This is a genomic window from Phytomonospora sp. NPDC050363, from assembly GCF_040655735.1.
Lineage (GTDB): Bacteria > Actinomycetota > Actinomycetes > Mycobacteriales > Micromonosporaceae > Phytomonospora.
The window spans coordinates 625675-682991 of sequence record NZ_JBFAKK010000001.1; the positions used below are offsets into that span (position 1 = coordinate 625675).

The window sequence follows — 57317 nt, forward strand, 5'->3', positions numbered from 1 at the left end:
TGACTGGGCGAGCGGCAAGGGTCTGTCCCGCCTGGCGTTCTGGGCGGTCAACCGCGACCGGCCGTGCCCGGGCGGCGGGGTCACCGCCAACTGCTCGGGCATCGCCCAACAGAACTGGGAGTTCACCCGCATCACCGCCGGCTTCTAGGGCGTGTCCGGTGGATCACTGCGGGGCTGCGACGGGCTCAGCGTTCTTTGGAGCACAGGTCCCCTGGCGGCGCCGTTTTGCGGCCCGAGTAAAACTCCGGTACCAGGGCCGCAAAACGTCTGGCCAGAAGAAGAATGACCTCCGTCTCGCACCCACAAAACCCACCGGACAAGCCCTAGCCGCCCCGCCGGCCGGTCCCTGGAGGCCGGCCGGTGGAGTCACGCGGTGTCGATGATGACGCCCAGCAGCGCGGCCTGAAGGCCGGCCTGGAAGCGCGTCTTGGCGCCGAGCCGGTCCATGATCCGCCGCATCCGGCGCTCGACCGTCCGGCGCGAGACGCCGAGCCGCCGCGCGATCGCCTGGTCGGTGAGCCCGGCCGCCGACAGCGACAGCAGTTCGCGGTCCCCGGCCGACAGCCCACTCCCGTCGGGGTTCGTCCGCTCGTCGCGCTGCCACAGGGGGGCGGCCCGCCGCCACAGCGACTCGAACAGCGCGACCAGGCCCGCCAGCAGTGGCGAGGGCTCCACCACGACGATCTCGTGGACGTCGGGCCGTGCGGAGGGCACCAGCCCGAGCCGCCGGTCGGCGATCACCAGACGGAGGGGGACCTCGTCGAGGACCCGGCAGCGCTCACCGAGCGCGGCCAGCGAGCGTGCCTCGTCGAGTGCGGCGTGGCCGTCGAGGGAGCTTCGGTCGTAGACGGCCCGGTACGACACCCCTTTCGCCAGTTGCTCCCGCCTCAGTTCGGCGTCCCGCCGATGCGGTGTCGATGCGCTCGCGGGTCGGCCGAGGACGAGCACCTCACCCGTCGCCGCCCGCTGCGCCTGGAGGAAGCGCTGCGCGACGGCCTCCCGTCCGCTGACGACCGTCACGGGCGAGCCTGCGGCCCGCGGACCGTTCGTCCGGAACTCCTCGGCGAGCCGGGCGGCCTCAAGTCGCGCGTGCTCGATCTCCTCCCGCCTGCGCAGGGCCAGGATCTCGACGGCCGCGTCCGGCGCCGCGGGCGTGAACCGCGTCGGCCGGTCGGCGGTGTGCGTGAGCATCCCCAGTGCCTCCAAGGACGACAGGTGCCCGCGCACCCGTGCAGAGCGCCAGCCGAGCCTCGCCGCCAGCCCCGAGGCGGTGTCGCCCGGCCCCGCCAGCAGCGCCCGGAGGACGAGTTCGTCGCCGTCGGACATGCCGAGGGTCGCGAAGGAACCCGGCCCGCCCTCCGGTGGGGTCAACGGCCGCATCGGCATGCCTCCTCAGGTCGGGCGCCCATCCTAGGACCGCCGCCCCTTTGGAGTCCATATGCCGAATGTGCCGGGCTTGGCCGGGAATGACGCACAAGTGGGTGCGACTGAACCTCGAAGGCGCCCCGGAGCGTTCCATAGGTGCCCACCACGCCCGAACGGAGCCCGACGTTGACCGCCAGCCGAACACACCGTGCCTTCCCTCGCCACCTGAAGCGCGCCGCCCTCGCGCTCACCTACACCGCGGCAGTCCTCGCCGCGGCATTCACCGCCATGCGGATCCTCGGTATCGAGACCACCTGGCCACTGCGGTTGCTCGTGTCCTACACCCCCTACGCGGTCCTCGCAGCCCTCGTCCCACCCGTCGCCGCGTTCGCGCTGAGACGCCCCCGAGCCGCCCTGGCGGCCCTGATCGCCCCACTGGCCCTCGCCCTGCTCATCGCGCCCCGGGCCTTCGCCGACGGCGGGACCGACGCGAACGGGCCCCGCCTCACCGTCGCCACCGTCAACCTCTACTACGGACACGTCGACGCCGCCGCCGTCGTCGCCCTCGCCGACGAACACGACGTCGACGTGCTGTCCGTCCAGGAGCTCACCGAGGAAGCCGCGGCCGCGCTCGACCTCGCGGGACTGGCGATCCGCTACCCCCACCGCGAGCTCTCACCGGGCGTCGACGCTTCCGGGACCGGCGTCTACTCCCGGTTCCCCCTGGCCCGCAACGCCTCCCTGGAGTTCCCCACCCACTTCAAGATGACCGGAGTGACCCTCACCGTGCCCGGAGCGGACCCCGTCGAACTGCTCGCCACCCATCCCCTCGCGCCCTACGAGGCCGAACGTGTGGGCGACTGGCTGTCCGACCTCGCCCGCCTGCCTCGCGCCACGCCCGACGGTGCCGTCCGGATCCTCGCCGGCGACTTCAACGCCACCCTCGACCACGCGGCCCTCCGGGAGATCGTCGACTCCGGCTACACCGACGCGGCGTCGGCGACCGGCGCCGGACTCGTCGGCACCTGGCAACCGCACCCCGGCGACCGCGCCAGCGTCCGCGGGCTCGTCCCGCCGAGAGTGGCGCTCGATCACGTCCTGGTCGACGAGCGCGTCGCCGTCGAAGCGGTCGCCTTCGACGACGTTCCCGGCGGTGACCACCGGCCTGTCATCGCCGAGCTGACGCTCCCCGCCGCCGCGGTCTGACCACCACATTGGATCGATGCCGACAGCCCTGAAGCAGCTCTGGCGAAACCGCCCCAGCCCGGCCCCCGTCACTCGTGTCCTGTCCGCCGCCACGATGTCGACGGTCTTCCTGATCGCCATGTCCTACACCTATTGAAGCGGCCACGGAGGGGTTCGAAGCGACTCAGAACGGGTAAGACCCGGACATGAGCACTCACGCTGCGGCACGCCGCCGAGACGACGGTTCGGCCCGGGCCGCGGTGGCCGAGCACCCCTTCACCGACATGGCGCCGGCCATCCTCACCTACGGCTACCGCGCCCTGTCCCGGGCCTTCGACCGCTACGGCACCGACGCCTTCGCCGCGCGCCTGCTCGGCCGGCCCGTCGTCTTCCTGCGCGGCCACCAGGCCGCCCGGATCTTCTACGACGAGACCCGCTTCGAGCGGTCCGGAGCCGTACCCGCGCCCATCAAGCGCACCCTGTTCGGCAAGGGCACCGTCCACGGCCTCGACGGGCCGGTGCACCGCCACCGCAAGGCGATGTTCAACGGACTGGCCGACCACGAGGCCGCCGTACGCGTGGCCGACCTCGCCGACGCCCACTGGGACGCCGCCGCCCGCCGCTGGCGCCGAGAGGGAAAGGCCGTCATCTTCGACGAGGCCGTCAACGTCCTCGGCGAAGCCGTCTGCGCGTGGGCCGACCTGCCCGCCGAGACCGACCGCGCCCAGCGCGTCGCCGACCTCGCGACGATCGTCGACGGTTTCGGCAGCGCCGGCCCGAAGCACCTCCAGGCACGCTTCGCGCGAGGACGCGCCACCCGCTGGGCCCGCGGGTTCATCGAGGGCGCCCGCGACGGACGGCTCCAGACCACCTTCGGAACGCCGCTGGCCACCGTCGCCAACCACCGCGGGCTCGACGGAGACCTGCTCGACGAGACCACCGCGGCCGACGAACTGATCAACCTCCTGCGGCCCACCGTCGCCGTCTCCTGGTTCGTCTCCTTCGCCGCGCTCGCCCTCTACCACCACCCCGAATGGCGCGAGCGTGTCGCCTCGGGTGAGAGGGGCGCCGAACGCGCCTTCGCCCACGAGGTCCGGCGACGTTTCCCCTTCGCTCCCATGCTCGCCGCTCGCGTCAAGAGCGATTTCGGCTGGCGGGGGCACAATTTCGAGAAGGGGCGCCTGGTCGTCCTCGACATCTACGCCACCGACCACGACGGTGCCACCTGGCCCCGCCCCGAACGCTTCGACCCCGAGCGCTTCCTGCACCGCGAGCCCGGCCGCTACCAGCTCATCCCGCAGGGCGGCGGCGAACCGGAGAGCGGCCACCGCTGTCCCGGCGAGCCCTTCACCATGGAACTGCTCGGCCGGGCCGCGCGCTTCCTGGCGCGCCTGGATTACAAGGTGCCGCCGCAGGACCTGAGGTATTCGACGGCGTCGATACCCACCAGGCCCCGCAGCGGCTTCGTCATCACCGAGATCGCGCCTTAGGTCGTGTCCTGGTGATCACTGTGGGGCTGCGGCGGACTCGTTTTCCCCCTGGCGGCACCGTTCCTTCGCCCAGGTACAACACCGGTACCAGGGCGAAAGAACGGCTTGCCAGAAGAAAAACGAGCCTCGCCTCGCACCCACAAGACCACCAGGACACGCCCTAGAGCACGTCCCGCCGGCGGAGCAGGAGCGCGCCGGCGGCCACGAAGACCGCCAGGTATCCCGCGATCACCAGCGTCGCCTGCCCCGAGCCGACGATCTCCGAGACGCCCGGAGTTCCGCCCGGCGCGCCGAGTGAGGACACCAGCGACCCCGCGTTCGGTCCGGGAAGCCCCTTCTGAAGTTCGGCCACCCCGTCGATCAGCGGCGCCGCCAGGGACGCCAGCAGGTTCTGCACCACCAGCATCCACACCATGCCCAGCCCGAGCGGCAGTGCCAGCCCTCGCATCGCGATCGCCAGCAGCGAGCCCAGTGCCGCCCACATCACCGCGATGAGCCAGCCCGCCCCGACGCCGACCAGCAGCTCGCCCGCCGACGGCCAGTCCAGTGCCTGGTCCTCGGCCGAGGCGATCAACGCGCTGGCGGCGGCGCCGGACACGAACAGGGACAAGACGAGCACGAGGCACGCCGCGGCGATGGCGGCGAGCTTCCCCGCGTACACCGACGAGCGCGACGGCCCCTGCGTCAGCATCGTCTTCCACGTTCCCCAGCCGTACTCGCCACCGACGGCCAGCACGCCAAGGACCAGGGCGATGCCGCCGACGAAGACCGGCAGGCCCGCCACGGAGTTGCCGACGAGCTGCTCCGGCAGCATGGCCGAGAGCCCTCGATCGCTGTTGGGCATGCCGCTCTCGGCACCGGCGACTCCGGCGTAGGGCACCAGGTACGTGAAGGTCAGGCCCAGCATGAGGGCGACGCCCACCATCGCCCAGTTCGCCGGGCGGCGGACCATCTTGGTCAGTTCGGCCGCGGCACTACCCCACATGGCCTTCTCCTTGTCCGGTCAGTTCGAAGAACACCTGCTCCAGGTCCCGCTCCAGCGGGCCCAGCTCCCGTACCTCGACGCCGGCGGCGACGAGCTCGGCGTTGACCCAGCCGGCGCGGGCCGGTTCCAGGTCGAGGGACAGCGCGCCGTCGGCGACGGTGACGCGGTCGGCGCCCAGCAGCGACCTGGCCGCGTCGGCCGCCAGCTCGATCGGGTCGGCGACGACGCGCACCCGCACGTCCCCCCGGAGTTCGGCGACCGTGCTCTCGGCGACGATGCGGCCCTTGGCGATCACCGCGACCCGGTCGCAGATCTGCTGCACCTCACCGAGCAGGTGGCTCGACAGCAGCACCGTGCAGCCGTCGGCGCCCAGCTTGCGGATCAGCGCGCGCATGTCGGCCATGCCGGCCGGGTCGAGGCCGTTGGTGGGCTCGTCGAGGATCAGCAGCCGCGGGTCCTTCAGCAGCGCTGCGGCGACCCCGAGCCGCTGCTTCATGCCGAGCGAGTAGGTCCGGTAGCGGTCGCCGGCCCGGTCGGCGAGGCCCACCATGCCGAGCACGCGCTCGACGCTGCCGGTGCCGGTGCCGGTGTACCTGGCCAGGACCTTGAGGTTGTCGCGGCCCGACAGGTAGGGCCAGAAGCCGGGGCCCTCGATGAGGGCGCCGACGCGCTCCAGGTGCCCCGGCGAGCCGGGAGCGCTGCCCAGGAGCCGCACGCTTCCCGAAGTGGCGCGGACCAGTCCGAGGAGCATGCGAAGGGTCGTGGTCTTGCCCGCGCCGTTGGGGCCGAGGAAGCCGTAGATCTCGCCCGGCCGGACGGTGAGGGTCACCTGGTCCACGGCGGTCAGTTCGCCGTAGCGCTTGGTGAGGCGGTCGGTTTCGACGGGAGAACTCATACCCGCAACGATCGTCGGCGCGCGCCCCGATGTCGTCCGGCCGGCGGCGGCCGGGTGGCTACGACACCGGGAGTGGCGGAGTGCCGGCGGCTACGCCCGACGGCGTAGCCGAGGCCGCGCGGGACGGCCCTCGGGTCTCATCCGACGGTGGGGTCGCCCGCACACCCTCAGCCGGTGTGGCCGTCCCATGGCACGAAGGTCGCCATGTCGACGCTCGTCTTCGCCCCTGACCGCCAGGCCGCCGTGACCCGCGTCCCGTCGACGCTCACCTCGACCACGTCTTCGACCTCGGGCTCCCCGCGCGTCAGCAGGTGCAGCGCGACATGGACGGTGGTCTCGGCGTGCCGGTCGGCGCGAAGAACGGGCACGGCCGCGACCGGCCCGATGGCAGTCCCGTCGTCGTACCGGAGCGTCTCCGCACGATCCCATCCGTGCACCCCGGCCACGGCCGCGACCAGGTCGCCGTTTCGGGCCCAGGCGACGAGACCGTCGGCGCCCGAGCCCGGATCGTCGCCGCTGACGGCGTGCCCGCCTTCTCGCAGCGAATATTCGGCCGGCCCGGTCACCAGATGACAGCGCAGTTCGTGCGGACCGTCCACGATGGACGCCGTCACCACCGAGGTGCCCGCCCACGCCTTCCCGTCGCGCTGCGGGACGTGCGCCGAGGCGGCGACCGCTCCCTCGGTGAACCAGCCCCGGAGCGGACCACGGCGGCTCGACCGCCCGTCCGCGCCGATCAGTGCCAGATGCCCGTCGGCGCCCTCCTCCCATGAGGAGCCGGTGCCGGGCGCTGTGTGGCTGCTGTAGGCGAACTTCGCGTAGTGCGGATCGTCGGGATCGGCGCCGCCGCCGACCGGGAGCCCACAGTGGTCACTGCCGTGGTTGACGAGCCGGACCAGTCCGTCGGCGGACGTCGCGCTCGCGATCAGGCCCGCCTGCGGCAGAACCGTCAGCACGTCGCGGCCGTCGGTCGGCTGGGGCTCCTCGATGACCGTCCACACCGGATGGTCGGCGGCCATGGCCAGCCCGAGGAAGCCGATCCCCGCCAGGTAGGGCGACCCGAAGCCGCTGTAGGCCTGCGAGGACGCCAGGTGCTCGCCGTGCCAGCCGATCGTCAGGGGTCCGTCGGCCCCGACGCCGTGCCCGGTGAAGTTCGCCAGTACGCCGCTGGCCAGCCGCCGGGTCGCGCCGGGCCGCAGCGCGCTCACGCCCGACAGCTCCGCGGCCCACAGCGGGGCGAGGACCGCCGTGCGATAGGTCAAGGACCGTCCGAAGTGGAGCACCGAGCCGTCGGGCGCGAAGAGTCGCGCATAGGAGGCGGTGAACTCCGAGAGGCGGTCGAGGTGCCGCCGGGCGGCCGCGGGATCGAGGTCGCCGCGCATGCGGTGCCACGCCCACAGATAAGGGTGGATGACGAAGGCGTTGTAGTGGTCGACGGCGTGCTCGGGGCCGTCGGTGAACCAGCCGCCGCCGAGGTGCCAGGACTCGACGCGGGCGACGTTGCGCGACCCGGTGCAACCGCGCGTGTCCTCGCCGACGGAGGCCAGGAACGCCTCGGCCATGGAGGGGAAGAGCTGCCAGTTGTTGTTGAAGACCTCGGTCCGCGCGTGATGGAGGAGCCAGGCGGCGACACGCTTTCGGACCGGCCGGTCGAGGCGGTCCCAGATCCACTCGCGCGTGAGGTGGAGGCCGAAGGCGATGTTGGCCGCCTCGACGATCGGGTTGGTGATGCCGAGCAGCGGCCGGCGGCCGGTCGCGCCCAGCGGCCACGCCTCCGGCGAGTCGGGATCCGTGCCGGCGTCGAGGCCCTCGGCGTACCAGTCGGCCAGGCCGAGCGGGTCTCGTCCCCGCTCGCCGGCGATGCGGGGCGCGGCCATGAGGAAGCTGCGGCCGAAGACCTCCAGCGCCTCGCGGCGGACGCCGGAGTCGGTGACCCGTCCGGGCAGGACCGGCAGCGCGTGCCGGGGACTGGAGTACCGGCGCAGTGTGGCGAGCCAGTGGTCGGCGACCGCGGCCCAGTGCGCGCGGGTCCAGCCGGTGCGCGGGGAGAGGTCGCGGTCTTCGGCGGGGAGTTCGAGCACGGCTTCCTCCGGCGGGTGGAAAGCGCTTTCTGCGAATGGTAAGCGCTTACTGTAGCTCGCCGCCCGATCAGGCGAGGAAGCCCCGGGCTCGATGCCCGGGGCTCGGCCGGTCAACGCCTCCGCAGGAAGAGCGCGACGGCCGCGACCCCGGCCACGGCTGGTAGTGCGGCGAGTGCTCCCCACAGGGGCGGGAAGATCGTCTCCCCGTACTCCGCCGTCACCAGCAGTGTCAGCGCGAGGCCCGCGGTGATCAGGAAGGCGGTGATCGCGAGTACCGGCGCCCAGGTCCGCGATCGGGCGGCGGGGAGGACCGCCAGCCAGAGGGCCAGGTCCACGGCGGCGACGGTGAAGAGCAGTCCGTAGAGCATGCCCGGGTTCGGGTCCTTTCCGTACGGCTCATAGACGGCGCGGGCGTGTTCTGCCAGGGCTTCGGTGCCCGCTTGATCGATGGCGGCCGCGATCGCCAGAGCGGTGGACAGGGCGACGGCGGCCCAGGTCGCGTACACGGCCGGCCGGCGGGGTCGGGCGGTGGAGACGGGGCGGGCTAGTTCAGATAGTGACTCTCTCATGAGAGTGACTCTAACTTTCGCCGCCGAAAGCGTCAACTCTTAGAGAGAGTGACTTGCTCAAGCGTGGTGCTGTCCCATACGCTCGGCCCATGGGCACAGGGTTGCGGGAGCGTTGGCGGATCAAGGCCATGCGCACGATTCAGGAGCGGGCGCTCGACCTCTTCGACGAGCGCGGGTTCGGCGCGGTCACGATCGAGGAGATCGCCGCGGCGGCGGAGGTCTCGCCGGCCACCGTGTACCGGTACTTCGGGACCAAGGAGGGCCTGCTGGTCGCCGACCAGTTCGACAACCTCAGTCAGGAGGCCGTCGAGGACATCGTGGACGTGCGCGACCCCGTCGGCAGCCTCCTCGCCGCCGTCGTCGAGTACGAGAAGCCGCTGGCCGGCACCGCGGGGGAGGACCCGCGCGGTGAGCCGGTCTCATGGCGCCGCGTGCGGTACTTCTTCCTGGAGCCCTCGGTGCGCAGGGCGGCGTGCGCCGCCTTCGACCAGGCCAGCCGGCGCATCGTGCCGCTGCTCACCGGCGCCGGGGGGATGACGGAGACACAGGCGCGCGTGGCCGCCAACGCACTGGTGTTCGGGTACTTCGGGGCCCTGGAGCAGTGGTACCTCGACGGCGGCGTGCGGCCGATCGCGTCCTACGTGGAGGAAGGACTGCGACCACTGCGCGGCTTGTGGGGGGAGGGGGAGGGGGCGTAGGGCCCTCGGGGCAGCACCTTCGGGAGGCCCGCTCGGACTCCGTGACCGCCTCGGGGGACGAGACGGCGGACGCGAACCGTGGCATGAATGAACTCCGAGTTCGCACTCGACCGGCACTCGGGTCCAGCCGGAGGTGCGTCATGTCGGACAGTCCCGAGGATCACAGCGACGGCCCGCCGGATGACGCGGAGCGCGACGCGTCCGGTGAATCGGCGGTGGAGAAGACACCCGAGCAGCTGATAGCCGACGCTCAGGCGGAGAAGGCCAAGCTCGTCGCCATGGGGATCGCGGTGCTCAGCGTCGTGATCATTTGCGTGTGGTGCGTCGTCGGCTCCCTCAGCGGAGGCGACGAGGACTCCGACTCCAGTGCGATGGCCGAGATCATGTGCGAAGAGTTCGTCGCCGACCGGCTCAAGGCCCCCTCCACGGCGGATTTCTCCGGCGCCTCCACCGTCGCCGTCGGCGCGTCGACCTACAAGGTCACCGGCGCCGTGGACGCCGAGAACGGCTTCGGTGCCATGATCCGCGTCCAGTACGTCTGCCAGGTCCGCTATGACGGCGATGATCTCTGGACGGCCGAGTACGTTCGGCTCCTCGAATGACCTCACCCACCCCCCAACCCCACCGCCCCCCTCAGCATCGGCGCGAGCAGCCGCGCCCACTCCGTGGTCATGTGGTGCCCGTCCCGGTACATCAGCAGGCTCCCCGCCACCACCGGGCAGGTCCCGTCGGCCGCGCAGAACCACGGCGTCGGATCGACGACCGTCGCGCCCGCGGCGGTGAGCGCCGTGTTCGTCGAGGTCCGTCTCGCGGCGTTCTTCACCGCGCTCGTCCGCTCGCCGGCGCAGGCGAGGGTGTCGTCGAGGTTGACGGCGAGGCAGTCGGGGACGTTGCCGTCCATCCAAGGCGTGTCGGCGATGTGGACGACGCCGGCGCCCGTCACCGCCACGCGCCGGTGGGCCTCGACCCACCCGTCGGTCCAGGCGCGGTCGGGGTCGCCGACCCCGATGGGGCTCGTTTCGTCGGCGTCGGCGGAGGCCATGACGACGAGGGCCGGCTTCAGCGCGGCGATCGCGTCGAGGGTCGCGTCGCGCCACGCGTCGCACTCGCGGTACGGCCGCTTGAGCAGCGGGTTGTACAACTCCACGACGGCCGCGGCGCACGAACTCTTCGTCCACGCGACGAGGCGGTCGCCGCGTTCGGCGGCGATGGCGTCGAGCGCGGGGAACCACTGGGCGGCGTGGGAGTCGCCGAACAGCACGATCGTGTCCTCCCCGGCCGGATCGCCGTACACGCAAGGTCCCGGCGCGGCGATCGCCTCCGATTCGAGGTGGCATCCGTCGTCGTAGGTGCGCGGCCGGTCTTCGGCCGCGTCGGCCAGCGAGGGCGTGAGATCGGCGGGGACGGGACCACCGGCGCCGGCCAGGATCGCGGCGAGGCCGCCGACGTTCGTGACGGTGCCGCGAGGGTCGGCGGCGGCGCCACCGCCGGATGTCGGCGGCGGGACCAGGATGGCCATGGCGGCGACGGCGGCCCCGGTCGCGGTGAGGCCGGCGCCCAGCGCGATCCCGCGCCAGGGCTCGGCGGTGAGCACGCGCCGGGTCCGCACGGGCTGCTCGACCAGGTGGTACGACGCGAGGGCGACGCCGAAGGCGGCGGTCATGAGCGCGAGGTCGAGCGGGAGGGAGCGTGGCAGGCCCAAGGCGGTCGGCGCGATGACCAGGATCGGCCAGTGCCACAGGTAGTAGCCGTAGGAGACCCGGCCGACGCGCTGGAACACGCCCACCGCGAGCAGCGACCCCGCGCCGCGGCCCGGGTCGGCGCACCCGGCGGCGATCACCAGGACGGCCCCGGTCACCGGCAGCAGCGCCGCGACTCCCGGAAACGGCGTCAGTTCGTCGAAGCGGACCGCCGAGAACGCGATGAGCGTCAGGCCGAGCCAGCCGGCGATCGCGGGGTACGGCCGCTCCAGTCGGGCGAAGGCCGGTGCCGCCAGCGCCAGCAGCGCACCGGCGGCCAGTTCCCAGGCGCGCGTGTGGATTCCGTAGTACGCCCAGGTCGCCGACGCGGCTGTCTGTGTCGCGCTCCAGACGAGTGACCCGACGGCGATGGCGACGAGTGCGCCGAGGACGGCTGTGCGCCGGAAGCGGCGGCCCGAGCCCCACGCGATGGCGAGGAGCAGCGGCGGCCAGACGAGGTAGAACTGCTCCTCGACGGCCAGCGACCAGAAGTGCCGCAGCGGCGAGGGAGGAGCGTCGGCGTTGAGGTACTGCGTACCCGCGGCCGCGAGCCGGTAGTTGATCGCGTAGACACCACTGGCCAGCGCGTCCCAGGCGGTCGACGCCATGCGCGTGCCCGGAAGCCACCACCAGGACGCGGTGAGCGTCGCGATGACCACGACGGTCGCGGCAGGCAGCAGCCGGACGGCGCGGCGGGCGTAGAAGCCTTTCAGCGACACTGTTCCCGTCGAGCGCAGCTCGCGCGCGAGCAGGCCGGTGATGAGGAATCCGGAGATGACGAAGAAGACGTCGACACCGACGTAACCGCCCGCGAGCCACGGGACCCCGGCGTGCCCGGCGACGACGAGAAGGACCGCGATCGCGCGCAGCCCTTCGATGTCGGGCCGGAAGACGCGTTCGCGGGCGGCGCCGGGGGAGCGAAGCGCGGTCGGCGCCGAGGACAACTGTGCCCCTCCTCCGTCGGTGGCCGTGCCGCCGACGTCAGGAGGGCGCGGTCACTCCCAGACCGCGGCGGGCGGGAGCTCCCACGACGGCGCGGCGGGCCACGCCAGCGGATCCGGGCCCAGCGCGGCGAGTTGCGGCACCTGCTGGCGGCACCACGGGGAGACGTCCCGCGTGCCGTCCTGGACATCTGCGGCGAACTTCGGCCACGGTACCCATGCCCACTCGCCGACTTCGTCGGGGTCCGGGACGGGCGTGCCGTCGACGACGGTGGCCAGGACCGGGCAGAGCTCGTTCTCGACGGTGCCGTCGGGCATCACCGCCCGGTAGCGGAAGCGGGGGAGCACCAAGGTGATCTCGGCGGCGGGGGAGAGGCCGAGCTCGTCACGCAGCCTGCGCCGTACCGACTCGGTGATCGGCTCGCTCGGGGCGGGATGCCCGCAGCACGAGTTGGTCCACACTCCCGGCCAGGTGGTCTTGTGCCCGGCCCGCCTGGTGACCAGCAGGTTGCGCTCGGCGTCGAAGACGTAGCAGGAGAAGGCCAGGTGCAGCGGGGTGTCCCGATGGTGGACGAGGCGCTTGCTCATCGTGCCGATGTCACGGCCCTGATCGTCGAGCAGCACAACGGACTCTTCCATGCCGGGCCTTTCGGTGGTCGCTGTCGGGGTGCCGCGGCTCCGGCGGGCCCAGCATAACCACCGCGCGTCGCCGTTTCCCGACATTGCGTGCCCGGTGTCGTGTTTCAGGGCGCGGCGGAGGCTTCTTCCTCAGCGGTGACGGTGACCGTCCCACCCGTGCCGTCGACCGTGACGCGCTGCCCGGTCCTGATGGCCTCGACGGCGTCGCGAACACCGACCACGGCGGGGATCCCGTACTCGCGGGCCACCACCGACCCGTGCGAGTTCGCGCCGCCCATCTCCATGACCAGCGCGCCGGCGGTGAGGAACAGCGGAGTCCAGCCGGGGTCGGTCGACGGCGCGACGAGGATCTCACCGGGCTCCAGGTGCGCCCCGACGGGGTCGAGGACCACCCGCGCGACACCGGTGACACGACCGGGGGATGCCGGAGTGCCGGTGAGCGCCCCGTCGGAGGCCTCGACGGCGGCGGCCTCGGGTTCGGTGCCGTCCGACAGCAGGACGCGCGGAAGGTGGCGCCTGCGCATCTCGCGGGCGTAGGTCTCCCGGCGGTCGGCGGCCAGTGCGCGCAAGCCGGCCGTGCCGCGAAGGTCGGTGAGAGTCAGGAAGTACACGTCGTCGACGGCGTCGAGCCGTCCACTCGCGACGAGCTCGGCCCCGACGGCGGCCAGCTCGGCCCGCATCGCCGCCAGGGCCGTGACGAACCAGAACTTCGGCGTCTCGCGCAGACCGGCCAGTTCGCGCGCCCGGCCGAGCGCGAAACGCACGAGCCGGCCTCGCAGCGGGCCGCACCTGCCGGCCAGTTCGGCGATCTTGGCCTCCGCCTCGCGAGCGCCGCGCCGGAAGATCGCGTCGGGCGCGTGTTCTCCCGGGTCGGACCGCAGGTAGTTTGCCAGGACGCCGAGGAGGTGCGCGGGATCCTCCGACCAGCGGGGCAGACCGAGGTCGATCTCCCCGACCGCACGGTGCCCGTAGGCGGTGAGGAACGCGGCGAGTCCGTCGGAGAGTTCCGGAGGCCAGGAGGAACGCCGTACGGCGAGTTCGGCGGCCGGGGTGCTCAGCAGGAGGGAGGCGGCGGGCTCGCTGTCGCGCAGCCCGGCGGCGAGCAACCACAGGGCGAGGTCCATCTCCGTGGTCACGTTGTGCGGCAGGGCGCGCAGGACGACCGGGAGGTCGCCGTCGCGGGCGCGGTCGCGAAGGAGCAGCGCGGCGAGGCCGAACATGGCGAATCCCGCCGCGGCGGCGGGGGCGACGGTCGGCAGGACGAGCGCGGGCTGCCCGGCGAGGGTCTTCTCGACATGGCCGAGACGTTCGGTGAGGGTGGCATCCGCGGGTGCGGCCAGGCGGGTGGTGAGGTGGCGCAGGCCGTCGGCGGCCCGTGCCCGGGCGGCGGCCGGGCGTGCCACGGCGGCGGCGACGCGCAGCGGGATGCGGTGGCGCCACAGGACTCCGGCGGCCTTGCGGAGGAAGCGGCGGGCCGATCCCTTGCGGACGGCGAACTCCGGCCGGTCGAACAGGCTGCGCATCGCGACGGCCGAGCGGGCCTCCATGACGTCGAAGACGCGCGGGAGGACGCGCCGCCCCACGGCGTTGCGCAGCGGGCCGGTGATGTCGCCGAGGACGCGGCCGGCCGATTCTGCGAACGCGGGCGGTCCGGCGCGCAGGTCGGCGACCGGGATGCCGAAGATATCGCGGGCCGCGCCGGCGGCGATGACGCGGAGGGCGGAGATCCCCATCGGGGTGATCGGCCGGAACACGCCCTGGGCGACGCTGAGGGACATGTACGCGCGCAGCTCGCCGTGCGGGTTGTCGGGCAGCGGGTAGAGGGTCGTGACCGGCCGTGCCTGGGTGAGCCAGAGCCCGCCGTCGGCGTCGATCGCCCACTCGGTGTCCTGCGGGCCGCCGTAGTGGGCCTCGACGCGCCGGCCGAGCTCCGCCAGCGCGAGGATCTGCTCGTCGGTGAGGCAGGGCCCGTCGTCGGCCTCGACGGCGCGTGACTCGGTGCCGCCGCCCGGCAGGGCGCGCACGACGACCGTCTTGTCACCGAGGCGGCGTTCGGTGATGCGACCGCCGGGGTCGACGACGAAGTGGTCGGGGTTGACCGCGCCCGAGACGACCGACTCGCCGAGGCCGGGGGCGGCGTCGATGACGATCTGGTGGCGGCGGCCGGTGACCGGGTCGGCGGTGAACATGACTCCGGCGGTCGCGGCGTCGACCATGCGCTGGACGACCACGGCGAGGCGGACCGAGCGGTGGCCGACGCCGTTGGCGGCGCGGTAGGCGACCGCCCGGTCGGTCCACAGGGAGGCCCAGCACCGGCGGACGGCGTCGAGGAGGGCGGGCACGCCGACGACATTGAGGTAGGTGTCCTGCTGCCCGGCGAAGCTGGCGTGCGGGAGGTCCTCGGCGGTGGCCGAGGAGCGCACGGCGTAGGGGGTGTCGGCGTCGGCGAGGGCCGTGACTGCTTCGGCGATGTCGGCGGGCACGGGCGCCGTGGCCACGATGCGGCGGGCCCGAGCGGCGAGTTCGGCCAGGGGCGCGGTGTCGCCGTCCAGCGCGTCGAGGACGTTGTCGAGGGCGGTTCCGGTCACGCGGGCGTACGCCTCGGTCGTGAGGCAGAGACCGGACGGCACGGGCAGCCCGGCGCGGGTCATGACGCCCAGGTTGGCGGCCTTGCCCCCGACGAGATGGTGCAGAGCGGCGTCGATCTCTTCGAAGGGGAGGACGAGTACGGACGACATGGCCGCCTCCATTAATTCATCGTTCGATGAGTTCAACTTAGTTGAATTATCCGCCGGGTGCCAGTCCAGCACAGAACCGCGGTGAGCGACACTGATCCGATGTCCTCACCAGTCCCGCTCCCGGACACCGGCCTCCCGGTCGCCGACGCGCTGCCCGGACTGGGCGAGGCCCTGCGAGCCGACGGCGCCGCCGTCCTCGTCGCGCCACCGGGATCGGGCAAGACCACCCTCGTCCCGATCTGGTTCACCGGCCTGACCGGCGGCCGGATCGTCATCGCCGAACCCCGCCGCGTCGCCGTACGCGCCGCCGCGCGGCGCATGGCCGCCCTCACCGGCACCCGGCTCGGCGAGGAGATCGGCTACACCATCCGGGGCGAGTCCAAGACCGGCCCGCGCACCCGCGTCGAAGTCGTCACCACCGGCGTCCTCGTCCAGCGGCTGCAACGCGACCCCGAACTCCCCGGCGTCGGCGCGGTGATCCTCGACGAATGCCACGAACGCCACCTCGACACCGACCTCGCGCTCGCCTTCGCCGTCGACGTCCGCGCCAATCTCCGGCCCGACCTGCTGCTTTTGGCCACCTCGGCCACCGCGCAGGCCGAACGCCTCGCCGACGCGATCGGCGATCCCGCGCCCGTCGTGACCGCCTACGTCAGCCCGCACCCCGTCACCGTCCACTGGCGTCCGCCCGGCCGCGTCCTCGACGCGCCGCACGGCCTGCGCGTCGACCCCCGCTTCCTCGACCATGTCGCCGCCGTAACCCGTGACGCTCTCGCCGAGCGCGACGGCGACGCGCTGGTCTTCCTGCCCGGAGTCGGCGAGATCGAGGCGGTGCGCGGACGCCTCGGCGGCGCCGCCGAAGTCGTGACACTCCACGGGGGACAGTCCGATCAGGACGCCGCGCTGCGGCCGGGCCCGCACCGCCGGGTCGTGCTGGCCACCTCCGTCGCCGAGAGCAGCCTCACCGTCCCCGGCGTGCGCATCGTCGTCGACTCCGGCCTCGCCCGCGTCCCGCGCACCGACCACGCGCGCGGGCTCGGCTCCCTGGTCACCGTCCGCGCGTCGCGCGCGGCCGCCGAGCAGCGCGCCGGCCGCGCCGCCCGCGAGGCGCCCGGCGACGTCTACCGCTGCTGGCCGGAGGGCGACCGGCTCGCCGCCCACCCCGAGCCCGAGGTCGTCACCGCCGACCTCACCGCATTCGTGCTGCAACTGGCCTGCTGGGGGCACATCACCGGCGAGGACCTCGCTCTCCTCGACGCGCCGCCGCCCGCCGCGGCCGAGGTCGCCCGATCGACGCTCACCGCCATCGGCGCCGTCGACGCCGCCGGCCGGGTCACGGCGCGCGGCCGCGCCATCGCCCGCGCCGGAGCCCATCCCCGCCTCGCCCGTGCCCTCATCGACGGCGCGCCGCTCGTGGGGGCCGAACGGGCCGCCGAGATCGTCGCGCTTCTGTCGGCCGACCGGCGCGGCGGCGACGACCTCGCCGCCGTCTGGCGCGCCCTGCGCTCGGGCCGCGACCACGAATGGCGCACGGAGGCCCGCCGCCTGCGAAAAGCCGTCACCGACGCTCCCCGCACCCGCGTCGCCGATGACCTCGCCGCCGGGCTCGTCGCCGGGCTCGCCTTCCCCGAACGCGTCGCGCGAGCTCGCGGCGGCGCCTACCTGATGACCGGCGGCACCGCCGCCGAACTGCGCGAGGGCAGTTCTCTCAGCGGCGTCGAGTGGCTCGCCGTGGCCGACGCCGCGCGCCAGCCCGGTCACCGCAACGCCCGCGTCCGCCTCGCCGCCGCCGTCGACGAGGCGACCGCCCGCGAAGCCGCCGCCGGACTGCTCACCGAGGCCGACGAGATCGTCTGGGAGGACGGGGACGTCGCCGCCCGGCATGTCAGCCGGCTCGGCGCGATCACCCTCTCTGCCAAACCCATCCGCGACCCCGACCGGGCACGGGTCGCCGAAGCACTATCCGAAGGTCTGCGCAGCGAAGGGCTGCGTCTGCTCACGTGGGACGACGCCGCCGTCGAGGTCCGCGACCGGATGGCCTTCTGTCATCGGGCGCTGGGGGAGTCCTGGCCGGCGGTGGACGACGAGACCCTGCTCGCGCGCCTGCCCGAATGGCTCGGGCCGCAGCTGGCCCGCGCGCGCCGCCGTGCCGATCTCGCCCGGGTCAAGCTCGCCCCCGCCCTCCGCTCGCTGTTGGGGTACGCAGAGGTCGCGCGTTTCGACGAGGCGGCTCCCGAGCGCCTGGCCGTCCCCAGCGGATCCCGGGTCCGGGTGGACTACACCGACCCGGCCGCGCCGTTCCTGGCCGTCAAGGTCCAGGAGGCATTCGGCTGGACCCGTACCCCGACGATCGCCTTCGGACGGGTTCCGGTCGTGCTGCACCTGCTGTCCCCGGCGGGCCGCCCGGTGGCGGTGACCTCCGACCTGGTGTCGTTCTGGGGTGAGGGCTACCGGCAGGTGCGCGCCCAGCTGCGCGGACGCTACCCGCGACACCCGTGGCCCGAAGACCCCATGACGGCCGAGCCGACGCGCCGCCTCAAGCCGCGTTCGTGACCACCGCACCACGGTGGCACAGGGAAGTCCCGCGGCATTGGACGGGGACGCGCTCTCAGCTCTTCTCCGCCAGCAGCCAGCGCCAGCGGCGCATCTCCGTCACGACGGTCACCGCGGCCAGCAGCGTGACGACCGCGGCGACCGGCGGCCACCACGCGAGCCATGCCGCCGCGATCCCGGCGGCCAGCTGGAGCACGAGCAGTCCCACCGTGACGTAGCCCGGCGCCGGGACCATGACGCGCGGCTTGTCGCCGGGTGTCTGGAACACCGTCGGAAGTCCGATGAGGACGATCACGGCCAGCACGGCCAAGGGGATCGAGACGGGCACCAGTGCCCAGGGGACCGCGACCCAGGCGACGATCTCCATGAGGAAGCGGACGGGCGCAACGCCACGCGGGGGCTCGGGAGCTTGGTCACGCACGCCGATACGATGCCACGCTCCCTCGCATGTTCGCGCCGGGGCGGCCTGTAGCACATCGGGCAACCCTCACCGGAACCTCGGGAAACGGGCCCCGCTTCAGCCTGGCTCACCTTGGTGGCCGGTGAAACGCCTGCGCAGCGATGGTTCTCGATGTCCGACGCCGAGTGTCGATGTCGGTCGGCGGGCCGGTGATCCAGCTCGTGCGCGGGATCGCGTTCGCGCACGTCCATTGTGGAGCGATGCGCTGTCCGCTTTGGACATAGACGTCTCACTATCCGCACAGTGCAAGGGACATCGCCCGGCGGGGTGAACCCGCGAATAACACTTGTCGTGACAATGACACATACGGCGCGTCACATCGTTCCGCTTCGTATTGTCGCGTTACCTTCTCATCGCGGAAATCGCTCATCCGGCGCATTCCGCGACGGTATACACCAGACGTGCACAAACCAAAGGGGAACGCATCGTGACAGAGTTGGCCGATCCGGACGTGACCATCGAGGTCGAACGCACTCAGCTGAGCCTTAGCACCGCAGCGGCCCGCAACCTGGCGACCACCACCAAGTCCGTTCCGCAGATGCAGGGGATCTCCTCCCGGTGGCTGCTGAAGCTGCTGCCGTGGGTCCAGACCGAGGGCGGTGTGTACCGCGTCAACCGCCGGCTGAGCTACGCCGTCGGCGACGGGCGCGTGACCTTCACCAACATCGGCGCCGACGTGCGCGTCATCCCCGAGGAGCTCTGCGAGCTGCCGCTCCTGCGCGGCTACACCGACAACGCGGTCCTCGCCGACCTGGCCTCACGCTTCGAGCAGCGCGAGTTCCAGCCCGGCGACGTCATCGTCGAGGCAGGCCAGGAGGCCGACCACGTCTACCTGGTCGCCCACGGCAAGGTCAACAAGCTCGGCGCCGGCGAGTACGGCGACCAGACCATCCTCGGCACCCTCGCCGACGGGTCCTACTTCGGCGAGCACGTCCTCGCGGGTGCCCAGGGCGCCTGGGAGTACACCGTCAAGGCCGTCACTCCCGTAACGGTGCTGGCGCTGGCCGGCCAGGACATCCAGCGGATGAACGGCCACGCCGAGTCCCTGCGGGCCCACATCGCGCAGATCCTGGAGGGCACCGGAAAGCCCCAGGACGAGCACGGCGAGGCCGCCATCGAGGTCGCCTCCGGCCACGACGGCGAGCCCGACCTGCCGGGCACCTTCGTCGACTACGAGCAGTCCCCCCGCGAGTACGAGCTCAGCGTCGCCCAGACGGTCCTGCGGGTCCACTCGCGCGTCGCCGACCTCTACAACAAGCCGATGGACCAGATCGAGCAGCAGCTCCGCCTGACCATCGAGGCCCTCCGTGAGCGGCAGGAGGACGAGCTGATCAACAACCGCCAGTTCGGCCTGCTGCACAACGCCGACCTCAAGCAGCGCATCAACACCCGCACCGGTCCGCCCACGCCGGACGACATGGACGAGCTGCTGGCGACCGTGTGGAAGGACCCCGGGTTCTTCCTGGCGAACCCGCGCACCATCGCCGCCTTCGGCCAGGAGTGCAGCCGCCGCGGGATCTACCCGGCGACCATCGACATGAACGGCCACCAGGTCCCGTCCTGGCGCGGCATCCCGATCCTGCCCTGCAACAAGATCGGCGTCTCCCCGACCCGCACCAGCTCCATCCTGCTGATGCGCACCGGCCAGGAGGCCCAGGGCGTCATCGGCCTGCACCAGACCGGCCTGCCCGACGAGTACGAGCCCGGCCTCAACGTCCGCTTCATGGGCATCAACGAGAAGGCCGTCATCTCCTACCTGGTCAGCGCCTACTACGCGGCCGCGGTGCTCGTCCCCGACGCCCTCGGCGTGCTCGAGAACGTCGAGATCGGCCGGGAAGGCTGACGCACGCCATGCAGCCCTTCGAACTGCCCGACTTCTACATGCCGTATCCCGCGCGGCTCAATCCGAACCTGGAGGCCGCGCGGGCCCACACCAAGACGTGGGCCTACGACATGGGCATGCTCGGCCCGGTCCTCGACGACGAGGTCGTCTGGACCGAGGAGGACTTCGACGGGATGGACTACGCGGGCCTGTGCGCCTACACCCATCCCGACGCCTCCGGGCCGCGGCTCGATGTCGTCACCGACTGGTACACCTGGGTCTTCTACTTCGACGACCACTTCCTGGAGGCCTTCAAGAAGACCGGCGACCTCCAAGGGGCGTCGGACTACCTCGACCGCCTCGCCACCTTCATGCCGGCCTCCATCGCCGACATGCCCGAGCCGAGCAACCCCGACGAGCGGGGCCTGGCCGACCTGTGGATCCGCACCATCCCCCACATGTCGGACGGCTGGCGCGAGCGCTTCACCGAGAGCACCCGCAACCTTCTCCTCGACTGCGTCTGGGAGATGAGCAACATCAACGGCGACCGGGTGCCTAACCCGATCGACTACGTGGAGATGCGCCGCAAGGTGGGCGGCGCGCCCTGGTCGGCCGACATCGTCGAGTACTCGCTCGGCATCGAGGTCCCCGGTGCGATCGCCGCCAGCCGCCCGATGCGCGTCCTCAAGGACGCCTTCTCCGACGGCGTGCACCTGCGCAACGACATCTTCTCCTACCAGCGCGAGACCGAGCGCGAGGGCGAGGTGAACAACGGTGTCCTGGTCGTCGAGAAGTTCTTCGGCGTACCGGCACAGCAGGCCGCCGAGGTCGTCAACGACCTGATCACCTCTCGCCTGCACCAGTTCGAGAACACCACGCTGACCGAGCTCCCTCCGCTGTTCGAGGACAACGGACTCGACCCCGGCGAGCGCCACCAGGCGCTGTCCTACGTCAAGGGGCTGCAGGACTGGCAGTCGGGCGGCCAGGAGTGGCACATGCGCTCCAACCGCTACATGAACGGCTCCACCGGCACCGTCTCGGCCGCCGACGGCGTCCTCGGCGGGCCCACGGGGATCGGCACCGCCTCGGCCTACATCGGGCTGCTCAAGGGGATCGCCGGCCCCGGCGGGCCCCGCAACCACGCTCACGCGCCGCTGCGCAAGGTCGGGCACCTGCCCATCCCGGAGCTGTACATGCCCTTCCAGGTGCAGGTGAACCCGCATGTGGACACCGCCCGGCGCGAGAGCGTCGACTGGGGCGGCGCCGTGGGCTTCTACGACCCGCAGCCGGGCACCGGCGGTGCTCCACTGTGGACCCGTGAGCTCAACGCCGGCTTCGACTTCTCGCTGTGCTCGGCCGGGCTCGACCCGGACGCCACACCCGAGGCGCTGACACTGTCGTCCGAATGGCTCGCCTGGGGCACCTTCGCCGACGACTACTTCCCGCTGATCTTCAACAGTTCGGGCAACATGGCCGCGGCGAAGGCGTTCAACGCGCGCCTTTCGCAGTTCATGCCGCTAGACCTCGGCCCCGTCCCCGAACCGGTCAACGCCCTCGAAGTAGGTCTCTCCGACCTGTGGGCCCGCACCGCCGGCCCGATGGACCGAGGCGGCCGCGCGAAGTTCCGCAACGCCGTCGAGATCATGATCGAGAGCTGGCTGTGGGAACTGGCCAACCACATCCAGCGCCGCGTCCCGGACCCGGTCGACTACCTCGAGATGCGGCGCCTCACCTTCGGTTCCGACCTGACCATCGCCCTGTCGAAACTCGCCCACGGCGGCCGGATCCCCGAGGAGCTCTACCAGACCAGCACCGTCCAGGCCATCGAGAACGCCGCCTGCGACTACGCCTGCCTCACCAACGACCTGTACTCCTACCAGAAGGAGATCGAGTTCGAAGGCGAGGTGCACAACTTCGTCCTGGTCGTGGAGAGCTTCTTCGGCATCGACCGGGACCAGGCCCTGCCGGTCGTCGCCGACCTGATGACCGCCCGCATGCGGCAGTTCGAACGCCTCGTCGCCGAGGAACTGCCCGTCATGCTCGACCACCAGCAGGCCACCCCGGACGCCCGGGCGGCCATGGGCCAGTACATCGGCGAACTCGCCGACTGGCTCGCCGGAATCCTGCTGTGGCACCAGGAGACCGCGCGCTACCCCGAGGCGAACCTGAGGTTCCCCTTGACGCACCACACGGGCGGAGCCGCACAACCCAAGGCCCTCGGCATGGACGCCGCCCGCATGTTCGCCAGGCCCGACACACCGACTCTCGTCGGCGGCGGACCGCTCCTCACGGCACCCTCCCGGGTGCCTGCGGGAGTCGGCGGCGGACCCGGTGCACCGGCTCCGCCGGCCGAGGCGCGCAGGCCCTCTCCGGCACTCCCGGCCGGGATCGGCGGGGGACCGGGCACCCCGGCCGCCACACCGGCGGCGGGCGGCCACGGCGGTGCCGCACCGTCGCATCCCGCCGACGGCGCTGCCGAACCCGAGGCCATCACGCCGACCCGTCCTCCGCACGGCCCCACCGGGCTGGGCACCCTCGCGGCGAGACCGCACCACCGGCACATCAGCACGTGAACCCAGTCCGAAACACCAGGCAGGAGCAACCTGTGACAGTCACGTCCGACGCCGCGGCCGCCGCGCAACTGAGCCTCAGTACCGCGGCGGCGCGGAAACTGTCCACGACCACCAAGTCCTCGCCGCAGATGCAGGGCATCTCGCCCCGCTGGCTGCTGCGCATGCTGCCGTGGGAGCAGACGGGCGGAGGCGTGTTCCGGGTCAACCGGCGGCTCACCTACGCCGTGGGCGATGGGCGGGTCACCTTCACCACCACGGGCTCCCAGATCCGCGTCATCCCGCAGGAGCTGCGCGAGCTCGCCGCCCTGCGCGACTTCGAGGACGAGGACGTCCTCGCCGAGCTCGCCGAGCGCTTCGACCAGCGCCGCTTCAACCCCGGCGACGTGATCGTCGAGTTCGGGCACGAGACCGACCAGGTCCACCTGATCGCGCACGGCAAGGTCGACCAGCTCGGCACCGGCGAGTACGGTGCCCCGACCACGCTGGGCACCCTCGCCAACGGCCAGCACTTCGGCAACGCGATGCTGACCGAGTCGCAGGCGATCTGGGAGTTCACGGCCAAGGCGATCACGCCGGTGACGACGCTGTCGCTGTCCCGCCGGTCCTACGAGGAACTCGTCGAGCGCAGCCCGCAGCTGCGCGCGCACGTCGAGATGCTCCGCGCGGGAACACCGCAGTCGCAGAACCGGCACGGCGAGGCCGCCATCGAACTCGCCGCCGGCCACGCCGGTGAACATGTCCTTCCCAGCACCTTCGTCGACTACGAACTCGAACCGCGCGAGTACGAGCTCAGCGTCGCGCAGACCGTCCTGCGGGTGCACAGCCGCGTTGCCGACCTCTACAACAAGCCGATGGACCAGACGCAGCAGCAGTTGCGCCTGACCGTCGAGGCGCTGCGCGAGCGCCAGGAGCACGAGCTGATCAACAACCGCGAGTTCGGTCTGCTCCACAACGCCGACCTCAAGCACCGCATCCACACCCGCACGGGCCCGCCGACGCCCGATGACATGGACAACCTGCTCTCGCGCCGACGCAAGACCGCGTTCTTCCTCGCCCATCCCCGTACGATCGCGGCCTTCGGCCGGGAGTGCAGCAACCGCGGCGTGTACCCCGAGACGGTGACGGTCGAGGGACGCCCGATGCAGGCGTGGCGGGGCACTCCGGTGCTTCCCTGCGACAAGATCCCGGTGAGCGCCTCGGGCACCACCTCGATCCTGGCGATGCGCACCGGCCTCAAGGACGAGGGCGTCATCGGCCTGCACCAGGTCGGGCTCCCCGACGAGATCGAGCCGGGCCTGTCGGTGCGGTTCAACGGCATCAACGAGAAGGCGGTCATCTCCTACCTGGTCACCGCCTACTACTCGGCCGCGGTATTGGTCCCCGACGCGCTCGGGATCCTTGAGCACGTCGAGATCGGCCGCTGACGGCCCAGCCAGAGACAGCGTCGCCAACACCAGAAGGAGGACCGTCGATGTCGACCAGTGCCATGTCCCAAGGCGCGAGTACCACCGAAGAGAGGTCGGCGCGCGACGTGCTCGCGTGGAGCCGCGAGCTCGTCGAACCGGCGCTGCGGGAGGCGATCGACGCGCTGCCCGCGTCGATGCGCCGTATCGCCGGTTACCACCTCGGCTGGTGGGACGCCGACGGCGCTCCCGACCACGGCGACGGCGGTAAGGCCCTGCGCCCCGCGCTGGTGCTGCTCGCGGCCGAGGCCGTCGGTGGCTCCAGCGCGGACGCCGTGCCTGCCGCCGTGGCCGTGGAACTGGTGCACAACTTCTCGCTTCTCCACGACGACGTCATGGACGGCGACGCCACCAGGCGGCACCGGGCGACGGCGTGGACCGTCTACGGCGTCGGCCCGGCCATCCTGGCTGGCGACGCGCTGGTCACCCTCGCCTTCGACGTCCTGGCCGCCACCGGGCACCCGGTCGCGCAGGGAGCGATGCGGATGCTCAGCACCGCCGTCCTCGACCTCGTCGACGGGCAGAGCGCCGACATGGGTTTCGAGGACCGCTCCGACGTCGGCATCGGTGAATGCGTGAGCATGGCCGACGGCAAGACCGGCGCGCTGCTGGGCTGCGCCTGCGCTCTCGGCGCGTCCTTCGCCGGGGCCGACGCCGAGAAGGTCGCCCGGATGCGCAACTTCGGCTCCCGGCTCGGCCTGGCCTTCCAGCACGTCGACGACCTGCTCGGCATCTGGGGCGAGCCGGCGGTGACCGGCAAACCCGTGTACTCCGACCTGAGCAACCGCAAGAAATCCCTCCCGGTGGTCGCCGCGCTGACTTCGCGCACCGCCGCCGCGGAGGAACTCGGCGTCCTTTACCGCCGGGCGGACGCGCTGACCGAGACCGAACTCGCCCGCGCCGCGGAGCTGATCGACCTGGCCGGCGGTCGCGCGTGGAGCCAGGCGCAGGCCGACGAACTGCTCAAAGGCGCTCTCGGTGAGATGGCGATGGTCGAGCCGAGTCCGCGTGCCGCGCTGGAGCTCGGACTGATCGCGAGACTGGTGACCCGCCGTGACCACTGAGCGGACCGCCGGAGTCTCGTGGCGCCGCATCGCCGCCGTTCACCCCGGTGCCATGGCACCGGGGTCGGCGGTCGTCGCCGGTGAGCTGCGACTGCTGGACGGACGGGTCGTGGCGTGCCCTTCGGGGGTCCTGTTCGCCGGTGAACTGCGGGCGCGGGGTCTGAGCGTCGAGGTGGCGCCGATGACGGCGGCCCTCGGGCAGGGCAGCGGCAACGCCGTCGCGATCCTGCTGTCCGAAGTGGACGGCGACCCGGCGGGTCTGGGTTTCGCCGTCCCCGACGGCGACGTCGGCGCCCGGCAGGCCGCGCATGAGGCGCTCGCCGACTGGTCGGCCGCGGTGGGGGCGCGAACGGTCCTGCTGGCCTCGCCGCGCGCCTTCTGCGCTGGGGTCGAGCGGGCCATCGACGCCGTGGACCTGACCCTCGAACGCGTCGGAGGTCCGGTGCACGTCCGCAAGCAGATCGTGCACAACGTGCACGTCGTGAAGGATCTAGAGGCCAAGGGCGCGGTCTTCGTCGACGAACTCGCCGCCGTGCCCGAGGGCGCCACGGTGGTGTTCTCCGCGCACGGGGTCTCCCCGGCGGTGCGGGGCGAGGCCGAGCGGCGAGGCCTGGAGGTCATCGACGCGACCTGCCCGCTGGTCGCGAAGGTGCACATCGAGGCGCGGCGCTTCGCCGGTCGCGGCGATACGGTGATCCTGGTCGGGCACGCCGGGCACGAGGAGACCGAGGGCACGCTGGGGGAAGCGCCCGGACGGATCCTGCTGGTGGAGAGCCCGGCCGACGTGGCCGCGCTCGACGTGCCCGACCCGAGCCGCGTGTCGTACCTGACGCAGACGACGCTCGCCGTCGACGAGGCCGCCGAGATCGTGGCCGCGCTGCGTGAACGCTTCCCCGAGCTGCGAGGGCCCTCCACCGACGACATCTGCTACGCCACCACCAACCGCCAGGAGGCGTTGCGCGCGGTCGCCGCGGAGTCGGACCTGGTGCTCGTCGTCGGCTCGGCGAACTCCTCGAACTCCCTGCGTCTCGTCGAGGTCGCCGAGCGGCAGGGCACGTCCGCCCGTCTGGTCGACGACGCCGGCGGGCTCCGTTCGGCCTGGCTCGCCGGTGTCGCGCGGATCGGCCTGACGGCGGGCGCCTCGGCGCCGCCCCGGCTCGTCGAGGAGGTCATCGAGGCGCTGTCCGGCTTCGGGCCCGTCGACGTCGAGGTCCGCGAGACGACCCGCGAGACCGTCCAGTTCGGGCCGCCGCCGGGAGTGTCGAAGCCCTAGATCGTGTCTAGCGGTCATGACCGCGCGGAGTGCCTTCCGGCGAAACGCTCGGCCTTCGCGCGGTTGCCGCAGCCCTCCATGGAGCACCAGCGCCGGCGGCCGTTCTTGCTGACGTCGAGGAACCACAGGACGCAGGCGTCGTTGGCGCACTTGCGGATCCGCTCGGGGCGCCCGTCGAGCAGGTCGAGGTAGGCCCGGGCGCACAGCCAGGCCGCCCGCCAGGCCGCGTCGTCGGTCGCGACGGTCTCGACCGGCCGCCCGTCGCGCAGTTCGGAGCGGACGTGGCCGTGGGACAGGACGGCGTTGAGCCTTGCCTGCCCGTCCCCCTGGCCGCGCAGGCAGGCGCGGATCGCCTCGCGGGTTTCGAGCAGGTTCTCGCGGACGGCGCCGAGCGGTGCGCGGCCCAGGGGCAGTTCGCGTTCCTCCAGCCAGGAACGCGCGCCCGCGGCCTGGGACAGCAGGTCGTGGGTCTCGTCGCGCTCGATCCAGAGGGTGTCGACCAGGTCGAGCGCGAGCGGTTCGCCTTCGAGGGGCCGGGTGCTCATGTGGCAAGCATAACCCTCTATCAAGTTTTCACCGGTTGAACATCGGTGTTAGTGTTTGCGATCTCAACCGTCTAAATCAGTTTGAACGGTTAAGTCGAAGGGATCGCGCCACCATGACCGCCCACCACCGCACGGCCACCGTCGAAGGACTCGAGATCTTCTACCGGGAGGCCGGCGACCCGGCGAACCCCACCCTCCTGCTGTTGCACGGCTTCCCGACCTCCTCCTCGGCCTACAAAGGACTCATCGACCGCCTCGCCGGCGAGTTCCACCTCATCGCTCCCGACTACCCCGGTTTCGGCCACAGCGAGGCACCGCCGGCGGGGGAGTGGGACTACACCTTCGACCACCTCGCCGACGTCGTCGAAGGACTGCTCGACCACCTCGGCGTCACCCGTCACGCGATCTACGTCCACGACTACGGCGCGCCGGTCGGATTCCGGCTCGCCCTGCGCCACCCCGAGCGCGTCACCGGCATCGTCAGCCAGAACGGCAACGCCTACGACGAAGGCCTCACCGCCTTCTGGGACGCCTTCCGCCCCTACTGGGCGGCACCCGACGCGGAGAACACCGCCGCCCTGCGCGGACTGCTCACCGCCGACGCCACACGCTGGCAGTACTCGCACGGCGTCCCCGACACATCCCTCGTCGATCCCGATCTCGCCGCCGGAGACCAGGCCCTCCTCGACCGCCCCGGCAACGCCGAGATCCAGCTCGCCCTCTTCACCGACTACGGCGTCAACCCCGGCCGCTACCCCGACTGGCAGCGCTACCTGCGCGATCACCGCCCCCCGGTGCTCGCCGTGTGGGGCCGAGGTGACGAGATCTTCGGCCCCGACGGGGCCACCGCCTTCACCCGCGACCAGCCCGACGCCACCGTGCGACTGCTCGACACCGGCCACTTCCCCCTGACCACCCACCTCGACGAGAGCGCCGAACTCATCGCCGGCTTCCTTCGCGGCCTGCCGCACTGACCCCCACACCAGCACCGGCGCGGGCCCAGCGGGGCCCGCGCCGACCATCGGAGCCCAGACCATGACCGCACCCGTCACCGCCCCGCCCCGACCACCGCTGTCCCACGTCGCCGCGCGCACCGCCGCCGCACTCGCCGGACTGCTGCTGCTCGCCGCCACCGCCGGTCTCACCGGCCTGGCGCTGTTCGCCCTTCCCTTCGCCGCCACCGTCGGCATCATCGCCGTCGCCCCGAGCGCGCCCTTCGCCCAGCCCCGCAGCATCCTTCTCGGCCACCTCAGCGGTGCCGCGACCGGTCTGACCGCCGCCACGATCCTCGGCCGTTCGCCGTGGACCGCCGCGATCGCCGCCGCGGTGTCCACCGCGCCGATGCTCCTCCTGAGGGCCCCGCACCCGCCCGCCGGCGCCACCGCGGCCCTCGTCGGCCTCACCGCGCCGGGCTGGATCTTCCTGCTCGACCCGGTGCTGCCGGCCTCGATCGTCGCCGTCCTCGGCGGTGTCGCGGTCGGGAGGGTCCTGCGCGGGCACCGCTACCCGGCCTACTGGTGGTGAGAACAGTCGAGCCCCACCCGGTGGCACCGGGTGGGGCTCGACCGCACGTCTCGCGTCAGGAAGCGATCAGCGCCGCCGTCAGCGCGCACCGCTCGATCAGCCCGCTCACCGTGGCGTACTCGTCGCGCGCGTGCGCGCCCGCCCCCACCGCGCCGAGCCCGTCGAGCACGGGAAGGCCGGTCGCCGCCGCGAAGTTGCCGTCCGAGGCACCGCCGACGGCCGCCTCGCCCAGATCCAGTCCCAGCGGCGCCGCAAGCTCCCGCGCACGCTCGTACAGCGCGGCGACGGCCGGTGTCCGGTCCATGACCGGCCGGCGCCAATCGCCCGTCGCCGAGACCGATACCCGCGGATCACCCGGGTCCAGGTCGGCCACGAAGGCGTCGATCCGCTCGGCCTCCGCCTTCGTCCGCACCCGGATCTCGGCACCGGCGTGGGCGTGCCCCGCGGTCACGTTCAGTCGCGAGCCGCCGTCGATCAGCCCCACGTTCACCGAGGTACCGGCGTCCAGGTCCGCCGCGCCGGTCAGCTGCAGCACGATCCGGGCCAGCGCGACGATCGCGCTGGCGCCGGCCGTCGGGTCGAGGCCGGCGTGCGCCTCCACGCCGGTCACCTCCACGTGGAAGCCGCCGATGCCCTTGCGGGCGGTCTTGACCTTCCCGTCGACGCTCGGTTCGAGGACGAGTACCTCGCGAGCGTCGGAACAGGCGGCCTCGATGGCCGCCCGCGAGGCCGGCGATCCGAGTTCCTCGTCGCCGTTGAGCAGCAGCCGGACAGGGGGACGGGCGAGGCCGAGGGCGTCGAAGGCGCGCATCGCCCACACGCCCTGGACGAGCCCGGCCTTCATGTCGAACACGCCCGGGCCGCGGATCACGTCGTCGGTGACGGTGAAGGGGATCTCCTTGAGGGTTCCGACCGGCCACACCGTGTCGTAGTGGCCCAGGATCAGCTTGGGGGCCGAGCCGGTGCCGTACTCGATCCGCACGGCGTCCCCGTGGGTCGGGCCGCCGGGCGTGGCCTCGGTGCGGTCCGGGGCGCCGAGTCGCTCGATGATCCACTCGGTGACCAGGGCCAGCCCTTCGCGCAGGGCTCCCAGGTCGTCGCTGGGCGTCTCGCACTCGACGAGGGTGCGCAGGTCGGCGAGCATCTCGCCCTCGTGCTCGGCGGCCCAGTCGCGTACGGCTCGGATGTCGATGTCCATGGTCTCCTCGTCACTGTCCCTTGTGGAGTACTCGGCCCGGGCGCGCACCGGTCGCCGCGCCGTCGCGCCGGACGGCCCGTCCCGCCACGAACACGTCCCGCACCCCCGTGGCCAGCTGCCACGGGTCGGTGAAGGTGGCGCGTTCGGCGACGGTCTCCGGATCGAAGACGGCCAGGTCGGCGACCATGCCCTCGGCGATCCGGCCCCGGTCGGCGAGCCCGAGCCGTTCGGCGGGCAGGCCGGTCATCTTGCGCACGGCCTCGGGGAGACCGAGCAGCTTCCGTTCTCGCACATAGTGCCCCAGTACCCGCACGAAGGTCCCGAAGCTGCGCGGATGCGGCCTGCCGGGCCCGGTGGCCCGCAGTACCTGGCCGTCGCTGGCGACGCTGACCAAAGGATGCGACAGGACCTCGTCGACGTCGGCGTCGGACATCGCGTTGTTGATGATCGACACCGCCCCGCTGTGCGCGGCGAGGATCTCGCAGACCGCGTCGGCCGGGTCGATGCCGAGGTCGGCGGCGATCTCGTCGAGGCTGCGGCCGATGTCCTCGGTGAAGCGCCCGATGGGGAGGTCGGCGATGACCACGCCCGCCGAGTCGATGTCGGCGGCCATGCGCTCCCGCAGCGCGTCGGCGATCCGCTCGCGGGCCGCCGGGTCGGCGAGCCGCTCCAGCAGGGCACCGACCCCGCCGTCGAGCGCCCAGCCCGGAAGCCGTGAGGTGAGGGTCGTCGAGGAGGCCGTGTACGGGTACACGTCGGCGGTGACGTCCACCCCGTCGGCACGGGCGGCCTCGATCATCCTGAGCGCCTCGGTGGTCTTGCCGTGATGGCGCCGGCCCATCGCCTTGAGGTGCGAGATCTCCAGGCGCACACCGCTGGCGCGGGCCGCGGCTATCGCCTCGCCGACCGCCTCGATGAGGTGCTCGGACTCGCTGCGCATGTGAGTGGAGTACAGCAGCCCGTGCGCGGCGGCCTCGGCGGCCAGTGAGGTCACCTCGGCGCTGTCGGAATAGCTTCCCGGCGCGTAGATGAGCCCCGTCGACAGCCCGAAGGCGCCCTGCTCGGCGGCCGTTGCCAGCAGCGCCCGCATCGCGTCGATGTCCTCGGCGGTCGCCCTGCGCTCCGCCGGGCCGATCACGGCGGTGCGCAGAGCGCCGTGCCCGACCTGGAGGGCGAGGTTGACCGCCGGTCGGCTCGCCGCGACCGACGCGGAGTACCCGGCCAGGTCGTGCCAGTCCCAGGCGAGGCCGTCGTCGAAGAACGCCGCCGTCTTCTTCGCGGCGGACACGTTCGCCACCGGGAACGGCGAGAAGCCGCAGTTGCCGGTCACCAGGGTGGTCACACCCTGGGCGAGGCTGGCGTCGGCGCCCGGCGTGCCCTGGACGGTGAAATCGGTGTGGGAGTGCAGGTCGATGAAGCCCGGGGAGAGCGCGTGGCCGCTCGCGTCGACCCGTTCGCGGGTCTCCGCACCGGCCAGGCCGCCCGGGTGGGTCACCGCGGTGATGACCTCACCGGTGACGCCGACGTCGGCGAGCCTGCCCGGCGCGCCGGTGCCGTCGAGGACCGTGGCCCCCTCGATGACGAGATCGAATGCCATGTCCGGCTCCCTTCTAGGTGAGGATGACCAACAGGATCACGTACATCACGCACGCGCCGCCGATGATCACCCAGGACGGAAGCAGGAGATTGCGCAGGTTCGTCGAGCGGGCCAGGCCCATCGCGCCGACCATGTTCGCGTTGGGCATCGGTCCGTAGGTGTCGCCCTTCGAGGCCCACAGGAGCACGATGGCCCAGGCGGGCGCGGCGATGCCGAGCGTCGCGGCGACACCGCCGAACACCTTGTCGAGAAGCACCACCTGCGCGGCCGTGGCACCGGGAACACCGACCCAGCCCAGCAGCGCGATCACGATCGCGAACGGCAGGGCCGACATGTGCCCGAGGCTCTCGCCGTAGGTGGACATGATCACGTCGTAGGGCTTGAGCGCGTCAACGGCCAGGAACACCGCCGCCAGCAGCCAGAACAGCACGAGCATGCTCAGCAGCTTCGAGGCGCCCTTGAAGAAGGTCGACACGAGCTCGGCGACCTTCATCCGCCCGGCGAAGCCGGTCGCGACGGCCAGCAGCGGCAGTGCCAGCAACGGGAAGTTCGTGCCCGCCTTGGTCCAGGTCGCGTACACCACGAGTGCGATGAGCAGCACAAGGAAGACGGCCGTGGCCTGCTTCGCCGTGCGGGGCGATGCCTCGTCACCGCTCGCGGTCTCCTCGGCGGTGTAGAAGTCGTTCTCGCGCTTCGAGCGGCGCTGGATCCAGGGGATCAGCGCCATGCCGAGCACCACCGACAGGATCGCCAGCGGGCCCGCGACGGTCCTGAGGTAGGTCAGGTAGTCGATGTCGGCGGCTTCCAGGATCGCCACGTTGCTGCCGGCGAAGGGCGCGACGGCCAGTCCGGCCGCGCCGCCGATGAACATCATCAGCGCCGTCGCCGATCGGGTGAACCCGATCCGCGCGGCGACCGGGATGAGGATCGGCGCCGCGATCGCCAGTGCGCCGGCGAGCGTGCCCAGGCTGGCCACCAGGATCAGGCAGGCGAGCATGATGCCGAGCTGCATCCGCCAGGGGCTGTTCTCGCCGACAACGCGGATCGTCGAGCGCACGATCGTGTCGGCGACGCCGGTGCGGCGCAGGATCTCGCCGACGCCGGCGCCCAGCACGATGATGAAACCGATGATCGTGACGAGGTCGGCGGTCGCCGTGCCGAGCAGGTTGCCGACCTCGACGGGTGTGCTCTGCGCCAGTAGTACGGCCGAGAGCAGCACCGCGATCGTGGCCACCAGCAGGTCCATGCCCAGCAGGGTCAGCACGAAGTACATGGCGATCGGGATGATCAGGCCCCACACGGTGGGCGCCTCGACGAAGAACCCGGCGACCAGGCTGGCCAGGATCCCGGCCAGGGCCAGCAGGTTCACCAGTCGGCGGCGGCCGGGGGAGACCTCGACGTGATAGGCGTTGTGCTCGTCGCCCTCCGCCACTTTCTTCTCGGTGTTCGGCTTCGGTATAGCGGACATCAGGTGGTTCCTCACAGGGGGATCGGAGTGAGGTGTCCGGGGAGGGCTCAGGTCGCGCGCTGGTCCAGCGTCGCCGACGCGGTGCGCCGGATGAACTCCCCGTTCACCTCGTGTCCGAGGCCCGCCACGGTGGTGGGCACCGTGACCTGACCCCGGTCGGCGCGAATCGGTGGGGTCACCACGTCCTCGCGGTAGTACTTGTCGGAGCCGGAGACGTCCGACGGGAGGGTGAAACCGGGCAGGCTCGACAGGGCGACGTTGGCCGCCCGGCCGATCCCGAACTCGTGCATCCCGCCGCACCACACGTCCATGCCCGCCGCGCGGGCCCGGTCGTGGGCCTCGACGGCGGCGGTCAGGCCGCCCATGCGGGAGACCTTGATGTTGAGCACGCGGCCGGCCTTGAGGGCGATGGCCGTGTCGAGGTCGTCGACGGTCACCACGGACTCGTCGAGGCAGACCGGGGTCGTCAGGCGCGACTGGAGGCGCGCGTGGGCGGCCAGCGCGCGCGGCGCGTAGGGCTGCTCGACCATGACCAGCCCTTGATCGTCCAGTGCGCCGAAGACCGCGTCGTGCTCCCGCGATTCGGTGTAGACGCCGTTGGCGTCGACGTGCACCTGCAGATGCGGGAAGGCGCGCTTGACGGCTTTGACCGGCTCGACGTCCCAGCCCGGCGCGATCTTGAGTTTCACGCGCGGGTAGCCGGACTCGTCATGCTTGGCCACCTGCTCCAGCAGTTCGTCGATCGACGGCTCGATCCCGAGGCTCACCCCGGCCGTCACCGCCGTCCGCGTCCCGCCCAGCGCCGCGGACAGCGAGACACCGCTCGCCCGGGCCCACAGGACCCACGCGGCCATGTCCACACCGGCCTTGGTGAACTCGTGCCCGCGGATCTTCGCCCACAGGCCGGCGACCTCGCGCGGATGCCGCCACTCGCGGCCCAGCACCGCCGGCGCGAGGTAGCGCTCGAGGATCAGCCAGCAGGTGTCCACGGTCTCCGGCGAGTAGAACGGCCCCGAGGGGGAGGCGATCTCACCCCACCCGACCGCGCCGTCGGCGTCGGTCACCCGCACCAGAATGTGCTCCAGGTAGGTCTTGGCGTGCGAGCTGGTCTGGAACTGGTGGACCAGCGGCAGCGACACCCGGAAGGCCTCGATCCGGTCGATGAGCACGTTATGCCTCCTCATAGGCGTCGAGTCGCGCGGCGAGTTCGTCGCGCCGCGCCAGCCGCCGGCGCGCGCCCTTGGCGGACGCGGCGGCCAGGGTGACCAGCAGGTGGCAGACGGCCGCCACCGCGGTCGGTGAGTCCGCGTACGACGCGCTTCCCGTCGACACGATCACCGGGATGTCCGACAGGCCGGCCAGCCGGCTGTCGCGGGAGTCGGTGACGCCGATGAGCGTGCCGCCGGCGGCCTGGAACTCCTCGGCGACGATCAGCGTCGTACGGGCGTAGCGGCGAAAGGAGAACGCGATCAGCACGTCCGAGGCGCGCACGTCGGAGAGCAGGTCCACCGGCGCGAGGGCGTTGCCGTCGACGAGCGACACGCCCGCCATGCTCGCCGACAGGTCGCTGGCGACCAGCGACGCGTAGGCGCCGCTCTTGCCGCCGCCGATCACGAAGCGCCGCCGCGCCGCGACGATCTTGCCCGCCGCCAGTTCGACCGAGCCCGAGGCGACGACCGCGTCGAGCGTGTGGCGCAGGTTCGCCTGCTCGTGCTCGATGACCTGCCGCATGAGCGAGTCGGCCGAGGAGCGGCGGGGGATGCGCGCGCCGTAACGGGCGTCCGGGCTCGACAGGGAGCGGTCCTCCTCGCGGTCGGCCAGTTCCCGCAGCTGCGTGTAGTCGGCGACGCCGGCCGCCGCGAGCAGGCGGTCCAGGTCGCGGGGCGTCGCCTTGGCCTGCCGCAGCAGCCGGGCCGGCGGCAGGTGGTCCAGGTGGGGGTAGTTCTCCACGATCAGCGCGGCGAGCTTCTCCGCCGCGACGCCGTCGGCGGCGGCGAGCAGGCGCTCGGCGAGACCGTCGGTCACGGCCGGTCCTCCCGGGCCAGGACGTAGACGGCGGTGTCCTGGGAAATCCGGACGCACGACACGATGGCCAGCCCGGACTCCAGTCCCGACTCCAGTACGTCGGCGACCTTGTCGCGGACCGCCTCGGCGGCGTCGACGTCGGCGGCGAAGACGGTCGACCAGTCCGCGGGCAGACCCAGCAGGATCTCGCCACCGGCCTCGGTGTGCTCGCCCCAGGCGAGGGCCGGGAGGTCCTCGCGGTGGCGGCGCTCGGGCGGGTAGGCACGCAGGTCCCACTCGACGACGACCCGGTCGGAGCGGGCGCCGGCCTCGGGTCCGATGTCGGAGGAGCCGTAGTAGTTGCGCTTGAACCAGCGTCCGCGCGCGCCGAGGACGTCGAAGTTGAAGTGCGCGTTGCGGGTGCGCATGGGGTCGAAGGTCCAGCGAATCGTCTCGATGCCGTTGGCCAGGGCCTGCTCGCGCTGGGCCAGCTTCAGCAGCCGCCCGATCCCGGCGTTGCGCCATTCGTGGTCGACGACGGCCGTCTGGGAGTACTGGTACGGGCGGCCCTTGTCGAGGGCGGTGAAGCCGATGACCAGGCCGATGAGGTCTCCGTCGGGCAGGAACGCGCCCAGCACGCCACCGCCGTTGTCGCGCAGGGCGGCCAGCAGGCGGGGGGAGAAGGACGGGTCGGTCGGCTTGAGCTGGAAACCGCGTCGGTAGAGATCGACGGCCGTGTTCATCTCGCCGCTGTCGCGCAGCGCGCGGACGGTGACCTCGGCGCCTGTCTCGGCCGGCATGGGCGCTGTCCTTCCGGAGGGGAGTGGCGAAGATATGGAACGTATCTTCGCCCGAAGTTGTATCACTGTTCGTCGATCACGTGCAAGAGCTGCGGGAAACCGCTTTCCTCGCGGGGTGAGGCATCGGCGCCTGCGGATATCTGAAGCGGATGAGCGCGGCCGGGTTCTCGGGTCGGAAACAGGTCGGTGGATAAGGATTTGTTATGTCATTGCGAAGCGCGGGCCTGCGACGACTTGCGCAAAAACCGCGACGGCCACGAAGGGGGACCCGGCGGCTGCGGTGGTGCGGTCGGCCGGGCGAGGACAGGGCCGCTCCGCAACTGAAATGGAACGACCGGCAACACCGAAAGGGCCCCGATCACCGCTACGGTGGCTTCCAGCGGCACGTGCCCGACGATGTACTCCGTCCATGGGATCGTGTCGTCCTCGCCGTCGAAGGAGCCCACGGCTCTGTCCCGACGGCGAGCGCCCTGACCCCCAGAAAGGCGACGTCCCACCGATGTCCGCATGTCATCGCACGTCTCCTGACCCTCGCCGCCATGGTGTGCCGGGCCGGGTCGGCCGTCTTTCCCGGATGGGTCGCCGTCCAGGTATCGCGCTTTGCCCTCTCGCTTAGTACATTTGTTCGCATGGCTGATGTGAGCACTCTGCCCGCCCGCCATGATCGGGGCATGGCGGAGAGAGGCGAAGCGCTCGACCCCTCCCTGACCAGGCGCCGGCCGGGCACGAGCTTTCGTTCGGCGACCCGCCGGATCCGGTTCGGCGAGCTGGTCGACGGGCGCTGGTACGTGGAACTGGAGTGGCAGGCCTACGAGTGCCGTGCCTACCCGACCAGGCAGCAGGCCGCCGAGGTCGCCGGTCAGCTGCAGGAGCGGTTCAGCTCGCTGCTGCGGGCGGCTTGAGCTCGCCCCGGAAGGTGCGGCGGTAGGCCATCGGCGGGATGCCGAGTGATCCCTGCAGGTGTTTGCGCAGGGACGCCGAGGTGCCGAATCCGGCCTTGCGGGCGACCTGCTCGGCCGGCAGGTCGGTGGTCTCGAGGAGCCTGCGGGCGAGTTCGACGCGCTGGCCGGTGATCCACTGCCCGGGCGTCTGTCCGACCTCGTCGCGGAAGCGTCTGGTGAAGGTGCGCACGCTCATGTTGGCGTGGCCGGCCAGCCCGGCCAGGGGGAGCGGTTCGGTGAGGTGGGCGAGCATCCAGGAGCGGGTCGCCGCGGTGGAGGCGGTGCCGGGGCCGGGCAGGGGATGTTCGATGTACTGGGCCTGTCCGCCGTCGCGCCAGGGTGGGACGACGCTGCGGCGGGCGACCTTGTTGGCGACCTCGGACCCGTGGTCGCGGCGGACGATGTGCAGGCACAGGTCGATGCCGGCGGCCACGCCGGCGGAGGTGAGGATGTCGCCGTCGTCGGTGTAGAGGACGCCGGGGTCCACTTTGACCTTGGGGTAGAGGCGCTGGAGCCGTTCGGTGGACATCCAGTGGGTGGTGGCCGGGCGGCCGTCGAGGAGCCCGGCGGCGGCCAGCAGGAACGACGCGGTGCAGATGGAGACGATCCGGGTTCCCGGGCGGATGAGCGCGAGCGCGTCGGCGACGGGTTCGGGGAGGCGGCCTTCGAGGTATGAGGGGTCGATCTCGTGCGACGCGGGGATGACGACGGTGTCGGCCTCGGCGATTCGCTCCATGCCGTGGCGGACGTGGACGTCGAAGTCGGAGGTGGTGCGCACGGCGCCGGGCCGCAGGCCGCAGGTGGTGACCTGGTAGAGCCGCCGGCCGTCGCGATCGCGTGCCATGTCGAAGATGCGGCCGGGGATGCCGAGTTCGAAGGTGATCACGCCGTCGAGGGCGAGTACGACGACGTGGTGGAGGGCGGCGGTCATGGCCAGATCGTTGCACATGATGGCCTTCAGGTCACTGTTCGGTGGGGGCGGTGCCGGGGAGGCTGTTGCGGTGATCCGGATTTCTGTTGAGCGGCCTCCCAGTTCCCGTGTTCGGCGTGTGCATCGGGCGTGGTGGGTCGCGGCGGTGACGTTCGTGGCGATCGTCGGGGCGGCGGCGTTTCGGGCGACACCGAGTGTGCTGATTGATCCGCTCGAAGGCGAGTTCGGTTGGTCGCGGGGGACCATTGGGGCGGCTGTCTCGGTGAACCTGGTGCTCTACGGTCTGACCGCGCCGTTCTCGGCGGCTCTGATGGAGCGGTTCGGGATCCGGCGGGTGGTGACGGTGGCCTTGCTGCTGGTCTCGGCCGGGAGCGGGCTGACGGTGTTCATGACGGCGGCCTGGCAGCTGGTGCTGTTGTGGGGCGTGGTGGTGGGGCTGGGGACGGGTTCGATGGCGCTCGCGCTGGTCGCGACGATCACGAGCCGGTGGTTCGTGCGGCGGCGAGGGCTGGTGACGGGGGTGCTGACAGCGGCGGGCGCCGCCGGGCAGCTGGTGTTCCTGCCCCTGGTGGCGGCGATAGTCGAGGGCGGGGAGTGGCGGGTGGCGTCGGCGACGGTGGCGTTGACGGCGCTGGCAATCGCTCCTTTCGTGTGGTGGCTGATGCGGGACCGGCCCGAGGATGTGGGCGTGCACGCCTATGGGGCGGATGGGCCGCTTCCGGTGACGGCGACTCCCGGTGGTGCGGGAGCGGCCGCCGGCAGGGCCTTGCGGGTGTTGTTCTCGGCGGCCCGGACGAGGGAGTTCTGGCTTCTGGCGGGGGCTTTCGGGATCTGCGGCGCGAGTACGAACGGTCTGATGGGGACGCACTTCGTGCCTGCCGCGCACGACCACGGGATGCCGGTGACGGCCGCGGCGGGCCTGCTGGCGGTGATCGGGGTGTTCGACATCGTGGGGACGATCGCCTCGGGTTGGCTGACCGACCGCTTCGACTCGCGGCGGCTGCTGTGGATCTACTACGTGCTGCGCGGGGTCTCGCTGTTGTTCCTGCCGTCGTTGTTCGCTCAGTCGGTGGAGCCGCCGATGCTGTTCTTCATCGTCTTCTATGGGCTGGACTGGGTGGCGACGGTGCCTCCGACGCTGGCGTTGTGCCGGGAGCGCTTCGGTGACGCCGAGGCGCCGGTCGTGTTCGGCTGGGTCCTGGCCGCGCATCAAGTGGGGGCGGGTCTGGTGGCAGGGCTGGGGGGTGTGGCGCGGGATCGCTTCGGTGACTACAACCTGGCCTGGTACGTGGCGGGGACGTTGTGCGCGGCGGCGGCGTTCATGTCGCTGGCGGTGCGTCCGGCCCGGAGGTTGCCGGCGGCGCTGTAGTCGGGGATCTCGATGGCGGTGGCCGCGCGGTGGATGCCGTCGGCGATGCGGGCGATCATCCTGCGGCCGCCCGGGATGCGGGGCATGAGGCGCAGCATGCGGGTCTGGAACCAGATGAGGGCGGCCGAGCCCATGACCATGCCTTTGAGATTGTTCTCGGCGAGTGCCTGGTTGGCCTCGGCGAAGGGGCGCATGCGCTGTTCGTATGCGGCGTAGCCGACGGTGTGGTCGCCGTCGGCGGCGGCGAGTTCGCCGGCCAGGACGTAGGCGCCGACGAGGCTGAGGCTGGTGCCCTGCCCGGAGGCGGGGGAGGGGCCGTAGGCGGCGTCGCCGACGAGTGCGACGCGGTCGCGGCTCCAGTGGTCCATGACGACCTGGCTGATGGAGTCGAAGTAGAAGTCGGGTGCGTCCTGGGCGGCGGCCAGGAGGGTGGGGACCTCCCAGCGGGCGCCGGTGAAGGCCTCGGCGAGCAGCCGTTTCTGGTGGGCGGTGTCGCGGTGGTCGTAGGGCGTGGCCGGGGAGGCGAATAGGTACATGGCCTTGGCGTTGGTGTCGCCGGCGGTGCTGTAGGTGAGGGCGGTGCGTCCGGGGGCGGGGTGGATCATCTCCCGGCGGTCGAGGCCGAGGTGGTTGGGGGCGGTGTGGATGGCGATGTGGTGGCCGAGGTGGCGGATGTAGGGGGTCTCGTCGCCGAAGACGAGGCGCCGGGTGTGGGAGTGGAGGCCGTCGGCGCCGATGACGAGACCGAAGGTGCGGGTTGTGCCGCTGTCGAAGGTGACCTCGACGCCGTGGGGGTGCTGGGTCAGGGAGGCGATGGAGTCGCCGAAGAGGTATTCGGTGTCGTCGCGGGTGGCGTCGTGGAGGATGCGGGCGAGGTCGCCTCGCATGAGTTCGACGTCGCCGTCGGCGCGTCCGCCGGTGAGGTCGGCGTCCATGACGGCGAGGGTCTTGCCTTCGGCGTCGACGATGGTGCCCGTCCGCATGTCGGTGGCGGCCGCTCGCGCGGCTTCGAGGAGGTCCATGCGGTCGAGGACGTCGAGGGCGGCGCCGCGGACGTCGAGTTTGTAGCCGCCTTCGCGGACGGCGGTGGCCCGCTCGACGACGGTGGGGGTGAAGCCGTGCCGGTGCAGCCAGTAGGCGAGGGCGGGGCCGGCGATGCTCGCGCCGGAGATGAGGACGGTGGTGTCGCGCATCGGAGTGTCCTTCGTTCGGGGTGGGTCGGTGCCGATGACAGAACAGTACACAAGTCTCAGACAACTGTCTAGTACAACTGTGCAAGACGATCGTTCTAGTGATCGGTTAGGGTGTCGTCCATGGGAAACAGGGAAGCGCTGCTGGCCGGTGCCCGGAAATGCCTGCTGGAGAAGGGCTACGCCCGCACCACCGCCCGCGACATCGCCGGAGCGGCGGGCGTGAGCCTCGCGGCCATCGGATACCACTTCAAGAGCACCCAGGCGCTGCTCAACGAGGCGCTCGCCGAGACGATGGCCGAGTGGGGCGACCGCCTGGAGGAGTCCCTGGCGGTGGACGTGTCCGCCGACGCCGGTCCCCTCGCCCGCTTCGAGGCGGCGTGGACGAGGATCCTCGCCTCCTTCGAGGCCGACCGGCCGCTGTGGGCCACCCAGCTCGAACTGCTGGGACGCATCGCCGCCGACGACGGGTTCAAGGAGCAGTTCGCCGGAGGCGTCCGCGAAGCCCGGATGGGCATGGCCTCCCTGGCGCTCGGAGACGCCTCGCAGGCCGGGGAACGGGAGTCGTGGCTGGCCGGGTCCTTCTACCAGGCGCTGCTGACCGGCGTGCTCGCCCAGTACCTGATGGACCCGGAGAACGCGCTGAGCGGAGCCGACCTGGCCGAGGCTCTGCGCCTGGTGGCGGGCCGCCCGGAATAAGGTCTGTCGCATGTTGCGACAAGCCGAACTCATCGACCGCGTCCGGGTCCTGTGCGCCGACGACGACCGCCTTGACGCGGCGCTGACCTATGGATCCTTCCCGCAGGGGCGAGGCGACGAGCACAGCGACATCGAGTTCTGGCTGTTCTTCACCCCGAGCACCTGGCCGCGAGTCGACCCGATCGCCTGGTACGAGCGGGTCGCACGGCCTCGTCACAGCGTGGTCAACGAGTTCGGCACGCATGTGGTGTTCTTCCCCGGTCTGATCCGGGCGGAGTTCCACTTCGCCCTGTCCACCGACATCCCCTCGGTGGGCTCGTGGCCCGCCCGAGGCGCCGAGGTGGACGCGATGGTCCTCATCGACCGCTCGGGCAGGCTGCGCCCGGTGCTCGACTCGGTGCCGCTGACCGCGTCGGCGGCCGATGTCCCCGGCGCGGCCGAGGAGATCTGCGGGCGCTTCGCCAACTGGATCCTGCTGGCCCATCACGTCGCCGCCCGCGGAGAGGAGCTGCGGGCCTTCGACGCGCTCGCCCACGTCCAGCGGCACCTGCTGTGGATGGCGCGCCTGCGCGGCGGGGAGACCGCCGACTGGCTGACCCCTTCGCGTGCGGCGGAGACCACGGTCGACCCCGCCCGGATCGCCGCCGTCACCGAGGTGGCCACCGCGGGCAGCGCGCGCGAGGGAGTCACCGCGGGGTGGCGGGCCGGGCGGGCATGGTGGCGGGAACTCGCCGAGGCCGGCGGCTTCGACGTGCCCGCCGGGCTGATCGCCGAACTCGACGCCGCCCTCGGGTGACCAGGGCGGATCCCCTGTGGAGGGCGCCCGGGAGCCGTCGACGCGCTGGAGGACAAGGCCGGGCGCGCACTCGGCGAATACCGCGCCGCCGCCTTGTTCTCCCTCCCCGGTATTTGGCTCGCCGTCGAAGCAATTGCGAAATCGGGCTCATGATCCAATGGGCAGCGTTGTTTGGTGAAAGTCCGAAAACTGTGATGTACCCCGCCGGTATTCACATCGGCGGCGAGCATGGGTATTGTTCCGTTGGCGCCGCAGGCACGGGCACGCAGGCGGCGTCCACCGCAGCACTTTATGGAGCATGGGCATGCTCCGCTGCGGCTTACCCCCGGAGGTCCGGCTATTTGCCCAGCCGGGCCTCCGGGGCCTTTTCGTTTTCGCGGGCGTCCTGCTCAGACGGTGTTGACCGCGGTGCTCAGCAACTGGCCGAGTCTGTCCACGACCTCTTCGGCGAGCTCCACCCGGCCGCGCAGCTCTTCGGCGTCGACGGCGCTGTCGTGGCCGGGGTCGGTGAGACCGGCGCGGGCGTTCAGCAGGCGGTCGGCGAGGTCTTCGAGGGCCGTGAGTCTGCGGAGGCTGGCGACGGCGAGTCTGGCCAGGCAGATCGGGGTGCCCTGGTCGGCGATGCGCGGTCCGGCCTCGAGGATGGCCCGGCGGATCACGGTCGCGGCTGCGGCGACGCGTTCGAGGCGGATGAGCAGGGTGTCACCGGGCTCGGGGCACGTGAGCGCCGGGAGTATCCGGGTCGCCGCGTCGCGTTCGAGCGGCGTGGGCTCCCATGGACCGCGGAAGCCGAGGAATGCGGGGTCGACCGTCACCATGCCAGACATGGTGGCAGGTCGGTGCGAATGTGGGAATACCCGTGCCCCGGATGCCTTGAGCTGCGCGAAATTCAGTCGAGGGTCTACAAAGGACTTTAGTGCGCCGGCGCTCAGACGCCGTGCAGCCGGCGGACCTTGCGCCAGGTGGCGGCGTCGAGCCGGCCGGCCTTGTCGGCGAAGGAGGCACGCGGAACCCGGATGGGGCCGGTGAGGTCGAGAAAACTGTTGTGCGAGGCGCGCCGATCCCACGAGCGGGTGGCGATCTCGACGTGGTCGCGACGGCGGCTCTGATCCCGACTGGTGATCTTCAGGACCTCCGCCGACCGCGCCGATGAGCGCAGCACCAGGCAGGGCCGCACCTTCGAGCCGGTCCCGTCCTCGAAGGGCACGTCGGCCCACCAGATGTCGCCCGGCGCCGGACCCGCCGTGGGCCGCTTCGCCGCCGGCCCGCGACCAGGCGGGCGCCGGCGATCCCGGGGGCGCCGCGCCGCGACGCGCCACAGCACGATCGCCGCGACGACGGCCACGACTGCCGCCGCCCACCACCACGGATCGCCCATCAGAAGGCTGCGATCGTCTTCGGGGCCCGCTCGGCGCGACTGTAGGCGCGCATGAGCGCCACCGGGCCGTGCCGCTTCACCGCGAGTGCCGCCAGCAGGTCGAGGACCGGCCCGGTGACCTCCGGCGGCAGCGCAGGGGTGTCCAGCCCGACCGAGACGGCCAGGTCGTCGGAGTGCACGGCCAGCTCCATCGTGCGGGTCATGAGGAAGTCGTCGAAGGTCAGCGACCACGGGACCCGGCCCAGCGCCACCACACGGTCGGGGGCGACGTCCCCGAAGACCTCGCGCAAGGCCGCGACCTCATCGGCGACGGTGCGCGCCAAGGCTTGCGGCCCCTCCGCGGCGATCCGGTACCCGCTGTTGCGGATGCCGACCATGACATCGTCGTCGATGTCGGCGTCGAGCCACGCGCCTCGCGCGTAGTGACCGAGCAGGGGTACGAGTTCACCGTCGTCGAGCGGGTTGCCGAGCGTGCTCGCCACGCTCAGCACCTGGTAGGCGAGGTGCCCGGCGAGGCCGCCGACACCGAACTCGGCCAGCGCGCTGGGCTTGTCCCAGGCCACCGCCACGGCCGGATCGGCCAGCAGCGCCGCCGCGGAGTCGGCGGCGGTCAGGTAGGCGTCGCGGGTGGCGTTCGAGGTGGTCGTCAAGGTCGCGGGTCCTTTCCGGAGGGGCGCCAGTACTGGCGCTTCTTGTCGTCGCGGACGACCACGCCGATCTCGGCTAGTTCGTCGCGCAGTTCGGCGCAGTCGCCGGCGTCGTCCTTGTCGCGGGCCTTCTGCCGTGCTTTGAGCAGCGCGTCGGCTCCGGGGGGCAGACCCTCGACTCCGGGGACCCAGCGTTTGAAGCGCTCGGCGTAGGGGTCGCCGCCCTCTTCCCAGGCGTAGCCCTTGGCCCGGAACGCCGCGGCGAGGCGGGCGGGGTCGGCCTCGGTCTTCTCGCGCAGCAGTTCCCCGCCGTCGGCGGAGAAGACGATCAACTCCTTGCCCGAGAGGCACACCCGGTCGACGTCGTTGCGCGCGAAGGTGCGCGTGCGGCCGTCCTTGGTGGTCTCCAACGCGTCGTCCTCGAACACGATGGACAGGGTCTCGTGCTGGCCGATGGCGGCGAGCACGAGACCTCCGACGGCGCCGATGCCGAGCGCGCCGATGGTCGCCTGCGGGTCGGGGACGTCGGCGGCCAGTTCGAAGACTCCCTGGAATGGCGCCCAGCTCAGACCGGCGACCCAGCCGGCGATGAGCTTGAGCCCCCAGACGGCGAGCGCGCCGGCCACCGGCAGGCCGATCCACATGATCAGCAGCTGCCAGAGCGGGTCGGTCAGCTTCGTGCGACCGCCTGGTGCGTCCTGTGAGGACATGCGGGTCCACTCTCCCCTCGTAGGCTCTGGCTGGATTGTGCCGGGCGCCCGGGTCCGCGGTGCGCCGGGGAGTGCCGGGGGGTGGAGGCGGCGACGTCGATATCCTGTGTGGGAGCCTCGCCGCGGGGGACCGGCCACAGCGGACAGTTCGCCGGTCATCGTCACAATTCCTTGCGTGCGCGTGATTACACCCGCCGTCGGCGATCTGCCGGGACCTTAGTCCCGATAGCCGAGCGTGAAGAGGCAGACACACCTTCCCCTTAGGTCGGTCCCCGCGCCCTGTCGTGCCGGTCCCCGTCGGCATTTACTCGAAACCAGGCTGGGGAGCCTGACTGGTTCGAGGGGGATCGGCATGCCGAGTGCATTGGTGCACGGATTCGAGGACGCCTGGGCGTCTTCGGACCCGACCCTTCTCGACGCCGAGGTCACCGAGCTGCGGGTGCAGGGCACCGGGAGTCTGCGGCTCACCGTCCGCGCGGGAGCCGCCGGGGTGACCGCCGCTCACACGCCGGCGGTGCCGTTGGATCTCTCGGCCTTCGACGAGCTGCGTGTGTGGACCCACTCCACCCGGGCCTCCGAGGGCGGTCCGCGCCGGCCATTCCTGCTCGAACTGTCCTACACCGACGCCGGTGACGCGCCCGGCGAGGAGCACCGCTGGTTCGTGCCCGTCTCCCGCACCCGGGTGTGGGAGCAGCATCGCTTCGGCATCGCCGGCGACCGGCGCGGCCAGGTCACCGAGCTGCGGTGGCGTGTCCTGACCGACGTGCCCTTCCAGATCCGCCTCGACGAGCTCCTGGCCGTGGAGGACCGGCCACTCGGCGACATCGAGGAAGCGCTCGTCGGACTGCTCGACGCGATGCCGCTGCCCGGCGTCACCGGCCTGCCCGTACAGCCCGCCGCCGCCGGGTCGGGAACGATCGTGGTCACCGGTCTCAACCGGCGACTGCACGCGGGCAACCGCGTCGCCGTGTCCGGCGCGGAGCGGTACACGGTGCTCGGAGCGGCCCACGACGAACCCGGCGACACCACGACCCTGACCGTCCAGCCCGCCCTCGCCGCCGCGATCGGGCCGGGCACGACGATCAGCGTCGTCGCGCCGGTCGTCGTCGAGGAGTCGCCCTTCGACCCGCCCGCCGAGGCCGCGGACCTGCCCGACCCGGTCGTCCTGGTCACCCTCACCGACCAGCGTGAGGAGCCCGAACGCGGCTGGAACATCGCCCAGCGAGACAGCTTCCGCGTCCGCGGGGGGCTGACCGTGTGCAGTGTGCGGCCACCCGCCCGGCCGGTCCTCGCCGAGTACCAGATCCTGCCCGCCGCCGGCGACCGCCGAAACTCCACCGCGCTGCGCGCCGAGATCATGCGCCGCGTCGGCGTCGACGCCGGGCTTCGCGTCAACGGCACCGTCCTGCCGGTGCGGACCCTGCTGCCGCCACCGCTCGACATACGCGTGCGGGCCACACCGGCTCCCGTCTACCTCCACATCGGCACCCGCGTCGAACTCGGCCCACGCGTCGAAGTGCCGCTCGCGGCCAGTCCCACGCTCCACTCGGGGCCCCTGAGCGGTCCCTTCGACCCCGCCGACGACGAGCCGCCGCCCATCCCGGGCCCCGACGACCAGGAAGGAATCGTGCTGCGGCTATGACCACCTACCGACTCGGCGAGGGCGCCAGCCTCGTCGTCCGCGTCGACAACGGCCCATGGCAGACGCTCACCTTCGACCTCCACAGCTTCGACGATCCCGAGGCGGCCACCACCGGCGAACTCGCCGTCGCCATCGCCGTGGGACTCGACGGCATCGGCGCCGAGTCCGACGACGACCGGCTCGTTCTGGTCACCGAGGACACCGGCGAGACCTGCGTCCTGGAGGTCTCACCGTCCTCGACGGCGGCCGCCGCCCTCGGCCTGACCCCCGGCGCGCGTGCCACGGGCAGCGGACCGGGTTCGGCGCACCTCACCGGCGCGCGGGAACCCTTCGCCATCCCCGCCGGCGCCTCCATGACCGTCCACGTCGACGGCAAGGCCCGCAAGGTCGGCTTCGGCGACAAGGACGCCGACTGGACCGCCGCCGACGTCGCCGAGAACGTCAACGCCAAGCTCCGCCGCCCCGTCGCCCGCGCCACCGGCGACGGCCGTGTACGGCTCGTCTCGCCCACCCAAGGCGTCGGTTCCCGCCTGACCGTCACCGCCCCCGCCGCCGGCGACGACGTGCCCGACGCGGCCGCCGTCCTCGGCTTCGTCGGCGACGACGCCCACACCGACCCCTACCGCACCGAACCCGCGCGACTGGCCTGCCGGCCCGCCGCCGACACCGTCGTCGTGGAGAACCTCACCTCGGCGCCCATCGAACTGCAGCTGCCCACCGGGCGCTGCGTGCTGCCAGCCCGCGGGCGCATCGTCGTCGCCCGCGACACGGCGGCCGACGGCCTGCTCTCCCGCCTTGCGGCGCAGGGAGCGGTCCGGACGTCGCCAGAGAGGAATACGTAGCGATGCCACTTCAGGTAGGCGTCAACGTCACGGAGGTCGACGGCCGCGCCAGTCCCTCCCTGCAGGCCGCGCCCACGTCGGTGGGAGGCTTCGTCGGACGCGCCCGCCGCGGCGTGCCCGACCGGCCCGTCCGCGTCACCAGCCTCGACCAGTTCGCCGCGCGCTTCGGCGGCCACATCACCGGCGGGTACCTCCCGCACGCCGTCAACGGGTTCTTCCTCAACGGGGGACGCGAGGCGCACGTCGTCCGCGTCGTCGGCTCGGGCAGCGTCGCGGCCTCGGCCGCGCTCAACGACCGCCAGGGCACCCCCGCGGCCTGCCTGCGCGTCACCGCCGGATCGCGAGGCGCACTCGACCCGGGCACCTGGGCGCACACCCTGCGCATCGACGTCCGCGACGATCCCCGCGCGACGACCACCACGGCCGTGGCCGCCGGTGCGGCCGCGACCACCGTGCAGCTGACCTCCACATCGGGCGTCGACGTCGGCTCGGTCCTGCGCATCGTGTCCACGACGACCCTGTTCCGTGTCGTCACCGCCGTCAACGCCGCGACCCGCGTGGTCACCCTCGGCGCCGCCACCGGCGAGGCCGTCGCGGCCGGCGTGGCCGTCACCAGCGCCGAGTTCCGCCTGGTCGTCCGCGACCAGGACCCCGCCACCGGCGCGTTCGAGGTCGTCGAGACCTGGGCGAACCTGTCGATGCAGCCCGCCAGCACCGACTACGCCCCCGACCGCGTCAACCACCCGGTCACCGGCTCGCGCCAGATCACCCTGGCCGACCTGACCACCTCGGCCGGGCCCGGAGTCGACGTGCCCGCCGTCGTCAGCGGAGTCGCCCTGACCGGCGGCACCGAGAACGCCGTGACCGCCGGCGGACTGGTCGGTGACACCGCCGCCCGCACCGGACTCCACGCCCTCGACACCGCCGCCGTCCAGCTCATCGCCGTCCCCGACGCGCACCTGCTCGACGCCTCCGGACGCGCGCAGGCCGCACGAGGTGCCATGGACTACTGCGCCGCCCGAGGCGACGCCGTCTACGTCGGCTCCGCACCCGATCGCGGCGCGCCCGCCGGTGTCGTCCCGCGCAAGCCCGCCGACTACAACGAGACCGAGTCGCACTACACCGGGACGGTCAAGACCTACTCCGCGCAGTTCCAGGGCGCCAAGGTCTACGGCGCCATGTACGCACCGTGGATCCTGGTCGCCGACCCCGCCGGCGTCGGCCCCTCCCCGGTGCGGTTCGTCCCGCCCGAAGGGCACGTCATGGGCGTCTACGCCCGCACCGAACAGGAACGCGGCATCCACAAAGCACCCGCGGGCGTCGCCGCGACCATCCGCGGAGCCCTCGCCCTGTCGGCCGGGTTCAGCGCCGGAGAGCACGACGACCTCGTCCGCGTCGGCCGCACCAACGGCATCCTGTCGCCCGGCGGGCGCACACCGGCCGTCGCTGCCTCGCGCACCCTGTCGACCGACACCCGCTGGCAGTACGTCAGCGCCCGCCTGCTGTTCAACTTCATCAAGGCCACCCTGCGCGACGGACTGCGCTTCGTCCGCCAGGAACCGCACACCGAGGCGCTGCGCAAGACCGTCCGCCTCAACGTGATCACGCCCTTCCTGCTCGGCCTGTGGCGCCAGGGGGCCTTCGGCTCCGACCCCGCCGAACAGGTCTTCACCGTCAAGTGCGACGCCGAGAACAACCCGTCCTCCGATGTGGACCTCGGACTGTTCCGGGTGGAGGTCTACGTCTATCCCGTCCGGCCCGCCGAGACCGTCCACATCATCGTCGGCCAGCAGCCCGGCGGCGGCTCCGCTGCGGAAGCCTGAGGAGTGAGAAGATGACCATCAATCTCGGTGTCACCGTCCAAGAGGTGGACGGCAGGTCCGCGCCGACGATCACCGCCGCGCCCACCTCCGTCGCAGGCATCGTCGTCCGCAGCCAGCGCGGCGCCCCCGACCGGGCCGTCCGCGTGCGCGGCTTCGCCGACTTCACCGCCAACTTCGGCACCTACCACCCCAAGGCCTTCGGCGCCTACGCCGTCCGGGGCTTCTTCGACAACGGAGGCGCCGACGCCTACGTCGTCCGGATCGTCGGGGCCGGTGCGGCCGCCGCCTCCGCCGACGTCAACGACCGAGCCGGAACACCCGTGCCCACCCTGCGCCTGCGGGCCGGGGCGAGAGGAACGGCCGACCCCGGCGCGTGGGGAAACGCCCTCACCGTCGCCGTCGAACCCAGTCCACTGGGCTCGGCCGCCGTGCCCGCACAGGTCATCGGCGCCAACGCCGAACCCTTCGCACTCGCCGACGGCGCCACCGCCCAGTTCACCGTGACCACCCGCGGCGCCGACCAGGTCGCCGACGTCACCTTCCGCACCGCCGACTTCGCCACCATCGGCGCCGCCTCCGCACAGGAGGTCGCCGCCGCGATCAACCGCCAGACCACCGCCGTCAAGGCAGCGGTCACCCCCGGCGGAAACGTCGCCGTCGCGGTCGTCTCCACCGACCCCCGCGTCTGGTCGCGCCTGGCCGTCACCGGACCCGCCGCGCTCGGATTCACCGGCGGCAACGCCAACAGCGACAACGGCGTACCCGCCGGACGCAGCGCACTGGCCCTCACCTCGGCCAGCGGATTCCGCACCGGCTCGGCCGTCAAGTTCGCCACCCGCGGCCACGTCATCGCCGGATCGGCGCTCGCCGCGACCGTCCCCAACGGATCGGGCGTGCTCGTCACCCCCAACGGAGGCACCGGCGAGACGATCCTGTTCCACGACACCGACTTCACCAACCCCGCCGCGGCCACCGTCGGCGAGGTCGCCGCCGCCGTCAACCGCCAGGCGATCGGCTTCACCGCCGAGGTCACCCACAACAACCGCCTCGCACTGCTGTCGTCCACCGACGGCACCGGATCGACGATCGCGCTCGCCGCGCCCGCCGGTCCCGCGACCGACGCCCGCACCGCCCTGGGCCTGACCGGTGCGACACCGGTCGCCGGGACGCAGACCTTCCGCGAGCTCACCGCCGCCTCGGAGACCTACCGCCTCATCGGCTGGGCCGCCGCGCCGGCGTTCCCGGCCCTGCCGGCCGTCGCCGTGCGCGTCTCCACCGTCGAGTTCGACCTCGTCGTCCGCCGCGACGGCGCCGAGGTCGAGCGCTTCGCCTCCGTCAGCATGGTCGACTCCCACAGTTCCTATGTGGAGGCGGCCGTCAACGACCCCAACTCCGGATCCTCCTACCTCGTCGTCACCGACCTCGACAGCGCCTCGGGAGCCGGCCTCGACGCGCCCGCGCCCGGCAGCTACCCGCTGCTGGGCGGAACCGACGGCGCCGACCCGGCCGACACCGCCTTCCTCGGCGACCCGTCGACGCGCACCGGACTGGAGGCCTTCAACGGCGTCGGCATCCAGCTCCTCGCCTGCCCCGAGACCACCTCCATCGGCGTGACCGCCGCAGCCATCGCCTACTGCGAACGCCGCGGCGACGCGATGTTCGTCGGCACCGTGCCCTACGGGTTCGACATCGAGGGCACCAAGGCCTACGCGGCCGGCCTGCGCGGGCGCAAGGTCTTCGGCGCCCTCTACGGGCCCTGGATCCAGGTCGTCAACCCCGACCCGGTCGCCGCCGCCGTCCAGCCGCTGGTGTGGATCCCGCCCGTCGGGCAGGTCCTGGGCACCTACGCCCGCATCTCCGGCACCCGGGGCGTGTGGAAGGCACCGGCGGGCGACGAGGCACGCCTGTCCGACGCCCTCGGTGTCGAGTACGACATGACCGACGCCGACCACACCGACCTCGTCCGCAACGGGGGAGTCAACGGCATCCGCGCCCTGCCCGGTGCCGGCGTCGTCGTCGACGCCTCACGCACCCTGTCGACCGACACGCGCTGGCTGTTCGTCAACGTCCGGCGGCTGTTCAACTTCATCAAGACCTCACTGCGCGAAGGACTCACCTGGGTCCCGCAGGAGCCGCACAGCGAGGAACTGCGCAAGGCGGTGCGGCTCAACGTCGTCACACCGTTCCTGCTCGGCCTGTGGCGGCAGGGGGCCTTCGGCTCCGACCCCGCCGAACAGGTCTTCACCGTCAAGTGCGACGCCGAGAACAACCCACCGGCCGACGTCTCGAACGGGATCTTCACCCTCGAGGTCTATTTCTATCCGGCCAAGCCGGTCGAGGCGATTCTCATCGTCGTCGGCCAGCAAGACAGCGGAGCCAGCGCCGCCGAGGCGTAGAGAGCATAGGAGTGAGCCGACATGGCTGAGCTGACATTCTCAGAGTCCTACCGGACCCACGGTTTCCTGGTGGAGATCGAGGGCACCCAGTGCCCGGTCACCAAGGTCACCGGCCTCAACGAGGGCATGACCGAGGTCATCGAACAACCCGACGGCGGTTCCCCGACCGTCCACAAGATCGCCAGCGGCGTCATCAAGTTCGACCCGCTGGTCGTCGAGCGCAACATGGACGGAAGCCGCTTCGACGGCTTCTTCAAGGACTGGTTCGGCGAGATGTTCGCCCTCAACGGCGAGTCGAAGACCTCCTCGGTCCGCCGCAACGGCGCGATCATCAAGACCGAGAACGGACAGGAGGTCCTGCGCTTCGCCTTCTACGGAGCCTGGGTCAAGTCCTCGAAGTTCTCCGACCTCGAAGCCGGCTCGGCCGGCCTGTTCAAGCAGACCCTGGAGATCGAGCACGAGGGCCTGGAGCGTGTCTCGTGACGATCACCGAGGTCGAGGCCAGGACCCGGCGCCCCCGCGAGTACGACGTGCGACTGCCAGTCGGCCACCTCGACGCCGACGGGCGGCTCCACCGCACCGCCAGGTTGCGCAAGATGACCGGGCACGAGGAGGCCCTGCTCGCCGACCGCAAACTGCGCGCCAACGGCGGCAAACTCGTCACCGAGCTGCTCAACGGATGCGTGCGCGGCATCGGCGAGATCACCCAGGTCAACCGGCAGGTCATCGGCGAGCTCACCTCGGCCGACCGGAACTTCCTGCTCCTGGAGCTGCGCAAGCTGACCTTCGGCACGGAGCTGGAGGCCAGCTACACCTGCCCGTCGTGCAAGGAGACGACCCTGTCGGTCGAGGACCTGGAGAGCTTCCCGGTCCGGATGTGCGACACGCCGGGCCCGCCGGAGATCGTGGTGATCCTCGAGGACGGTTTCGAGGACCGCGCCAAGGACGCCTGGTACGACCTGCTGCGCTTTCGGATCCCGATCGGGCAGGACGAGGAGCGCATCTCGATGATCGCCCGGGAGAACGCCACGAAGGGCACCAACGCGCTGCTGGCCCGCTGCCTGGTCAGCGTCTCCTGCGACGGGGAGGAGATGCCCGACAACCGCCGGGAAGCGCTGGGTACCAAGATCCTTTCGGATCTGACGATGGGCGACCGGGCCCGCATCGAGAAGGCGTTTCGCGAGGAGATGCCCGGTCTCGACCTCACCCGCGAGATCGACTGCCAGACCTGCGGCCGCCCGATGCGGACCTCGCTGGACCTGACGAGTTTTTTTACCCCGAGCTGACCGAGGCCGAACGGCTCCGCCAGGAGGTCTTCGCGCTCGGTTACCACCTGCACTGGAGCTACTCGGAGGCGATGGGCCTCGAGATCGACGAACGCCGGGCCTATGTGCGGCTGCTGACCGAGGTCCTGGCCGAACAGAAGTCCGAGATGGAACGTGCCCGAAGCCAGGCACGGCGCTGAGGGCGCCGGCTACCGAACAAGGGAGGTGATCCGCGGTGGAAGGCGTACTGCCGATCTCACTGTCGCTGAGCGACGACAGCGCGAGGCTCATCGGCGCCTACGTGCGCTCGGGGCTCATCGACGTCGTCCGCCCGCCTCTGGACGCGATCAACGCCCAGCTCGACGAGGTCCGCATGACCCTGCGGCTGATGACCTTGAGCCTGGTCGACAGTTTCGGTTCGGTCTTCCAGACGAGACTGCGCGTGGAGGTCATGAACGAAGACCTCCTCGACCACATCGAGGCCACCAGATGGGCGGTGGCGTACCTCAGCTACAACAAGTTCCTCGAACTGCTCGACCACATCGCCTACATGCGGTGGCTCGACGGTCGCTCCCACCTCCACCTGCACGACATCGTCGGGCGGCTGGTCAGCCTGGAAGGGCTGGTGGCGATCTTCGCCACCGAGATGGGCGGCATCGGGGCAACGATCATCGGTCTGCTCCAGCAGATCCTGGACAAGCTCAACCAGGGCATCGGCGTCAACGGGACGATCCAGATCACCGTCACCGGCGCCGACCCACTGGCCGCGCTGGACCTGTGGAAGCTGCTGGGACTCCTGGCGCTGCTGGCGGTGGGCCTGGCGCTGATCGTGGCCTTCCTGTACGGGGTCGGCGCGGCGCTGGCGACCTTCACCGCGGCCGCGATCCCGGCGGCGATCGCCATCGGGATCCTCGTCGCCGGGCTGATCCCGCTGATGAACGCGATCGCCGGTTTCGACTGGGAGCAGCTGGCCAAGATCGGCGCGGGGTTCCTCGGCATCGCGGGCTTCGTGGCGCTGCTGGGCAAGGCCTTCGCGCTGATCACCTCCGACCTGGCGGTGATCGTTCCGCAGCTGAAGACCTTCTTCGAGGCGATCACGGCGCTGATGACGGCGATCGCGGGATTCGACTGGGAGCAGTTGGCCAAGATCGCGGCGGGCTTCGCCGGGATTGCTCTGTTCGTCGCGGCCCTGGGGAAGGCGTTCCAGCAGTTCACCACCGATCTGGGCGATGTCATCCCGCACCTGAACACGTTCTTCGAGAGCATCACGAAGTTGATGACGGCGCTGGCCGGCTTCGACTGGTCGCAGTTGGCGAAGATCGGCGTGGGCTTCCTGGTGATCGCCGGCTTCGTGGCGCTGCTGGGCAGGGCGTTCCAGCAGTTCACCACCGATCTCGGCACCGTCATCCCGCACCTGAACACGTTCTTCGAGAGCATCACGAAGTTGATGACGGCGCTGGCCGGCTTCGACTGGTCGCAGTTGGCGAAGATCGGCGTGGGCTTCCTGGTGATCGCCGGCTTCGTGGCGCTGCTGGGCAAGGCGTTCCAGCAGTTCACCACCGATCTCGGCACCGTCATCCCGCACCTGAACACGTTCTTCGAGAGCATCACGAAGTTGATGACGGCGCTGGCCGGCTTCGACTGGGCGCAGCTGGCGAAGATCGCCGTCGGTTTCCTGCTCATCAGCGGCTTCGTCTGGCTGCTCGGCAAGGCCCTGTCGACCCTGACCGCGCAGGCGATCTCGGCACTGGAACCGCTCGCGGCGTTCTTCACCGCGATCACCCAGATGATGGCGGCCATCGCCGCGTTCAGCGTCGGCCAGATGATCCAGATCGCCTTCGGCTTCCTGCTCATCGCGGGCTTCGTGTACCTGCTCGCCATGGCCCTCAACACCCTCACCGCGCAGGCCGTCACGGCCCTGCCCGGTCTTACCGGCCTCATCGCCGCGCTGTCCCAGCTAGCCCAGACCCTCGGCGCCATGACGGCCGGGGACATGGTCGCCATGGGCGTCGGTCTGGCGCTCATCGCCGGGTTCGTGTGGGCCGTGGCCGCCGCGCTCGTCTACGCCGCCGGTCCACTGGCGACGCTCGCCTCCCTGTTCGGATCCCTCGGCAGCGTCCTGGGCGTGGTGTCGAGCATCGGCAGCATGCTCGGCGGCGTCCTCAGCGGCCTCGGCGGGATCATCGGCGACGTTCTCGGCGGAATCGGCAGTGCCGTCGGAGCCCTCGGCGGCCTGGTCAGCGACGTCGCGGGCACGGTCATCGGCGGTGTCACCGACGTCATCTCCGGCGCCGCCGGGCTCGTCGGCGACGCCGCAGGCGGCATGGTCGACCTCGCCGGCGATGCCATCGGCGGCATCGGCGACGCCCTCAGCGGAGCCGGCGACTGGCTCTTCGGCGGCGACGAAGGCGGCGGTGGCAGCAGCTTCATCACCGACGCCGTCAACCAGGTCACCGCCATGTCGGCCGCACCGCCGCCGGCCGCCGCGGCACCCGGACTCGGCGCGCTCGCCTCCGGCGGGCCCCTGGCGGCACCTGCCGCCGGCGGTTCCACCGCCGTCGACCAGACCGTCAACGCCGGCGGCATCAACATCAGCATCACTGCCGAACGGCTGGAGGCCGACTCGGCGCAACTGCTCACCGACGACATCATCGCCCAGTTGCAGGCGCGCCTCGGTTCCCTGCGGGCCACCCAGGACTTCCAGGCCGGCGCACGCCCGGCCGCGGCCTAGAGGAGGGAGCGGACACATGGCCAACCTCAACCGGCGCAACCCCGTGCGCGGCTTCCTGGCCAGCGTCGGACTCGACCCGGAGATCCTGGTCCAGTTCCAGTACAACCCCGAGAAGGTCGACGACAAGCGCTCGGTCTCCTACGCCACGCTCAACGCGCCCGGCATGCTCATGCCGGTCCGCCAGTACAGCGCCGGTGGCGACCGGACCATTTCGTTCAAGGTCGTCGTGGACGGCCTGTTCAAGGGCCCCGCCGACGACGAGATCGACATCGCCCGCGACGAACGCGGCGGCATCGGCCCCGAACTGGTCAAGTACCGCGCCTTCACCTACCCGCAGACCGAGCGCTGGCAGGACGCCTCGACCTCCGTCGGCGGCTTCACCGGCCTCTACGACGATTCCGCCTCGGTGTTCGCCGCGCCGCCGGTGTGCGCCTTCGGGTTCGGCGACCGCGTCGTCGACTGCGTCGTCACCGAAGTGCAGATCACCGAGCAGCTGTTCAACACCTCGCTCGACCCGGTCCGCGCCGAGATCCAGGTGACCTGCGTCGAGATCACCCCCTACAACCCCGATCCAGCGGCCTAGAGGAGCACGCGATGCCCGTCCCGCGAGGTTCACGATTCGCCGGCCTCCCCGTCTTCGAGGTCACCGGCCCCGACGGCCTGCCCCGCCACGTCATCGGCCTGCGCCTCACCGCCAACGACACCGCGGGCGACCGCGTCCACCGCGTCCGCCAGGGCGAGGTCGTCGACCTCATCGCCCGCCGCCACCTCGGCGACGAACTCTCCTGGTGGCGGATCCTCGACGTCAACCCGCTGCGCTACCCCCTCGACCTGGCCCCCGGCGAGGAGCTGCGCCTCCCGTCGCCTGGCCAGGCGACCCGCGCCAACCGCGCCCGGAGCTTCCGGTGACCGGCCCGCGGATCGCCCGCGTCCCCTACTTCTCCGTCGTCGTCGAGGGCCAGGACATCACGCCCTGGGTCGCCTCCGTCCAGGTCGTCGAGGACGACCGGCTCGCCGACAACGTGACACTGACCGTCAACGACCCGCGCATGGTCTACGCCGACGCGCTCATGGAGGGCTGCGTCGCCGAGATCGACCTCGGCTACGCCGAGCCCGGCCAGCACGCCCTGATGCTGCGCGCGACCATCACGAAGGTCGAGGTGAACTACCCCGAGAACGGCGTCCCCCAGGTCAAGGTCAAGGGCGAGGACAAGTCCATCGAGATGGGCCTGGTCGAGAAGAAGAAGAACTGGACCAACACCACGGCCAACGCCGTCGTGCGCAAGATCGGCGAGCCCTACCACTTCGCCGACATCGTCGCCGACCTCCAACCCGACCCGAAGGTCACCCGCGAGAACCAGGACGCCAAGACCGACCTCGCCTTCCTTCAGGACCTGGCCAAGAAGTTCCAGGCCAAGTGCTTCGTCGAGCTCGACGAGAACGAGGAGGAGGTCCTCTACTTCATCCCCGACCGCAAGATCCTCGGCATCAACCGCGCCGACAAGCTCGTGCTGCGCTACCGGATGGGCGCCGACAGCAACCTGATGACCTTCAGCCCCGCCTTCGACGCCAGCTTCATCGACCGGGTCCGCGAGGTCAACGACATCGACGACGCCGGCCAGGCCGTCAACACCCCGCCGCAGCCCCCGGTCGAGGTGTTCATCTGGCCGTTGGCCGCCGACATCGGCTCACGCGCCAGCCGCGCCGACCTCGACCGCATCGACGCCCTCTACGACGTCGGCCTGCGGGCCAGGGAGAAGCTCCAGACCGAGCTGGCCAAGCCGAAGCCCACCACGGGAAGGGTCGCCGGAAGCCAGCAGCAGCTCGACGACAAGACCGGTTCGCTGGAGTCACGGCGGCTGGGCATGTCGGCCAGCGGGACCACCGTCGGGTCCATCTGGATGCGCGCCAAGTGCAACGTGTCGATCCTCGGCGTCCACGAGCGCTTCGTCGGCGACTGGTACGTCACCAGCGTCACCCACACGATCGACACCGGGGGCTACAAGACCGACTTCAAGGCCGTCCGGTGAGGGGGAGCAGTGGCTGACCAGTATTTCGGCAAGTACACCGGCGTGGTGAAGGACAACCGCGACGACGCGAAGCTCGGCGTCCTCCAGGTTTCGGTGCCGACGATCTTCCCGCCCGAGGAGCTCGTCCCGGCGCGGGCGGCACTGCCCTTCGGCGTCTACTTCGTGCCCGAGAACGAGACCCGCGTGTGGGTCGAGTTCGAGGGCGGCGATCCGGAGTTCCCGCTGTGGACGGGTGTCCAGCACGCCGCCGGAACCTGG

General features: G+C 71.6%; 50 protein-coding genes (2 of these 50 only partly in view). 28 read left to right on the forward strand and 22 right to left on the reverse strand.

Features of this window, described 5'->3' with window-relative positions:
• Nucleotides 1-148: the 3' portion of a chitinase gene (locus tag AB0I28_RS02695; RefSeq protein ID WP_357488938.1), read on the forward strand. It extends 863 nt beyond the left edge of the window; the window shows 148 of its 1011 coding nt (coding positions 864-1011); its start codon lies off the left edge, out of view; it ends in the stop codon at nucleotides 146-148.
• 218 nt (nucleotides 149-366) lie between these two features.
• On the opposite strand, the gene AB0I28_RS02700 is transcribed toward AB0I28_RS02695, so the two are convergent.
• Nucleotides 367-1380, reverse strand: a complete 1014-nt coding sequence (locus AB0I28_RS02700) for a LuxR C-terminal-related transcriptional regulator (protein ID WP_357488939.1) — start codon at nucleotides 1378-1380, stop codon at nucleotides 367-369.
• A gap of 171 nt (nucleotides 1381-1551) precedes the next feature.
• Here AB0I28_RS02700 and AB0I28_RS02705 point away from each other — a divergent pair, with 171 nt between their 5' ends.
• A complete protein-coding gene (locus AB0I28_RS02705; protein ID WP_357488940.1) occupies nucleotides 1552-2571 on the forward strand; it encodes an endonuclease/exonuclease/phosphatase family protein in 1020 nt (339 codons plus the stop codon).
• 185 nt (nucleotides 2572-2756) lie between these two features.
• Nucleotides 2757-4040 carry a cytochrome P450 gene (locus tag AB0I28_RS02710; RefSeq protein ID WP_357488941.1) on the forward strand — a complete coding sequence of 428 codons (1284 nt, stop codon included), beginning with the start codon at nucleotides 2757-2759 and terminating at the stop codon, nucleotides 4038-4040.
• A gap of 160 nt (nucleotides 4041-4200) precedes the next feature.
• Here AB0I28_RS02710 and AB0I28_RS02715 read toward each other — a convergent pair whose 3' ends face one another.
• The 4 genes from AB0I28_RS02715 to AB0I28_RS02730 all read right to left on the reverse strand — a co-directional run bounded on the left by AB0I28_RS02715 (nucleotide 4201) and on the right by AB0I28_RS02730 (nucleotide 8570).
• Nucleotides 4201-5025: an ABC transporter permease gene (locus AB0I28_RS02715; RefSeq protein ID WP_357488942.1), complete on the reverse strand. Its 825-nt coding sequence runs from the start codon at nucleotides 5023-5025 to the stop codon at nucleotides 4201-4203.
• A complete protein-coding gene (locus tag AB0I28_RS02720; RefSeq protein WP_357488943.1) occupies nucleotides 5015-5920 on the reverse strand; it encodes an ABC transporter ATP-binding protein in 906 nt (301 codons plus the stop codon). Before AB0I28_RS02720 ends, AB0I28_RS02715 begins: the two co-directional genes overlap by 11 nt.
• 167 nt (nucleotides 5921-6087) lie before the next feature.
• Nucleotides 6088-8001, reverse strand: a complete 1914-nt coding sequence (locus tag AB0I28_RS02725) for a DUF2264 domain-containing protein (protein ID WP_357488944.1) — start codon at nucleotides 7999-8001, stop codon at nucleotides 6088-6090.
• Nucleotides 8002-8111: 110 nt separating this feature from the next.
• Nucleotides 8112-8570: a hypothetical protein gene (locus tag AB0I28_RS02730; RefSeq protein WP_357488945.1), complete on the reverse strand. Its 459-nt coding sequence runs from the start codon at nucleotides 8568-8570 to the stop codon at nucleotides 8112-8114.
• 89 nt (nucleotides 8571-8659) lie between these two features.
• Between AB0I28_RS02730 and AB0I28_RS02735 the strand changes: the two genes are divergently transcribed.
• Together AB0I28_RS02735 and AB0I28_RS02740 are read left to right on the forward strand one after the other, a co-directional pair.
• A complete protein-coding gene (locus AB0I28_RS02735; protein WP_357488946.1) occupies nucleotides 8660-9268 on the forward strand; it encodes a helix-turn-helix domain-containing protein in 609 nt (202 codons plus the stop codon).
• Between the two features lie 140 nt (nucleotides 9269-9408).
• Complete coding sequence (locus tag AB0I28_RS02740; RefSeq protein WP_357488947.1) at nucleotides 9409-9870, forward strand: hypothetical protein; 462 nt, start codon at nucleotides 9409-9411, stop codon at nucleotides 9868-9870.
• Between the two features lie 2 nt (nucleotides 9871-9872).
• On the opposite strand, the gene AB0I28_RS02745 is transcribed toward AB0I28_RS02740, so the two are convergent.
• From AB0I28_RS02745 to AB0I28_RS02755, 3 genes are all read right to left on the reverse strand, one after another.
• Nucleotides 9873-11951 carry an acyltransferase family protein gene (locus tag AB0I28_RS02745; RefSeq protein ID WP_357488948.1) on the reverse strand — a complete coding sequence of 693 codons (2079 nt, stop codon included), beginning with the start codon at nucleotides 11949-11951 and terminating at the stop codon, nucleotides 9873-9875.
• Between the two features lie 51 nt (nucleotides 11952-12002).
• Nucleotides 12003-12587, reverse strand: a complete 585-nt coding sequence (idi, locus tag AB0I28_RS02750) for an isopentenyl-diphosphate Delta-isomerase (protein WP_357488949.1) — start codon at nucleotides 12585-12587, stop codon at nucleotides 12003-12005.
• A gap of 104 nt (nucleotides 12588-12691) precedes the next feature.
• A complete protein-coding gene (locus AB0I28_RS02755; RefSeq protein WP_357488950.1) occupies nucleotides 12692-15325 on the reverse strand; it encodes a PEP/pyruvate-binding domain-containing protein in 2634 nt (877 codons plus the stop codon).
• A 99-nt stretch (nucleotides 15326-15424) separates the two neighbouring features.
• Between AB0I28_RS02755 and hrpB the strand changes: the two genes are divergently transcribed.
• Entirely contained in the window at nucleotides 15425-17878 is a 2454-nt protein-coding gene (gene hrpB / locus AB0I28_RS02760; RefSeq protein ID WP_357488951.1) for an ATP-dependent helicase HrpB, read from the forward strand.
• Nucleotides 17879-17933: 55 nt separating this feature from the next.
• Here hrpB and AB0I28_RS02765 read toward each other — a convergent pair whose 3' ends face one another.
• On the reverse strand, nucleotides 17934-18299 hold the full coding sequence (locus tag AB0I28_RS02765; protein WP_357488952.1) for a hypothetical protein: 366 nt from the start codon (nucleotides 18297-18299) through the stop codon (nucleotides 17934-17936).
• Between the two features lie 466 nt (nucleotides 18300-18765).
• On the opposite strand from AB0I28_RS02765, the gene AB0I28_RS02770 reads away from it, so the two are divergent.
• The 5 genes from AB0I28_RS02770 to ispH are packed head-to-tail and all read left to right on the forward strand — an operon-like array spanning nucleotide 18766 to nucleotide 26533.
• Complete coding sequence (locus AB0I28_RS02770; RefSeq protein WP_357488953.1) at nucleotides 18766-20181, forward strand: family 2B encapsulin nanocompartment shell protein; 1416 nt, start codon at nucleotides 18766-18768, stop codon at nucleotides 20179-20181.
• Nucleotides 20182-20189: 8 nt separating this feature from the next.
• Entirely contained in the window at nucleotides 20190-22733 is a 2544-nt protein-coding gene (locus AB0I28_RS02775; RefSeq protein WP_357488954.1) for a germacradienol/geosmin synthase, read from the forward strand.
• Between the two features lie 32 nt (nucleotides 22734-22765).
• Nucleotides 22766-24157 (forward strand): family 2B encapsulin nanocompartment shell protein, encoded by a 1392-nt coding sequence (locus AB0I28_RS02780; protein ID WP_357488955.1) that lies wholly within the window; start codon nucleotides 22766-22768, stop codon nucleotides 24155-24157.
• A 47-nt stretch (nucleotides 24158-24204) separates the two neighbouring features.
• A complete protein-coding gene (locus AB0I28_RS02785) occupies nucleotides 24205-25260 on the forward strand; it encodes a family 2 encapsulin nanocompartment cargo protein polyprenyl transferase (RefSeq protein WP_357488956.1) in 1056 nt (351 codons plus the stop codon).
• A complete protein-coding gene (gene ispH, locus AB0I28_RS02790; protein ID WP_357488957.1) occupies nucleotides 25250-26533 on the forward strand; it encodes a 4-hydroxy-3-methylbut-2-enyl diphosphate reductase in 1284 nt (427 codons plus the stop codon). The genes AB0I28_RS02785 and ispH overlap by 11 nt, the downstream gene beginning before the upstream one ends.
• Nucleotides 26534-26547: 14 nt before the next feature.
• On the opposite strand, the gene AB0I28_RS02795 is transcribed toward ispH, so the two are convergent.
• Nucleotides 26548-27078 (reverse strand): CGNR zinc finger domain-containing protein, encoded by a 531-nt coding sequence (locus AB0I28_RS02795; RefSeq protein WP_357488958.1) that lies wholly within the window; start codon nucleotides 27076-27078, stop codon nucleotides 26548-26550.
• A 113-nt stretch (nucleotides 27079-27191) separates the two neighbouring features.
• Here AB0I28_RS02795 and AB0I28_RS02800 point away from each other — a divergent pair, with 113 nt between their 5' ends.
• Both AB0I28_RS02800 and AB0I28_RS02805 read left to right on the forward strand, forming a co-directional pair.
• Nucleotides 27192-28052, forward strand: a complete 861-nt coding sequence (locus AB0I28_RS02800) for an alpha/beta hydrolase (protein ID WP_357488959.1) — start codon at nucleotides 27192-27194, stop codon at nucleotides 28050-28052.
• Between the two features lie 61 nt (nucleotides 28053-28113).
• Nucleotides 28114-28602: an HPP family protein gene (locus tag AB0I28_RS02805; RefSeq protein ID WP_357488960.1), complete on the forward strand. Its 489-nt coding sequence runs from the start codon at nucleotides 28114-28116 to the stop codon at nucleotides 28600-28602.
• Nucleotides 28603-28657: 55 nt separating this feature from the next.
• Here the strand turns inward: AB0I28_RS02805 and AB0I28_RS02810 are convergent, their stop codons facing one another.
• Genes AB0I28_RS02810 through AB0I28_RS02835 form a run of 6 tightly spaced genes read right to left on the reverse strand, consistent with a single transcriptional unit; the run spans nucleotide 28658 to nucleotide 35669 of the window.
• Complete coding sequence (locus AB0I28_RS02810; protein ID WP_357488961.1) at nucleotides 28658-29800, reverse strand: M20 family metallopeptidase; 1143 nt, start codon at nucleotides 29798-29800, stop codon at nucleotides 28658-28660.
• Nucleotides 29801-29810: 10 nt separating this feature from the next.
• Nucleotides 29811-31397 (reverse strand): D-aminoacylase, encoded by a 1587-nt coding sequence (locus AB0I28_RS02815; RefSeq protein ID WP_357488962.1) that lies wholly within the window; start codon nucleotides 31395-31397, stop codon nucleotides 29811-29813.
• 13 nt (nucleotides 31398-31410) lie between these two features.
• Nucleotides 31411-32865, reverse strand: coding sequence for a Na+/H+ antiporter NhaC family protein (locus tag AB0I28_RS02820; RefSeq protein WP_357488963.1), 1455 nt, complete (start codon nucleotides 32863-32865; stop codon nucleotides 31411-31413).
• A gap of 47 nt (nucleotides 32866-32912) precedes the next feature.
• Entirely contained in the window at nucleotides 32913-34034 is a 1122-nt protein-coding gene (gene menC / locus AB0I28_RS02825) for an o-succinylbenzoate synthase (RefSeq protein ID WP_357488964.1), read from the reverse strand.
• Between the two features lies 1 nt (nucleotide 34035).
• Nucleotides 34036-34890, reverse strand: a complete 855-nt coding sequence (locus AB0I28_RS02830) for an SIS domain-containing protein (RefSeq protein WP_357488965.1) — start codon at nucleotides 34888-34890, stop codon at nucleotides 34036-34038.
• The gene (locus AB0I28_RS02835; protein ID WP_357488966.1) at nucleotides 34887-35669 is read right to left on the reverse strand and encodes a GNAT family N-acetyltransferase; all 783 of its coding nucleotides are present in this window, start codon (nucleotides 35667-35669) and stop codon (nucleotides 34887-34889) included. The genes AB0I28_RS02830 and AB0I28_RS02835 overlap by 4 nt, the downstream gene beginning before the upstream one ends.
• 671 nt (nucleotides 35670-36340) lie before the next feature.
• On the opposite strand from AB0I28_RS02835, the gene AB0I28_RS02840 reads away from it, so the two are divergent.
• On the forward strand, nucleotides 36341-36571 hold the full coding sequence (locus AB0I28_RS02840) for a hypothetical protein (RefSeq protein WP_357488967.1): 231 nt from the start codon (nucleotides 36341-36343) through the stop codon (nucleotides 36569-36571).
• Here the strand turns inward: AB0I28_RS02840 and AB0I28_RS02845 are convergent.
• Nucleotides 36546-37541: a helix-turn-helix domain-containing protein gene (locus AB0I28_RS02845; protein WP_357488968.1), complete on the reverse strand. Its 996-nt coding sequence runs from the start codon at nucleotides 37539-37541 to the stop codon at nucleotides 36546-36548. The genes AB0I28_RS02840 and AB0I28_RS02845 overlap by 26 nt on opposite strands.
• On the opposite strand from AB0I28_RS02845, the gene AB0I28_RS02850 reads away from it, so the two are divergent.
• Nucleotides 37489-38910: an MFS transporter gene (locus tag AB0I28_RS02850; protein WP_357488969.1), complete on the forward strand. Its 1422-nt coding sequence runs from the start codon at nucleotides 37489-37491 to the stop codon at nucleotides 38908-38910. The two genes, AB0I28_RS02845 and AB0I28_RS02850, sit on opposite strands and share 53 nt — an antisense overlap.
• Here AB0I28_RS02850 and AB0I28_RS02855 read toward each other — a convergent pair.
• A complete protein-coding gene (locus AB0I28_RS02855; protein WP_357488970.1) occupies nucleotides 38811-40103 on the reverse strand; it encodes an FAD-dependent monooxygenase in 1293 nt (430 codons plus the stop codon). The genes AB0I28_RS02850 and AB0I28_RS02855 overlap by 100 nt on opposite strands.
• Before the next feature lie 120 nt (nucleotides 40104-40223).
• Between AB0I28_RS02855 and AB0I28_RS02860 the strand changes: the two genes are divergently transcribed.
• The gene (locus tag AB0I28_RS02860) at nucleotides 40224-40799 is read left to right on the forward strand and encodes a helix-turn-helix domain-containing protein (protein ID WP_357488971.1); all 576 of its coding nucleotides are present in this window, start codon (nucleotides 40224-40226) and stop codon (nucleotides 40797-40799) included.
• Nucleotides 40800-40809: 10 nt separating this feature from the next.
• A complete protein-coding gene (locus tag AB0I28_RS02865; RefSeq protein ID WP_357488972.1) occupies nucleotides 40810-41595 on the forward strand; it encodes a hypothetical protein in 786 nt (261 codons plus the stop codon).
• A 389-nt stretch (nucleotides 41596-41984) separates the two neighbouring features.
• Here AB0I28_RS02865 and AB0I28_RS02870 read toward each other — a convergent pair whose 3' ends face one another.
• From AB0I28_RS02870 to AB0I28_RS02885, 4 genes are all read right to left on the reverse strand, one after another.
• Entirely contained in the window at nucleotides 41985-42413 is a 429-nt protein-coding gene (locus tag AB0I28_RS02870; RefSeq protein WP_357488973.1) for a hypothetical protein, read from the reverse strand.
• A gap of 110 nt (nucleotides 42414-42523) precedes the next feature.
• Nucleotides 42524-42973: a type II toxin-antitoxin system PemK/MazF family toxin gene (locus tag AB0I28_RS02875; protein WP_357488974.1), complete on the reverse strand. Its 450-nt coding sequence runs from the start codon at nucleotides 42971-42973 to the stop codon at nucleotides 42524-42526.
• Entirely contained in the window at nucleotides 42973-43623 is a 651-nt protein-coding gene (locus tag AB0I28_RS02880; RefSeq protein WP_357488975.1) for a maleylpyruvate isomerase N-terminal domain-containing protein, read from the reverse strand. Before AB0I28_RS02880 ends, AB0I28_RS02875 begins: the two co-directional genes overlap by 1 nt.
• The gene (locus AB0I28_RS02885; protein WP_357488976.1) at nucleotides 43620-44330 is read right to left on the reverse strand and encodes a hypothetical protein; all 711 of its coding nucleotides are present in this window, start codon (nucleotides 44328-44330) and stop codon (nucleotides 43620-43622) included. The genes AB0I28_RS02880 and AB0I28_RS02885 overlap by 4 nt, the downstream gene beginning before the upstream one ends.
• 352 nt (nucleotides 44331-44682) lie before the next feature.
• Here AB0I28_RS02885 and AB0I28_RS02890 point away from each other — a divergent pair, with 352 nt between their 5' ends.
• The 11 genes from AB0I28_RS02890 to AB0I28_RS02940 form a co-directional block, all read left to right on the forward strand.
• Nucleotides 44683-45972, forward strand: a complete 1290-nt coding sequence (locus tag AB0I28_RS02890; RefSeq protein WP_357488977.1) for a hypothetical protein — start codon at nucleotides 44683-44685, stop codon at nucleotides 45970-45972.
• Entirely contained in the window at nucleotides 45969-46814 is an 846-nt protein-coding gene (locus AB0I28_RS02895) for a hypothetical protein (RefSeq protein ID WP_357488978.1), read from the forward strand. The genes AB0I28_RS02890 and AB0I28_RS02895 overlap by 4 nt, the downstream gene beginning before the upstream one ends.
• Nucleotides 46815-46816: 2 nt before the next feature.
• Entirely contained in the window at nucleotides 46817-48637 is a 1821-nt protein-coding gene (locus AB0I28_RS02900) for a hypothetical protein (protein ID WP_357488979.1), read from the forward strand.
• An 11-nt stretch (nucleotides 48638-48648) separates the two neighbouring features.
• Entirely contained in the window at nucleotides 48649-51033 is a 2385-nt protein-coding gene (locus AB0I28_RS02905; RefSeq protein WP_357488980.1) for a hypothetical protein, read from the forward strand.
• 21 nt (nucleotides 51034-51054) lie between these two features.
• On the forward strand, nucleotides 51055-51516 hold the full coding sequence (locus tag AB0I28_RS02910; protein ID WP_357488981.1) for a phage tail protein: 462 nt from the start codon (nucleotides 51055-51057) through the stop codon (nucleotides 51514-51516).
• On the forward strand, nucleotides 51513-52319 hold the full coding sequence (locus AB0I28_RS02915; protein ID WP_357488982.1) for a hypothetical protein: 807 nt from the start codon (nucleotides 51513-51515) through the stop codon (nucleotides 52317-52319). The genes AB0I28_RS02910 and AB0I28_RS02915 overlap by 4 nt, the downstream gene beginning before the upstream one ends.
• 214 nt (nucleotides 52320-52533) lie before the next feature.
• Nucleotides 52534-55029, forward strand: coding sequence for a hypothetical protein (locus tag AB0I28_RS02920; RefSeq protein WP_357488983.1), 2496 nt, complete (start codon nucleotides 52534-52536; stop codon nucleotides 55027-55029).
• 16 nt (nucleotides 55030-55045) lie between these two features.
• Nucleotides 55046-55612 carry a hypothetical protein gene (locus tag AB0I28_RS02925; protein ID WP_357488984.1) on the forward strand — a complete coding sequence of 189 codons (567 nt, stop codon included), beginning with the start codon at nucleotides 55046-55048 and terminating at the stop codon, nucleotides 55610-55612.
• Nucleotides 55613-55623: 11 nt separating this feature from the next.
• Entirely contained in the window at nucleotides 55624-55938 is a 315-nt protein-coding gene (locus AB0I28_RS02930) for a LysM domain-containing protein (RefSeq protein ID WP_357488985.1), read from the forward strand.
• Nucleotides 55935-57059: a hypothetical protein gene (locus AB0I28_RS02935; RefSeq protein ID WP_357488986.1), complete on the forward strand. Its 1125-nt coding sequence runs from the start codon at nucleotides 55935-55937 to the stop codon at nucleotides 57057-57059. Before AB0I28_RS02930 ends, AB0I28_RS02935 begins: the two co-directional genes overlap by 4 nt.
• A gap of 9 nt (nucleotides 57060-57068) precedes the next feature.
• A protein-coding gene (locus AB0I28_RS02940) for a phage baseplate assembly protein V (RefSeq protein ID WP_357488987.1) crosses the window boundary here: on the forward strand, nucleotides 57069-57317 show its 5' portion. 495 nt of this gene lie beyond the right edge of the window; the window shows 249 of its 744 coding nt (coding positions 1-249); it begins with the start codon at nucleotides 57069-57071; its stop codon lies beyond the right edge, outside the window.

Excerpts from the sequence above, each read along its gene's own strand:
- AB0I28_RS02815 (WP_357488962.1), bottom strand. The coding sequence starts at position 31,397 with ATGGCATTCGATCTCGTCATCGAGGGGGCCACGGTCCTCGACGGCACC.
- AB0I28_RS02795 (WP_357488958.1), bottom strand. The coding sequence starts at position 27,078 with ATGAGCACCCGGCCCCTCGAAGGCGAACCGCTCGCGCTCGACCTGGTC.
- AB0I28_RS02775 (WP_357488954.1), top strand. The coding sequence starts at position 20,190 with ATGCAGCCCTTCGAACTGCCCGACTTCTACATGCCGTATCCCGCGCGG.
- AB0I28_RS02840 (WP_357488967.1), top strand. The coding sequence starts at position 36,341 with ATGGCGGAGAGAGGCGAAGCGCTCGACCCCTCCCTGACCAGGCGCCGG.
- AB0I28_RS02905 (WP_357488980.1), top strand. The coding sequence starts at position 48,649 with ATGACCATCAATCTCGGTGTCACCGTCCAAGAGGTGGACGGCAGGTCC.
- AB0I28_RS02740 (WP_357488947.1), top strand. The coding sequence starts at position 9,409 with ATGTCGGACAGTCCCGAGGATCACAGCGACGGCCCGCCGGATGACGCG.
- AB0I28_RS02720 (WP_357488943.1), bottom strand. The coding sequence starts at position 5,920 with ATGAGTTCTCCCGTCGAAACCGACCGCCTCACCAAGCGCTACGGCGAA.
- AB0I28_RS02735 (WP_357488946.1), top strand. The coding sequence starts at position 8,660 with ATGGGCACAGGGTTGCGGGAGCGTTGGCGGATCAAGGCCATGCGCACG.
- AB0I28_RS02805 (WP_357488960.1), top strand. The coding sequence starts at position 28,114 with ATGACCGCACCCGTCACCGCCCCGCCCCGACCACCGCTGTCCCACGTC.
- AB0I28_RS02860 (WP_357488971.1), top strand. The coding sequence starts at position 40,224 with ATGGGAAACAGGGAAGCGCTGCTGGCCGGTGCCCGGAAATGCCTGCTG.
- hrpB (WP_357488951.1), top strand. The coding sequence starts at position 15,425 with ATGTCCTCACCAGTCCCGCTCCCGGACACCGGCCTCCCGGTCGCCGAC.
- AB0I28_RS02810 (WP_357488961.1), bottom strand. The coding sequence starts at position 29,800 with ATGGACATCGACATCCGAGCCGTACGCGACTGGGCCGCCGAGCACGAG.
- AB0I28_RS02930 (WP_357488985.1), top strand. The coding sequence starts at position 55,624 with ATGCCCGTCCCGCGAGGTTCACGATTCGCCGGCCTCCCCGTCTTCGAG.
- idi (WP_357488949.1), bottom strand. The coding sequence starts at position 12,587 with ATGGAAGAGTCCGTTGTGCTGCTCGACGATCAGGGCCGTGACATCGGC.
- AB0I28_RS02895 (WP_357488978.1), top strand. The coding sequence starts at position 45,969 with ATGACCACCTACCGACTCGGCGAGGGCGCCAGCCTCGTCGTCCGCGTC.
- AB0I28_RS02855 (WP_357488970.1), bottom strand. The coding sequence starts at position 40,103 with ATGCGCGACACCACCGTCCTCATCTCCGGCGCGAGCATCGCCGGCCCC.
- AB0I28_RS02885 (WP_357488976.1), bottom strand. The coding sequence starts at position 44,330 with ATGTCCTCACAGGACGCACCAGGCGGTCGCACGAAGCTGACCGACCCG.
- AB0I28_RS02800 (WP_357488959.1), top strand. The coding sequence starts at position 27,192 with ATGACCGCCCACCACCGCACGGCCACCGTCGAAGGACTCGAGATCTTC.
- AB0I28_RS02910 (WP_357488981.1), top strand. The coding sequence starts at position 51,055 with ATGGCTGAGCTGACATTCTCAGAGTCCTACCGGACCCACGGTTTCCTG.
- AB0I28_RS02870 (WP_357488973.1), bottom strand. The coding sequence starts at position 42,413 with ATGGTGACGGTCGACCCCGCATTCCTCGGCTTCCGCGGTCCATGGGAG.
- AB0I28_RS02755 (WP_357488950.1), bottom strand. The coding sequence starts at position 15,325 with ATGTCGTCCGTACTCGTCCTCCCCTTCGAAGAGATCGACGCCGCTCTG.
- AB0I28_RS02730 (WP_357488945.1), bottom strand. The coding sequence starts at position 8,570 with ATGAGAGAGTCACTATCTGAACTAGCCCGCCCCGTCTCCACCGCCCGA.
- AB0I28_RS02900 (WP_357488979.1), top strand. The coding sequence starts at position 46,817 with ATGCCACTTCAGGTAGGCGTCAACGTCACGGAGGTCGACGGCCGCGCC.
- AB0I28_RS02865 (WP_357488972.1), top strand. The coding sequence starts at position 40,810 with ATGTTGCGACAAGCCGAACTCATCGACCGCGTCCGGGTCCTGTGCGCC.
- AB0I28_RS02710 (WP_357488941.1), top strand. The coding sequence starts at position 2,757 with ATGAGCACTCACGCTGCGGCACGCCGCCGAGACGACGGTTCGGCCCGG.
- AB0I28_RS02785 (WP_357488956.1), top strand. The coding sequence starts at position 24,205 with ATGTCGACCAGTGCCATGTCCCAAGGCGCGAGTACCACCGAAGAGAGG.
- AB0I28_RS02835 (WP_357488966.1), bottom strand. The coding sequence starts at position 35,669 with ATGCCGGCCGAGACAGGCGCCGAGGTCACCGTCCGCGCGCTGCGCGAC.
- AB0I28_RS02715 (WP_357488942.1), bottom strand. The coding sequence starts at position 5,025 with ATGTGGGGTAGTGCCGCGGCCGAACTGACCAAGATGGTCCGCCGCCCG.
- AB0I28_RS02820 (WP_357488963.1), bottom strand. The coding sequence starts at position 32,865 with ATGTCCGCTATACCGAAGCCGAACACCGAGAAGAAAGTGGCGGAGGGC.
- AB0I28_RS02700 (WP_357488939.1), bottom strand. The coding sequence starts at position 1,380 with ATGCGGCCGTTGACCCCACCGGAGGGCGGGCCGGGTTCCTTCGCGACC.
- AB0I28_RS02845 (WP_357488968.1), bottom strand. The coding sequence starts at position 37,541 with ATGACCGCCGCCCTCCACCACGTCGTCGTACTCGCCCTCGACGGCGTG.
- AB0I28_RS02875 (WP_357488974.1), bottom strand. The coding sequence starts at position 42,973 with ATGGGCGATCCGTGGTGGTGGGCGGCGGCAGTCGTGGCCGTCGTCGCG.
- AB0I28_RS02925 (WP_357488984.1), top strand. The coding sequence starts at position 55,046 with ATGGCCAACCTCAACCGGCGCAACCCCGTGCGCGGCTTCCTGGCCAGC.
- AB0I28_RS02890 (WP_357488977.1), top strand. The coding sequence starts at position 44,683 with ATGCCGAGTGCATTGGTGCACGGATTCGAGGACGCCTGGGCGTCTTCG.